This window comes from Ruegeria sp. AL11, from assembly GCF_056540865.1.
This window is the reverse complement of record NZ_JBQFXO010000008.1, coordinates 57,004-114,674: the sequence shown is the minus strand read 5'-3', so window position 1 is coordinate 114,674 and position 57,671 is coordinate 57,004. Positions and strand designations below refer to the sequence as shown.

The 57,671-nt window shown below is 58.0% G+C and carries 52 protein-coding genes (2 of these 52 only partly in view); 32 read left to right on the top strand and 20 right to left on the bottom strand.

Going from position 1 to position 57,671, the window contains the following annotated elements; genetic code table 11:
- The 15 genes from ACR0IP_RS14205 to ACR0IP_RS14135 all read right to left on the bottom strand — a co-directional run.
- Positions 1-607: the 5' portion of an alpha/beta fold hydrolase gene (locus ACR0IP_RS14205; protein ID WP_480526249.1), read on the bottom strand. Its footprint begins 89 nt before the window's first position; 607 of the gene's 696 nt are visible here — the first part of the coding sequence; the start codon lies at positions 605-607; the stop codon falls past the left edge of the window.
- Positions 604-1,728: a cobalamin-independent methionine synthase II family protein gene (locus ACR0IP_RS14200; RefSeq protein WP_170641182.1), complete on the bottom strand. Its 1,125-nt coding sequence runs from the start codon at positions 1,726-1,728 to the stop codon at positions 604-606. Before ACR0IP_RS14200 ends, ACR0IP_RS14205 begins: the two co-directional genes overlap by 4 nt.
- A 10-nt stretch (positions 1,729-1,738) precedes the next feature.
- The gene (locus ACR0IP_RS14195) at positions 1,739-2,341 is read right to left on the bottom strand and encodes a class I SAM-dependent methyltransferase (RefSeq protein ID WP_480526247.1); all 603 of its coding nucleotides are present in this window, start codon (positions 2,339-2,341) and stop codon (positions 1,739-1,741) included.
- Entirely contained in the window at positions 2,338-3,297 is a 960-nt protein-coding gene (locus tag ACR0IP_RS14190; RefSeq protein ID WP_170641186.1) for a cupin domain-containing protein, read from the bottom strand. Before ACR0IP_RS14190 ends, ACR0IP_RS14195 begins: the two co-directional genes overlap by 4 nt.
- 148 nt (positions 3,298-3,445) lie before the next feature.
- The gene (locus ACR0IP_RS14185) at positions 3,446-4,435 is read right to left on the bottom strand and encodes a nuclear transport factor 2 family protein (protein ID WP_170380316.1); all 990 of its coding nucleotides are present in this window, start codon (positions 4,433-4,435) and stop codon (positions 3,446-3,448) included.
- Positions 4,432-5,475, bottom strand: coding sequence for a LacI family DNA-binding transcriptional regulator (locus ACR0IP_RS14180; RefSeq protein WP_425084655.1), 1,044 nt, complete (start codon positions 5,473-5,475; stop codon positions 4,432-4,434). The genes ACR0IP_RS14185 and ACR0IP_RS14180 overlap by 4 nt, the downstream gene beginning before the upstream one ends.
- Positions 5,468-6,223 carry a hypothetical protein gene (locus tag ACR0IP_RS14175; protein ID WP_480526244.1) on the bottom strand — a complete coding sequence of 252 codons (756 nt, stop codon included), beginning with the start codon at positions 6,221-6,223 and terminating at the stop codon, positions 5,468-5,470. Before ACR0IP_RS14175 ends, ACR0IP_RS14180 begins: the two co-directional genes overlap by 8 nt.
- Positions 6,223-6,987 (bottom strand): SDR family oxidoreductase, encoded by a 765-nt coding sequence (locus tag ACR0IP_RS14170; RefSeq protein WP_170661410.1) that lies wholly within the window; start codon positions 6,985-6,987, stop codon positions 6,223-6,225. Before ACR0IP_RS14170 ends, ACR0IP_RS14175 begins: the two co-directional genes overlap by 1 nt.
- Entirely contained in the window at positions 6,987-8,039 is a 1,053-nt protein-coding gene (locus tag ACR0IP_RS14165; protein ID WP_170692616.1) for an ester cyclase, read from the bottom strand. Before ACR0IP_RS14165 ends, ACR0IP_RS14170 begins: the two co-directional genes overlap by 1 nt.
- Positions 8,036-9,367, bottom strand: coding sequence for a histidinol dehydrogenase (gene hisD, locus ACR0IP_RS14160; protein WP_170380319.1), 1,332 nt, complete (start codon positions 9,365-9,367; stop codon positions 8,036-8,038). Before hisD ends, ACR0IP_RS14165 begins: the two co-directional genes overlap by 4 nt.
- Before the next feature lie 11 nt (positions 9,368-9,378).
- Positions 9,379-9,909 (bottom strand): ester cyclase, encoded by a 531-nt coding sequence (locus tag ACR0IP_RS14155; protein ID WP_170692619.1) that lies wholly within the window; start codon positions 9,907-9,909, stop codon positions 9,379-9,381.
- Between the two features lie 4 nt (positions 9,910-9,913).
- Positions 9,914-11,068, bottom strand: a complete 1,155-nt coding sequence (locus ACR0IP_RS14150; RefSeq protein ID WP_170380321.1) for a carbohydrate ABC transporter permease — start codon at positions 11,066-11,068, stop codon at positions 9,914-9,916.
- Between the two features lies 1 nt (position 11,069).
- On the bottom strand, positions 11,070-12,092 hold the full coding sequence (locus tag ACR0IP_RS14145) for a carbohydrate ABC transporter permease (protein WP_170380322.1): 1,023 nt from the start codon (positions 12,090-12,092) through the stop codon (positions 11,070-11,072).
- A 67-nt stretch (positions 12,093-12,159) separates the two neighbouring features.
- The gene (locus tag ACR0IP_RS14140; protein ID WP_170380323.1) at positions 12,160-13,371 is read right to left on the bottom strand and encodes an extracellular solute-binding protein; all 1,212 of its coding nucleotides are present in this window, start codon (positions 13,369-13,371) and stop codon (positions 12,160-12,162) included.
- A 75-nt stretch (positions 13,372-13,446) separates the two neighbouring features.
- Positions 13,447-14,493, bottom strand: a complete 1,047-nt coding sequence (locus tag ACR0IP_RS14135; protein ID WP_480526241.1) for an ABC transporter ATP-binding protein — start codon at positions 14,491-14,493, stop codon at positions 13,447-13,449.
- Between the two features lie 152 nt (positions 14,494-14,645).
- Between ACR0IP_RS14135 and ACR0IP_RS14130 the strand changes: the two genes are divergently transcribed.
- Complete coding sequence (locus ACR0IP_RS14130; protein ID WP_480526239.1) at positions 14,646-15,659, top strand: nuclear transport factor 2 family protein; 1,014 nt, start codon at positions 14,646-14,648, stop codon at positions 15,657-15,659.
- Positions 15,656-16,528, top strand: a complete 873-nt coding sequence (locus tag ACR0IP_RS14125) for an amidohydrolase family protein (protein ID WP_480526237.1) — start codon at positions 15,656-15,658, stop codon at positions 16,526-16,528. The genes ACR0IP_RS14130 and ACR0IP_RS14125 overlap by 4 nt, the downstream gene beginning before the upstream one ends.
- A gap of 209 nt (positions 16,529-16,737) precedes the next feature.
- Here the strand turns inward: ACR0IP_RS14125 and ACR0IP_RS14120 are convergent, their stop codons facing one another.
- The gene (locus tag ACR0IP_RS14120) at positions 16,738-17,985 is read right to left on the bottom strand and encodes a flavin-containing monooxygenase (protein WP_480526235.1); all 1,248 of its coding nucleotides are present in this window, start codon (positions 17,983-17,985) and stop codon (positions 16,738-16,740) included.
- Between the two features lie 200 nt (positions 17,986-18,185).
- Here ACR0IP_RS14120 and ACR0IP_RS14115 point away from each other — a divergent pair, with 200 nt between their 5' ends.
- The 15 genes from ACR0IP_RS14115 (at position 18,186) to ACR0IP_RS14045 (ending at position 36,384) form a co-directional block, all read left to right on the top strand.
- On the top strand, positions 18,186-19,328 hold the full coding sequence (locus ACR0IP_RS14115) for an aromatic ring-hydroxylating oxygenase subunit alpha (protein ID WP_480526233.1): 1,143 nt from the start codon (positions 18,186-18,188) through the stop codon (positions 19,326-19,328).
- 2 nt (positions 19,329-19,330) lie between these two features.
- Positions 19,331-19,747, top strand: a complete 417-nt coding sequence (locus ACR0IP_RS14110; RefSeq protein ID WP_170473868.1) for a RidA family protein — start codon at positions 19,331-19,333, stop codon at positions 19,745-19,747.
- 4 nt (positions 19,748-19,751) lie between these two features.
- Complete coding sequence (locus tag ACR0IP_RS14105; RefSeq protein WP_480526231.1) at positions 19,752-20,426, top strand: DUF1028 domain-containing protein; 675 nt, start codon at positions 19,752-19,754, stop codon at positions 20,424-20,426.
- Between the two features lie 24 nt (positions 20,427-20,450).
- On the top strand, positions 20,451-21,560 hold the full coding sequence (locus ACR0IP_RS14100) for an aromatic ring-hydroxylating oxygenase subunit alpha (protein ID WP_170641211.1): 1,110 nt from the start codon (positions 20,451-20,453) through the stop codon (positions 21,558-21,560).
- 54 nt (positions 21,561-21,614) lie between these two features.
- Positions 21,615-22,550 carry a LysR family transcriptional regulator gene (locus ACR0IP_RS14095; protein ID WP_170680104.1) on the top strand — a complete coding sequence of 312 codons (936 nt, stop codon included), beginning with the start codon at positions 21,615-21,617 and terminating at the stop codon, positions 22,548-22,550.
- Complete coding sequence (argE, locus tag ACR0IP_RS14090; RefSeq protein WP_170692644.1) at positions 22,547-23,692, top strand: acetylornithine deacetylase; 1,146 nt, start codon at positions 22,547-22,549, stop codon at positions 23,690-23,692. The genes ACR0IP_RS14095 and argE overlap by 4 nt, the downstream gene beginning before the upstream one ends.
- 606 nt (positions 23,693-24,298) lie before the next feature.
- Complete coding sequence (locus ACR0IP_RS14085) at positions 24,299-26,716, top strand: DUF3141 domain-containing protein (RefSeq protein ID WP_480526228.1); 2,418 nt, start codon at positions 24,299-24,301, stop codon at positions 26,714-26,716.
- 158 nt (positions 26,717-26,874) lie between these two features.
- Positions 26,875-28,236: a V-type ATP synthase subunit B gene (locus ACR0IP_RS14080; RefSeq protein ID WP_480526226.1), complete on the top strand. Its 1,362-nt coding sequence runs from the start codon at positions 26,875-26,877 to the stop codon at positions 28,234-28,236.
- A complete protein-coding gene (locus ACR0IP_RS14075; protein WP_170380336.1) occupies positions 28,214-28,819 on the top strand; it encodes a V-type ATP synthase subunit D in 606 nt (201 codons plus the stop codon). Before ACR0IP_RS14080 ends, ACR0IP_RS14075 begins: the two co-directional genes overlap by 23 nt.
- Positions 28,816-30,612, top strand: coding sequence for a V-type ATP synthase subunit I (locus ACR0IP_RS14070; protein ID WP_480526224.1), 1,797 nt, complete (start codon positions 28,816-28,818; stop codon positions 30,610-30,612). The genes ACR0IP_RS14075 and ACR0IP_RS14070 overlap by 4 nt, the downstream gene beginning before the upstream one ends.
- The gene (locus ACR0IP_RS14065; RefSeq protein ID WP_170324458.1) at positions 30,609-31,052 is read left to right on the top strand and encodes an ATP synthase subunit C; all 444 of its coding nucleotides are present in this window, start codon (positions 30,609-30,611) and stop codon (positions 31,050-31,052) included. Before ACR0IP_RS14070 ends, ACR0IP_RS14065 begins: the two co-directional genes overlap by 4 nt.
- Positions 31,052-31,729 (top strand): hypothetical protein, encoded by a 678-nt coding sequence (locus ACR0IP_RS14060; RefSeq protein WP_170380338.1) that lies wholly within the window; start codon positions 31,052-31,054, stop codon positions 31,727-31,729. The genes ACR0IP_RS14065 and ACR0IP_RS14060 overlap by 1 nt, the downstream gene beginning before the upstream one ends.
- A gap of 1 nt (position 31,730) precedes the next feature.
- Complete coding sequence (locus ACR0IP_RS14055) at positions 31,731-32,423, top strand: hypothetical protein (RefSeq protein WP_170702246.1); 693 nt, start codon at positions 31,731-31,733, stop codon at positions 32,421-32,423.
- A complete protein-coding gene (locus tag ACR0IP_RS14050; protein WP_170556009.1) occupies positions 32,420-34,261 on the top strand; it encodes a V-type ATP synthase subunit A in 1,842 nt (613 codons plus the stop codon). The genes ACR0IP_RS14055 and ACR0IP_RS14050 overlap by 4 nt, the downstream gene beginning before the upstream one ends.
- Before the next feature lie 380 nt (positions 34,262-34,641).
- The gene (locus tag ACR0IP_RS14045) at positions 34,642-36,384 is read left to right on the top strand and encodes a sugar phosphorylase (RefSeq protein WP_170380341.1); all 1,743 of its coding nucleotides are present in this window, start codon (positions 34,642-34,644) and stop codon (positions 36,382-36,384) included.
- On the opposite strand, the gene ACR0IP_RS14040 is transcribed toward ACR0IP_RS14045, so the two are convergent.
- On the bottom strand, positions 36,362-37,597 hold the full coding sequence (locus tag ACR0IP_RS14040; protein WP_170380342.1) for a glycosyltransferase family protein: 1,236 nt from the start codon (positions 37,595-37,597) through the stop codon (positions 36,362-36,364). The two genes, ACR0IP_RS14045 and ACR0IP_RS14040, sit on opposite strands and share 23 nt — an antisense overlap.
- A gap of 18 nt (positions 37,598-37,615) precedes the next feature.
- The gene (locus tag ACR0IP_RS14035; RefSeq protein WP_170380343.1) at positions 37,616-38,392 is read right to left on the bottom strand and encodes an HAD-IIB family hydrolase; all 777 of its coding nucleotides are present in this window, start codon (positions 38,390-38,392) and stop codon (positions 37,616-37,618) included.
- A gap of 263 nt (positions 38,393-38,655) precedes the next feature.
- On the opposite strand from ACR0IP_RS14035, the gene ACR0IP_RS14030 reads away from it, so the two are divergent.
- From ACR0IP_RS14030 to ACR0IP_RS13995, 8 genes are all read left to right on the top strand, one after another.
- Positions 38,656-39,579, top strand: coding sequence for a LysR substrate-binding domain-containing protein (locus tag ACR0IP_RS14030; RefSeq protein ID WP_480526221.1), 924 nt, complete (start codon positions 38,656-38,658; stop codon positions 39,577-39,579).
- 69 nt (positions 39,580-39,648) lie between these two features.
- Positions 39,649-41,700 (top strand): ABC transporter substrate-binding protein, encoded by a 2,052-nt coding sequence (locus tag ACR0IP_RS14025; protein WP_480526219.1) that lies wholly within the window; start codon positions 39,649-39,651, stop codon positions 41,698-41,700.
- Between the two features lie 89 nt (positions 41,701-41,789).
- Positions 41,790-42,782 carry an ABC transporter permease gene (locus tag ACR0IP_RS14020; protein ID WP_480526218.1) on the top strand — a complete coding sequence of 331 codons (993 nt, stop codon included), beginning with the start codon at positions 41,790-41,792 and terminating at the stop codon, positions 42,780-42,782.
- Position 42,783: 1 nt separating this feature from the next.
- The gene (locus ACR0IP_RS14015; protein ID WP_480526216.1) at positions 42,784-43,947 is read left to right on the top strand and encodes an ABC transporter permease; all 1,164 of its coding nucleotides are present in this window, start codon (positions 42,784-42,786) and stop codon (positions 43,945-43,947) included.
- Positions 43,947-45,881: an ABC transporter ATP-binding protein gene (locus ACR0IP_RS14010; RefSeq protein ID WP_480526215.1), complete on the top strand. Its 1,935-nt coding sequence runs from the start codon at positions 43,947-43,949 to the stop codon at positions 45,879-45,881. Before ACR0IP_RS14015 ends, ACR0IP_RS14010 begins: the two co-directional genes overlap by 1 nt.
- Before the next feature lie 96 nt (positions 45,882-45,977).
- A complete protein-coding gene (locus ACR0IP_RS14005; protein WP_480526213.1) occupies positions 45,978-47,165 on the top strand; it encodes a 2-aminoethylphosphonate--pyruvate transaminase in 1,188 nt (395 codons plus the stop codon).
- Positions 47,166-47,179: 14 nt separating this feature from the next.
- Entirely contained in the window at positions 47,180-47,968 is a 789-nt protein-coding gene (phnX, locus tag ACR0IP_RS14000; RefSeq protein WP_480526211.1) for a phosphonoacetaldehyde hydrolase, read from the top strand.
- Between the two features lie 4 nt (positions 47,969-47,972).
- Positions 47,973-49,409, top strand: coding sequence for a sulfatase-like hydrolase/transferase (locus ACR0IP_RS13995; RefSeq protein WP_480526209.1), 1,437 nt, complete (start codon positions 47,973-47,975; stop codon positions 49,407-49,409).
- A 54-nt stretch (positions 49,410-49,463) separates the two neighbouring features.
- On the opposite strand, the gene ACR0IP_RS13990 is transcribed toward ACR0IP_RS13995, so the two are convergent.
- Positions 49,464-50,297: an IclR family transcriptional regulator gene (locus tag ACR0IP_RS13990; protein WP_480526207.1), complete on the bottom strand. Its 834-nt coding sequence runs from the start codon at positions 50,295-50,297 to the stop codon at positions 49,464-49,466.
- Between the two features lie 246 nt (positions 50,298-50,543).
- Between ACR0IP_RS13990 and ACR0IP_RS13985 the strand changes: the two genes are divergently transcribed.
- The 7 genes from ACR0IP_RS13985 to ACR0IP_RS13955 all read left to right on the top strand — a co-directional run bounded on the left by ACR0IP_RS13985 (position 50,544) and on the right by ACR0IP_RS13955 (position 57,092).
- Positions 50,544-51,638 (top strand): TRAP transporter substrate-binding protein, encoded by a 1,095-nt coding sequence (locus ACR0IP_RS13985; RefSeq protein ID WP_170380352.1) that lies wholly within the window; start codon positions 50,544-50,546, stop codon positions 51,636-51,638.
- Between the two features lie 82 nt (positions 51,639-51,720).
- Positions 51,721-52,329, top strand: coding sequence for a TRAP transporter small permease subunit (locus tag ACR0IP_RS13980; protein ID WP_170380353.1), 609 nt, complete (start codon positions 51,721-51,723; stop codon positions 52,327-52,329).
- Positions 52,322-53,686: a TRAP transporter large permease gene (locus tag ACR0IP_RS13975; protein ID WP_170380354.1), complete on the top strand. Its 1,365-nt coding sequence runs from the start codon at positions 52,322-52,324 to the stop codon at positions 53,684-53,686. The genes ACR0IP_RS13980 and ACR0IP_RS13975 overlap by 8 nt, the downstream gene beginning before the upstream one ends.
- Positions 53,683-55,026 (top strand): amidase, encoded by a 1,344-nt coding sequence (locus ACR0IP_RS13970; protein WP_480526204.1) that lies wholly within the window; start codon positions 53,683-53,685, stop codon positions 55,024-55,026. Before ACR0IP_RS13975 ends, ACR0IP_RS13970 begins: the two co-directional genes overlap by 4 nt.
- A 16-nt stretch (positions 55,027-55,042) precedes the next feature.
- Positions 55,043-55,237: a hypothetical protein gene (locus tag ACR0IP_RS13965; RefSeq protein WP_170380356.1), complete on the top strand. Its 195-nt coding sequence runs from the start codon at positions 55,043-55,045 to the stop codon at positions 55,235-55,237.
- Between the two features lie 4 nt (positions 55,238-55,241).
- Positions 55,242-56,204, top strand: a complete 963-nt coding sequence (locus ACR0IP_RS13960) for a 2-hydroxyacid dehydrogenase (protein WP_480526202.1) — start codon at positions 55,242-55,244, stop codon at positions 56,202-56,204.
- Positions 56,205-56,219: 15 nt separating this feature from the next.
- Entirely contained in the window at positions 56,220-57,092 is an 873-nt protein-coding gene (locus tag ACR0IP_RS13955) for an NAD(P)-dependent oxidoreductase (RefSeq protein WP_480526200.1), read from the top strand.
- A 104-nt stretch (positions 57,093-57,196) separates the two neighbouring features.
- Here the strand turns inward: ACR0IP_RS13955 and ACR0IP_RS13950 are convergent, their stop codons facing one another.
- Positions 57,197-57,671, bottom strand: partial view of an ABC transporter permease gene (locus ACR0IP_RS13950; protein ID WP_480526198.1) — the 3' end only. 671 nt of this gene lie beyond the right edge of the window; 475 of the gene's 1,146 nt are visible here — the last part of the coding sequence; the start codon falls outside the window, past its right edge — the gene reads right to left on this strand; the stop codon is at positions 57,197-57,199.

The window sequence follows — 57,671 nt, the reverse complement described above, 5'->3', positions numbered from 1 at the left end:
TCAGCACGCTGTCCGGCAGAAGATCGTGCATGAGTTGGTGGCGTTCGACAGGGCAAAGACCGTCGGCACGCCCGCACAGAACCAGCGTTTTGCAGGTATAGGCCGAAAGGGTCGCGCGTTGGTCGTGGCGATCCATCAGCGCTTGCGACTGACGTAGAAAAACGTCCGGCCCCAGATCCGTGGCCATAGCCATGCACAGGTCCAGAATAGCGCCCTGTCGCGGACCATTTGCCAGATAGTTGGGCTTCATCTCATCGCGCATCACTTGCCGCAAGCGCCCCTCGCGCACGGCGGCCATCTGCGGCGCACGGCGCGCTTTGACCTCGGACGCTTCTGCCAGCGGGTTGGTGTCTAGCAAAGCGAGCCGTTCCACCCTATCCGGGGCCTGACGCAGCACTTCCATCGCAACGATCCCACCCATCGAAAGCCCCGCCAAAGCGAAGCGCGGAGGGGCATTGTTCAGAATTTCGGCGGCCATGGCCTCGACGCTGTCTTGCTGGCTTAGCGGGAAGCTCATAAACGGCACTCTGTTTGACAGCGCGTCGATCTGCGGACCAAAAAGGCGCGCGTCGCACATCATGCCGGGCAACAAGATCAAAGGCGTCATGACGCAGCCAGCTTTGCCCCTGCCGATAGCGCCGCCAATTTGGCATAGGCGATCTGCGGATCAACCGCTCCGAAGCCCGCAAAGGTACCAAAACCGCAATCGCTGCCTGCAATCACCCGATCCGCCCCAACGATGCCCGAGAAACGGTCGATGCGCTGCGCCACAAGCTCAGGGTGTTCGATGAAGTTGGTGGTGGTGTCAACAACGCCGGGCACCAGTACCTTGTCATCGGGTATCTCAACTTTCCGGTCGCGGAACACAGTCCATTCATGAGCGTGTCGCGGGTTCGAAGTTTCAAACAGCACATAGCGCGATTTGGTCGCCATCAGCGTGGAGAACACCTTGTCCATTGCGATGTCACAGCAATGCGGGCCCTCGTAATTTCCCCAACAGATATGCACGCGCACACGGTCCTGCGGGACGTTCTGCAGAGCATGATTCAGGGCCTCGACATGCATATTGGCGATCTTTACGAACGCGTCATCCGACAGATCGGTGAACAACATATGCCGTGAAAGGGCCAGATCAGGGCAATCCAGTTGCAGGTCCAGACCGGCGGCCACGATGGTTTCGTATTCTTCTTTCATCGCATCGGCCAGCGCGGCCAGATACGCCTCGCGCGTTGGGTAGTGGTCATTCTGCAGAAACAGCGAAATCACCCCTGGCGACGCGGCATTCATGAAGCCTCGGTCGATCCCATGTTGGGACATCGCCGACTTAAGGTTTTCGATGTCCTTCTGCAACTCGCCTTGCCCTTTTGAACGTACCTCGCCCGTACACATGGGGCGCGCATATTTCGGGGTGCCTCCATCATCGGCCAGACGCTGCAAAAAGCTGGGAAACATCTTCAGATCCGCAGGTGCATTGCGCGGGCTGTCACCGGAAAACCCGGTATAGCGGTCCTTGACATAGGTGGCGTAGGAAATCTTCGAGGTCTCGCCATCGCTGACGATATCCACCCCGGCTTCGACCTGTTTGCGCACCGTCTCGGAGACCGCTTTGGTCATGCATGCATCAAAACCTGCGGCATCATAGGGCTTGCCGTTTTCACGGGCGAAGATGTAGTCCACCACGTCCTGCGAGCGGGGCAGGGATCCAACATGCGTGGTCTTTACGGTCATCGGGGCCTCCTCAGATTTTGTGAGCCATCAGGATTGTGTGGCTTTGGGTTTCAGGGTCTTCGGCCAGAAACCCGGTCAATTGCAGCCCGTTCTCTTCAAGGCAAACAGCATAGCCTGCCGGAGACAGCGAGGCGTGATAGACGCGTTCCGATCCAACGGTACCACTGTCCTCTCCTGCGCGGGGACCGACGGTCAGCATCAGCATTCCACAGGGCCGCAAATGACGGGACATACGGGCGATACAATCCGTTTGCTCGTCCGCTGTCAGATGGAAAAAGCTGTTCCAGGCGATGATGCCATCGAAGGTCTGATCCAGTTCGAAATCGCGCATATCGCCATGACGCCAATCGCCATCGGGCCATCGGGTTCGGGCAATAGTCAGCATCGCTTCGGAAAAATCGACACCCGTGACGTCAAACCCTTCGGCCTTGAACCACCGCGCAATGGGATCGCCTGTCCCGCAACCTAAATCCAGAACGCGATCGCCTGGCTTCAGGCTGGCAGTGAAGCGCGCCAGCCAGCGCGCTTCGAACAAGGCCTTTGAGCGGCGCTTGTCATAGTCGGTCGCCTGCCGTTCATAGACTGCATGGGTGTCGTTTGGATCTGCGTTCATCCTGTCCAAGTGGCTCCTGCCGGGTCATCGGTCGCCGTAATCCGGTACAGACCTGCCTGTCCGGTCATCGACGGTTCAACGCTATAGCGTTCCCCTGGCAGAACCAAGGCAGTGTCTCCATTTGACAGAGTGGTCTCATATCCATCAATCGAGATGCGCCAGTGACCGCTGGCGGGCATTAGAACAACTGGCTTTTCAGCGACAATCGGATCATTGACACTCGACCCGCGCCCGAGGAAGTCGACCTCGAACCCCGGTTTATCTTTGATCAGAGCGTTTTCGCCAATCACCGGTGCCGGTTTATTGGCCGACAGCGCCATCAGATCCCAGTAGCGGGCGACGTATTTGCCCACCACATCCTCGACCGGCACCTCGGGGTAGTCTTTCAACTGTTCCTCGGTCAGCAGCGGCATCGGGCGCACGTTGTGGGGCAGCTCTTGGCCTTTCTTGCTGTCATACAGAACGCCATTGTCACCCAGCATCAGCCCGTGGGCCTGCGCGTCCTGAATGACTTGCGGTGCCCATGTCACGCCACCCCCGGCATCGTCACCGCCGAGGATCGACATGATCATCCCATAATCCTGACCGACATTTTCGAACCCGCGAAAAATGCCGGTTGGAATGTTGAAGATGTCGCCTTCTTCGGCAATGAACTCACCCGCAGTGCCATAGCGACCCCAGAAGAACCGCCAGCGGCCCTTGGCGACAAAGAACACTTCGGCCGTGGTGTGGCTGTGCAGAGAGTTCCGGCATTTTGGAGGCTGGCCCGCAGCGCCGATGTTAAAGCCGATCTTGTCGGTGATGTGGACGTGCTGGTCGGGCGATTCCGAGACGCCGCCGCCGATAATGGTGAAGTTCTCTTTCTGGTCACTGCCCGGCGTATGGGCGTCGATAAAGGCGGTTTTGCAGGGCTGCAGCTCGCCGTAGCGGACGATGCGTTGTTGGATTGTGCTCATGATGGTCTCCTTGAAAATGGGGGTGATGGGATCAATCCCGTCCCCCGGGAGGTCGATTATTCAAACGCCGAGCGCGCAGCGAGGCGCGATGCGTGTGAAAGCGCCGCGCCGCCTGACTGGCGTTCAGGGAGAGGCCCATCGCAGCCACTCAGCCCTCCTGGTCTTGTAGCAGGATCTGTTTCCAGACCGAGGTCTCGTCGAACAGGGTATATTCCCGGCGCAGCTGCGGCTGGCCGCTGATCAACTCGCCGAACTCGCCGTGGCTGATGCCCAGAACATAGACCTGCGCACCGGTTGGCGCGCCAAAGACACCCCAGCCATCATGCTTGCCCCATAGGCTCCAGCGGATCGCGGCGCGAGGGGGCATGTTCGGGTCGTCGCGGCCAATCTGGTGTTCGATCTTGAACTCGGCGTTCGGAAAGCTGGCGCGCAAGCCCATCCAGAACCGATCCACCGAGTCCCAGCCGTGACCGGTGATCCCGCCTACATATTCGGACTGAACAGCGCGATCATATTCGGTTTCGATTGCGCCCATATCGGCATTCATGATCCGGGTCAGGATATCGGCGTAACGCTGCCCCCATTCATTGTCGTTGCCGGTGCCCTTGTAGGGGCCGGGCTGGTCGATCTTGGGTGTCAGCGGTTTGACGCAGTTCTCAGGTCCACCTTCGCGCGCAATTAAATCGGCGGCGTATTCCTTGGGGTCCCAACCCATCTGACGCACGATCGCCCCCTGATCGCGGATCAGCCATTCGTCGTTGATCTGATTGTCGATGGCGTGGCAGTCGGCGAGAATCCGATAGCGCAATTTGGTTCCGGTCGCTTTTCCATAAACTCCCTCGGCCAAATGTGTTGCGGTCGAGATGATCCGGTGCGAACTCAGCATCCCCTCTTCCGGCGTACCGGACCAGATAACATCCTCGCCAAGCAATTGACGGTCGGGAAACTCGGCCAGCGTCGCCATGGTCGCGCCGATGACGTTCTGGTTGCCCAGCACCACCGACCCGGGCGAGCGCACGACGATATCCTTGCTGTAATAGTCATGCAGCGTGGCGATGCCACGATCTTCCCAGATCTCTTTGGTGATCCCGATGATGTAATCCGGGAAGTCCCGGAATTTCGGATCAAAGCCCTTCATGTCTCAGTCCTTTGTGGTTTCCACCCCTTCGGCAAACGCGCCGAGGTCCGCACGATCAGCGGCCCGTCAATGGCCACTTTACGCGGTTCGGCCGTGGCCGGGGTGTCGATATGGTCAAGCAATGCGGTGACGGTTTCAGCCACCATCAGATTTGCGCGCTGGCGGATTGTCGTCAGGTTGTAGGCAGGCCACCCGGCGGGCGGCACGTCGTCATAGCCGATGACCGAAACATCCTCGGGCACACGCAGACCCAATTCGAAGCGGATCACGTCCATCACGGCCAAAGCCATGTGATCATTGGCCACAAATACCGCGTCGGGCCGTTTGCCGGGTGCCACATCAAACATCCGGCGGGCGGCGGCCCGGGCGTTTTCGGTGTGGAAATCTCCGACATCATGGGCGAACACATCCTGCCCGCCTTCTGCCAATGCCGCACGGAACCCGGCCTCGCGGTCGCGCTGGGTCGAGGCGCCCTGCCAACCCGCGATATAGGCGATACGCTTATGCCCTCCGGCCAGCAGAAACTCGGCCACTTTGCGCCCGCCCGCATAGTTGTCCGAGGCCACCGTTGTGATCCCGTCCAGATCTTGCGTACGGTTGAACAATACAACCGGAACACCGGCCTGCTGGCAGCGCGTGGCAATATCCGAGGACATCGGAACCGAGGCCAGTATAACCCCGTCAACCTGATAATCCAGAATCTCGTCCATCACGTCGTCAATATTCCCGGCTGAGCGTGAGGCCATGAAAATCAGCACGTGATAGCCCTGTTCCTGCAGCGCGTTGGAGAGCTTTTCCAACGCCTCGGGGTAGAAGTAATTCTCGAGATACCCCACCACCAGACCGATGATCCGGCTTTTGCCCGACACCATCGCGCGGGCCAGAACATTGGGCCTGTACCCCAGTTCGGCGGCCGCCTTGCGCACTTTGTCTTCGGTCTTTTTGCTGACCGAGGCACCGGGCGTGAACACTCGGCTAACCGCCGACTGGCTGACACCGGCCAGTTGCGCAACCTGCAGGGATGTGACCTTTTCAGCCATCAGGTTTCTCTCTGAACAGTGCAGCCAGCAGTTTCATCCCAGCATCTAGACCCATCGTCGGCATACCGCGCGGTACGGTCGGGTCGTGAATGCTCAGCCATGCATTGCCATCGTGGTATTGATTCAGGGATTGCAATGCCGCCATTGAACCTTCGGTTTTTGCTATGTCCCGAAGACCGTCTATGGCATGCATCGGAGCTGTTTTTACAAACGCACGACCGCGCTGTTCACGTTGCTCACGAAATTCGGAAACCATAGCCTGGCTTTCGTCCTGCTTGGACACACCTTCATGGTCCCAACGTTTTGCGTCACGCATGACGGGGGCAACCCGCTCGGTCCAACGAAAACCGCGCGAGATCGTCGGAACCGCAAAGGTCAAATCGCAACAGGCATCCATTACCCCGCGCAGACTATCCGGTATTTGGAAGTCACCCCGGGTGTCCGGCAGTTGGCTTCCGGGGCGCTCGCCCAGAAACTGAACAAATAGCTGATGCACCGTATCGGCATCGGGTTCGTTCAGTTTACCGATCAGTTGCTGCGCATCTTCCCGAACAGAGTCTTTGTCGATCTGTTTCAATCCGTATTCGTCCAAGATCGGGCCAAAACGCCCCCATAAGTGATGCGGTTCCTCATTCTCCATCCCGGCTGAGGGTCGATAGATCATCGTTTTGCCTTCTTCCACGATAGCATCAAGGATCGCATCCCGTAGTCTGCGTTGAATGCTGATATCCTTGTCGTCATAGCGCATCAGTCCGCCGTCCACCCGCCGTCAATCAGCATCGAAGTGCCCGTCACCAGCGCTGAGGCGTCTGAGGCCAGATAGGTGACCGCGCCCATGATGTCTTCGACTTCGCCCACGCGGTCCAGCTTGATCTTGTCCATGATCCACGCGGCGCGTTCTGGGTTGTCGAAGGTGGATTGTGTCAGCGGTGTGCGGATGAAAGTCGGGCAGACCGTGTTGATGCGGATGCGCTGTTTGCCCCATTCGATCGCCATGGCTTTGACCATGCCCTCAAGCCCGTGTTTGGTGGCACAATACAGCGCCCGGTCCACACCGCCCACGTGGCCCATTTGGCTTGAGATATGGATGATCGATCCTGGCCGCCCGGCCTCAAGCAGCGCCTTGGCCGCGTAGGATGACAGAAAATAGGCCGAGCGCAGGTTGATATCTGTCACCGCGTCGAAATCCTCGGGCGTGGTGTCGATTGCCGGGCTATGGCGGGCGGTTCCGGCGGAATTGACCACCACATCAAAAGGGCGGACTTCGAACAGTTGTTTCAGCGCCTGCAAGTCACCCTGATCCACCACCACAGCCTCGGCCGACCAGCCCTGCGCCTGCAGCGCGGCGACAGTCTCAGCCAGTCGATCTGCCCCGCGCGCCGCACAAACCACATGCGCCCCGGCTTCGGCAAGCGCGACGGCACAGCCCTGACCGATACCCGAGGAGGCACCGGTAACCAGCGCGGTTTTACCGCTCAGCGAAAAAGAGGGGGTGCGGGGCAGATCAGTCATCAGCTCATTCCATCCGGTATTTCAATTCGGCCCATATTCCGGGCCTTGTTGAATTCCCGCAGACGGGCGAACACGTCAACGCCAAGTTGGCGATAAGCGTCCAGAAGATCGACCAGAACCCAGTTTTCGCGGATCAGGCCATTCTCGAGCCGCCAGAAATCAAGGCTGCGCATGGTGATCCGCTGGCCCGAGGGCGCAATCCCCATCCAGCCGTCATGGGTTACCGTCTGGATCATGTTCGGCCAGCCGGTGACGGCGGCATATTCGCCATCGCCGAAGAAGTGATAGGTGATGTCATCCACATACTGCCCGCGATCCGGCATCCCGTTCAGGAACGGAATCTGGTGCCAGTTACGAAACCCAGCATAGCCGCGCCCGGTGCCGATCCCCGCCGGACCGTACCAGTTCATGCGGGGGTGCCAGAACTTCTCCATCTCCATCACCTCTGGCCCGCCTTCCGAAGGGTGTTTCTTGAGGTGATCCAGCATGTCGATGATGTGCTGGCATGTCTGCTGGCCTTTGGCGGCATCATATGGCCCCGGCACCAGACCATCCTGCGTGGCGGGACCCGGCACATGCCATTCGAGCCCCAGACTTGGGGCCATGGGCCAGGCGTTGGCCTGCATCATCACTTCGGGGATGTCCCACAGCGCCTGCATCTCGACGATCTTGCCGTCGCTGAAGCGATAGAATTCATGGAACCGCATCGTCACCTGATGGCCGGTCGGCGGGATATCCAGCCACGGTCCGGTGAAGGTACCGGTATAGTAGCCGCCGCAACCGACCCAATCCGCGCCGTGTTCATCCGGCCCGGCTGTGACGATGTAGTCGCGCCGTTCCAGATCAGGCCACGCGTTCAGCAAACCTTTGTAAGCGGTGTCATAAAACGCATCACTACCGTTGCTGTCGCCGAACGGGTGGCACAACCGAAACAGGGCATCCGGAGCGCTGACATTTGCCAGCGCCTGCCGCACACCCGTTTCTGTGAAGTCATACATAGCCGCCCTGATTTGCGCGATCAGCGCTTTGTGCTGCGTATGGATGTCACTCATTCCGCGGCGTCCCGATAGGGGGCTGCCTCGCCATAGGGGACGTTGATCCCGCCATAGCGGCGGACGCGGACGTTGCATTGCTCGGCATGGCCCACGAAGCCTTCCAGCATACACAGGCGCGAGCCATATTCGCCGATCAGCGTCGCCGCTTCATCGGTCAGAACCTTCTGATAGCTGTGGGTTTTCAGGTATTTCCCTACCCATAGCCCGCCGGTGTAGCGCCCAGCCTTTTTGGTCGGCAGCGTGTGGTTGGTGCCAATCACCTTGTCGCCATTCGACACATTGGTGCGCGGGCCAAGGAACAGCGCACCGTAGCAGGTCATGTTCTCAAGGAACCAGTCATCGCGATCGGTCATCACCTGCACATGCTCGGAAGCGATGTCGTCGGCGACTTTCAGCATTTCGTCATAGGTGTCGCAGACAATCACCTCGCCATACTCGGCCCAGGACACTTTCGCAGTGTCGGCGGTGGGCAGGATGCCCAGCAGGCGGTCGACCTCGGCCAGAGTATCCTCGGCCAGTTTGCGCGAATTGGTCAGCAACACGCAGGGGCTGTTATAGCCATGCTCGGCCTGACCCAACAGGTCGGTTGCGCAGAGTTCCGCGTCTGCTGCGGTCTCGTCGGCGATCACCATGGTCTCGGTCGGACCGGCGAACAGGTCGATGCCCACGCGGCCAAACAGCTGGCGCTTGGCTTCGGCCACAAAGGCGTTGCCGGGGCCAACCAGCATGTGGACGGGATCAATGGTTTCGGTTCCCAGCGCCATCGCGCCGATGGCCTGAATGCCGCCCATCACATAGATCTCATGCGCGCCGCCCAGATGCATGGCTGCGATCACCGCCGGGTTCGGCTTGCCCTGAAACGGAGGTGTGCAGGCGATAATGCGCGGCACGCCCGCCACGCTGGCCGTCGCCACCGACATATGGGCCGAGGCCACCATCGGGAACTTGCCGCCGGGCACGTAACAGCCCACCGATTGCACGGGGATATTTTTGTGGCCTAAAATGACGCCGGGCAGGGTTTCAACCTCTATATCCAGCATCGAGTCCCGCTGCGCCTGTGCAAAGTTGCGCACCTGTTCCTGGGCGAATTTGATATCGTCCAGCTCGCGCTCGGTGAGTTGGCCGATCAGATCGTCGATCTGCTCCTGCGACAAGCGGAACGAGGCGGGGGAATAGTTGTCGAACTTCTCGCTCAGCTCGCGCACGGCGGCATCACCGCGGGTTTCGATGTCTTTCAGCGTGGCCTCGACCACGGCTCGGGTCTTTGCGTCATCTTCGGCCCGGTCAGCGTCGGATTTGCCGCGTTTCAGATACTCGATTGCCATAATCCTGTTCCTTACTTGTCGGGGCGGGGCGCGGTTTTGTCACCCCGGTCATAGGCTTCCCAGCCCTCACCGTTAAACAGATCGACCCCCAGCTGCGCGGCCACATGGGCGAAATCCACATTCACCCAGTTATCGACGATCTTGCCGTCGACAACTTTCCAGAAATCCATGTAACGGATTTCAACCCGCTTTCCGGTGGGGGCGATGCCCAGAAACTCGCCGGAATGGGTGGCTTCTTGTCGGCCAAAGGCGGCGGCCCATTCGCCCATATAGAGGCGTGCCTCATCGATGCAGGTTTTGTCCGAAAACGCGGCCTGGAAGGGGCGCTGCCAGTTGTCTTGAAACTCCTTCAGGCCGGTCTTGGTGCCACAGCCCTGATTGCCCATCCAGCGGAACCCCTTTGAGAAGAACTCGCCGATATCGTCAATACGGTGGTCGTTCAGACCGTCCACCATGGTTTCGATCACGCGGCGCGTGTCTTCGGTTTTGCTCAGATCCGTATCACGGGTCAGAACGGCTTGTTCCGGGCGGGAACCCTTCATTTCTTTATCCTTTTACTGCGCCAGCGGTCAGTCCGCTTACGATTTGGCGTTGGAAGATCATCACAAGGAAGAACAGCGGGGCGATGATCGACACCGCAGCGGCTACCGCGACCACCTGATCGGTTGTCGTCGTCTCGCGGTTGAACATGCCCGCAATGGCGGGGACCATCGTCTGGTTCTGCGCATCGAGTAGCAGCGAGGTCACCAGAAAGTCGTTATAGGCCAGCAAGAAGCTGAACAGCCCGGTCGTGATCACCCCCGGCCACATCACTGGCATGATCACGCGACGGAACGCCTGAAAGTGGTTGCAGCCATCAACCCGCGCGGCCTCGTCCAGTTCGGCCGGGATGTTCTGGAAGAACGAGCGCAGCATCCAGATCGTGAACGGCTGGTTGATCGCCACCAACACCGCGATCACAGCGAAAGGCTTGCCATATAGCGTCGGTGCATTCTCACCCAGAATGGGCGCCAGCCATTCGGCTGAGTTGATGAAGACCGGCAGATAGCCTGCCACCAGAACCGAATGCGGCAGCGCGCGGAAGATTAGCGCGATCAGCAAAATCCAGAAGGCCAGTGTCGAGCCCGACCGCGCCAGCCCATAACCCGCCAGCGTGCCTACGGTAAGCGATACAGTCACAACCCCGGCGGTCACGATCAGCGAGTTTTTGAAGTTGTTGGAAAAGCCCCGGTCGACCCAGACGGTTTTGTAATGCTCGGTCGTCACGCCCAGCACATCGCGACCCAGAGGGCCGAACAGCGGGTTCAACACGTTCAGAACCGCAGGCAAGACCACAAAGAACACCAGCAGGAAGGCGATCAGGGCAACAAGCACTCCGACCACCCAACCGAACCACGCCTGACCCGGCGCGGTGTATTCCCTGATCTTCGTGGGCAGCACCTTTGTCACGACCATGGCCGCACCCCAGATCACTGCGATCCCTAGAATGATATCTAGAACCGAAAGTCCGTTCCCTGTGGCCAGCGTCGCCGGGCCAAAGATCACGTTCAGCGCGTTGCTATCATAGGCGTCAACGGGGGATTTGACGCTCATGATCGCGATCCAGACGATCGGGAAGGCGGCGACAAGGCACCAGAACGCCAGGAAGATGTTCGAGGTCAGCCGCAGGCTGAGAGGTTGGCGAAGCGCGCGCGAGGACATATCAGTGGCCTCCTTTATGGTCGCGCCAGGTGCGGCGCAGCGGCAGGATCAGCAGAATGACGATCCCGATCATGGTCAGCATCGCGCTGGCCGAGGCCCGACTGATCGACCGGTTGCCCGCCTGATCCGGCACGAGGAAGTCGAAGGTCAGCCATTGCAGCGAGATGACATAAGCCTGGCTGGAGAAACCGACGATCTCTTCGAACACCCTGTAGGCGTCCATCAGGTGAATCATCGACACGAAGATGATCAGCGGCATCAGATGCGGAATGACGATGTATTTCATCCGCTGCCAACGCGTCGCACCATCGATCACGGCGCTTTCGAGACTGTCCTGATTGACGGTCTGCAGCCCGGCATAGAACACAACGGCCGCAAACGGGGCCACGTGCCAGACGCGATAGAACATCATCAATATTTCAATTGTCCAGGCCTGCGCGAACAGGGCGATGTCTCGGTTCAACCACCATTCCAGAAGCGCCGTCAGGATGCCGTCACCACGAAACAGCCAGTTGATCGACAGCGCGCCGATCACCGGCGTGATGATGAAAGGCAGCAGCGAGATGAAGATGACCGGCCCGCGGATCGACCCCGCGGCGTTGTTGATCAGAACCGCGATGCCCAACCCGAACCCGATAACCAGAGGCAGCGTGATTAGCGTGAAAGTCAGCGTGAATCGCAGCGCCTTCCAGAAATTTATGGTGGACAAGACCGACCAGTTGCCCTCGGTGATCGCGCGCCAGGCCCGCTCGGGTTCCAGCACATTGCGATAGCTTTGCAGGCCGACATATTCGGTCTGTGTGATCACCTCGCCATGTTCGTCCAGCTTGGGCTGCGATTTCTGCTCGGTCACACAGGTCTGGGTCAGGAAGCCAGGGGTGCAGGTTTCGACTTCGACCATCTCATAGACGGGTTGGGTGATGTAAAAGCTCTGCTTGAACACGCTGACCAACGGGAAAGCGATAAAGAGAAGCATCATAAAGACAGAGGGGCCAACAAAGGCGGCAAATGTCCTGAAATTCATGGCTCTGCCTTTCTCATGGTTCTCGGGTGGGGAAATAGGGAGGGCACGGGGCCCTCCCCGGGGAGGATCAGTTGCTGATCAAACCAGCTTCTTTCGCGGCGGTGATGTAGTCCGCCTCGATATCGGCCAGCGCAGTCTGTGCGTCCTTGGCGCCGGTCAGGTAGTCGGCCAGACCGTTACCCAGGGCGCTGTGCAGAACACCCATGGCGGCGCTGGCCGGGTAGGCCCCCGCACCGTTTTCCGCCGAGGCGGCAGCGCCTGCAGCCAGTTCACCTGGCTGGTAGGCCGCGTTCAGCCAGACGGCGGTGTCATTGTTGGCACTGACCATGTCACCGTCGATCCCTTCCATGACCAGACGGAAGGCGGCGTCGGCCTCCTCATCGCTCATGTTCGAGGCCAGAACGATGCCGTCCCACCAGATCGTGGTCGAGGGACGCTCGGATCCCATCGGAGCTGAGGCCATGGTGACCTTGCCGACTACCTGGCTTTCTGCCTCGTCATTCATGGCAGCGGCGCGGCTGGCCCACAGGTTCGCCATGGCGATCTTGCCCTGTTGGAACTGCTGCTGCACATAGGTGGAATCGGACACGAGGTATTCGGGATCCATGAACTCGGTCATGGCCTTCATCGTCTCGAGCGCCTTGACGCCTTTTTCGTTGTTGATCGCGGGCATGTTGCCCTCGCCGATGAACGTGCCGCCTTCGCCCATATACATGTTGACGAATTCCTGAGCCAGGTTCCAACCGGTTTTGAAGGTGCCGCCGATTGGGTATTCCATCACGCCGGCCTCTTTGATCTTGGCGGCGGCGGCCAGAACGTCGTCATAGGTCTTGGGCTCTTCAATGCCCAGTTCGGCCAGAACATCATTGCGATACATCAGGTGCTGCGCGTTCACCATCATGGCGATCGCCATCACCTTGCCATCTACCTTGATCAGCTGGTTGGGCAGCAGGTCTTGCCCGTATTTTGCAACCAGATCATCCAGCGGACGGATTGTGCCCGCGTTCAGAAGCGGGATCATGGTTTCATTCGCTACGCCGCCAATCTGATAAAGCGAGGGGTCGGCCGCAAAAGCTTCGGGCTGCTTCTCGCGGAATTCCTGATCCAGCGAGGCGCTGAAATTGCCGCATTCGGCCATTGCGTCCGTCACTGCTTTCCAGGCTTCGAACCCCGCCGACAGCGATTTCAGCGGCACTTCGTTTTCATAGGAACAGGCTGCCGATGCACCGCTTGCCGCGATGGCCATGGCGCCTGCCATTAGGATCGTCTTGAGTTTCATGCGTTTCTCCCTGTCAGGATGGGTCCGTCGTCGACGCCCGGACCGCTGTTATGCCCCGAAGGGCCGTTGGCGGGGTTACTCCCCGATCCGCGCACCGCTTCCAGCTTCGAAGAGGTGACAGATTTCTGTTGGCACCGAGAATGAGACATCATCCCCGATCTCGGCGCGGAAAGATTTGTCGGCCTTGACCGACACCAAAGCCCCACCGACCCGGACCGAGATCATGGTCGCGTCGCCCAGAAGCTCCAGCGTGTAGATCGGTGCGGTGATCTGGCCCGCGCCTTCGGCAAGGCTGGCATCCTCGGCCCGGAAACCCAGTGTCATGGCGCCATCGGGTGCGTTGACCGGGATTTCGACATGTTCCGCACGGAACACGCCGCCCGCGACCTCACCCTCCATCAGGTTCATGGCGGGTGAGCCGATAAAGCTGGCCACAAAGGTATTCGCTGGTCGGTCATAGATTTCGGTCGGGCTACCGACCTGCTGCACCACGCCCTGTTTCATCACCACAACGCGGTCAGCCAGTGTCATCGCCTCGATCTGGTCGTGGGTCACATAGATCGTGGTCACCGCCAGCTCATGGCTGAGGTTCTTGATTTGCGCCCGAGTCGAAACCCGCAGCTTGGCATCCAGGTTCGACAGAGGCTCGTCCATCAGGAACACGTTCGGTTCACGTACGATGGCGCGGGCCAGGGCCACGCGCTGCCGCTGACCGCCCGACAGTTCGGCGGGTTTGCGATGTAGGAATTCGTCCAGCTCGACCATCGCGCTGGCGCGACGAACCTTGTCGTCATGGGTCGCCGGGTCGATACCGCGCACCTTTAGCGGGAAGCGGATGTTCTCATAGACGTTCATGTTGGGGTAGAGCGCATAGCTTTGGAACACCATCGCTACATCGCGGTCCTTGGGCTCCAGATCGTTGACGACCTTGCCGTCGATCAGGATATCGCCCTCAGTCACGTCCTCAAGCCCGGCGATCATCCGCATCGTGGTGGTTTTGCCGCAACCCGATGGTCCCAGCAGCACCAGAAACTCGCGATCTGCAATGGTTAGGTCAAAATTGTGGACCCCAACAAACGAACCCCATCGTTTGCCGACGTTACGCAGTTGAATTTCCGCCATGGTGCCCCCAACTAGGATTCGTTTTGCATACGTTTGCAAAACTGTAATTCGCATATATCAAATCAGGCAAGACTTTTTTGCATACGTATGCAAGAATGTGGAGAATACCCGATTCATTCTAGCGACACAAAACGCGCAACACCCTGACACAAATGGAAAATACCGTGACCTTCCAGAAAGAGAAAAAAGTTATCTCTGACTTTCATTCCGCATTGGATTCAGCGACGCCCCAAGACGTTCCTAGCGTCATGAGTCGTTTCTGTACGCCTGATTCACTGTGGCGCGGTTTTCACCCGTTCAACTTGATCAATGATGCAGAACAGGTGGGCCAGCAATTCTGGATGCCCCTGAAATCCAGTCTGACACGATTGCAAAATCGGGTGGATATCATGTTCGCCGGGCAGAATTCGCTGCGTGATGAATCAGATGTGTGGGTCGTCACTATGGGGCATTTGATGGGCCTGTTCGACCATCCCTGGTTGGGCATTCGCCCGACCGGAAAGCTTGCGTTTCTGCGCTATTGCGCCTTCTACAAGGTCGCCGACGGCAAGATCACGGAAACGGCGATGTATTTCGACATACCACACCTGATGGTGCAGGCCGGGCAGAACCCGTTTCCTCCGCAAACAGCGGCGCATCTGGTGCAACCCGGCCCAATGCCACATGACGGCCTGCTGCTCACGGAACAGCCGGTTGCAGAGGGTGAGAAAACACTGGCATTGATCAATGCGATGATCTCGGACCTTGGCCAGTGGCAAGGCGGGTTACCGCTTGAGGAAGAGTTGGCCAGAACCTGGCATCAAGACATGATCTGGTGGGGGCCCGAGGGGATAGGTGCGACCTACACGATCGAACGCTATGCCAAGCAACATTCGGGACCGTTCCGTGCGGGTTTCAAAGACCGGTCAAAGACCAAGCATATCTGCCGTCTAGCCGAAGCGCATTATGGCGGCTTCTTTGGCTGGCCTAACTTCACCGCAACGCCCTCAGGAGGGTTCATGGGTATGCCGGCCACTGGCAAACCGGGTGAGTTCAGGGTGATCGACATTTATCGCCGTGCCGAGGACAAACTGGCCGAAAACTGGATTTTCATAGACCTGCTGCATTTCTGGAAACAACAGGGCGTCGACGTATTGGGTCGCACTGCTGGGATCGAAACACCATGAAGATAGACGCACATCACCATCTGTGGGATCTGAACGCCGTGGAGTATCCTTGGTTGATGGAAAAGGGCGCCGTTCGGTTTTTTGGCGACCCCACGCCGATCCAGCGTGACTACTTGTTGCCAGAGTATCGCGCGGATGCGTCGGCACAGGGCTTCTCGGCTTCGGTCCATATCCAGGTCGGCGCCGCCGATCCCTGGGCCGAGGCGCAGTGGGTGCAATCCGTGGCCGATCGATATCCTGACTGGCCGCTGGTTCAGGTCGTATTTTGCGATCTGACGGCCAACGATCTAGAGTACCAGCTGGACCGCTTTCAATCGCTACCCTCGGTTCGGGGTGTTCGTCAGATCGTTGGGCGCGCGCCCGGCGAAGATGCCAAGACCGGCACAATCAAATTGCTTGAAAACCCGGATTTCCGGACCGGCTTAATTGCCGTGGGCGAGCGGGGCCTTTCCTTTGACCTACAATTGCTTCCCGAACTGATGGAGCAAACTGCCGAAGTGCTTTCTCAGGCACCACGCACGCCTGTTGCTCTTTGCCACGCAGGCTCACCACATGACCGCAGTGCCGAGGGATTAAGTCATTGGGAAGAGGCGCTTAGTTCCCTGTCTAAACTGCCGCAGGTCCATTGCAAACTATCTGGGCTTGGCATGTTTGATCACAATTGGAGCGCCCAAAACGTCGCGCCAATCGTTTCAACCTGCTTGTCGCAATTCGGCGCAGATCGTTGCATGTTCGGATCGAACTTTCCGGTCGACAGTCTTTCTTCTACTTACCTTGAGCTGGTTTCGCGCCTTCAAGAACTGATCCCTGACGCGCATCAGAACAGCGTGTTCCAAGATACTGCAAAGAGGTTCTACCGTTTTGAATGAGGTTGGAAACTGTACTCGAAGTTGATCGGCCCGTTGCAATTGAGGGTACCGCGTGGGGCGATACGTTTAGATATGCGCACGCCCGGATTCATTCGGTTTCAACATGTCAGGCAATCACAGCCAGACTTTCGACTTCAAATTAAAACCGAGCCAGGCAGATCAGGCCGCTCATGCGAACGGCATAGATCTCTTTGGTGGATCGACACCTCTCAAGGAGAGTTTGGTGCATAGGCCAGATAGTTTTCCTGAATTGAAATCTGGTCCGCGATGAACTTTGCATCGTGCCAAACGCCCCAGATAAACGAGGACCCACGGCGCGATTGCCACGGCAGCCCGACGAAGTAAAGTCCGGGCACCGGAGAGACTCCACGCTGATGGATCGGTCTGCCCCGGTCGTCCAGCGTGTCTGCCTCCAGCCAGTCATAGTCAAACTGGAACCCTGTTGCCCAAATCACGGTGCGGATATTGTTGCGCTCAAGGTCCAGCTCGCGAATTGGGTCTGACACACAGGCGGGATCGTCCCCTACGACCCAGGCCTCGGGCTCTTCTGGTAGGTCCATGCCGGTGCGCGCAACATAGGCATCGGCGGCTTCGAGCAGGGACAACATGTTTGCGTCGCCCGCATCGAGATTGGCTTTGAGATCATCGGCGATATGGAGAACGCCGTTTTCATATCCCGACGATATCCCCAGCAAAGTGATACCGCGCTCGGCAAGCTTCCTGAAATCTACGGTTTTGCCGCCATGCGCGCCACTGACAGCGATCGTGACATGCTCGGTGCCGGGCGCCGGTGTATCCAAATTCCAAATGCCGAGAACGCCCAGCCACCAGACATTGTCTCTCCCACGATAGCGACGCGGAGGTCGGTCATGGGGGCCAATGGAGAAGAAGACTTCGCGCCCAGCATCGTGCAACTCGGCCGCGATCTGCGATCCGGAGGAACCTCCGCCGATGACCAGAACGGCGCCCTCAGGCAAAGCCTCGGGATTGCGATAGGCGGTGGAGTGCATCTGCAGAACGTCAGAGGTTTCGGGGATGATTGGCGGAATCGCCGGTTTCTGAAACGGCCCCGTGGCACAGACGAGGTGGCGCGCTTCTATGGGACCTTGCGAGGTTTCGACTAAAAAGCCGGCGCGGTTTTCATGCGGGCGCGCACGCGTCACCGTAACGCCTGTGCGCACGGGCGCGTCGATCATTTTGGCATAGTCTTCAAAATACTGGGCCACGCATTCCTTGCGCGGAAACGCGTCGCGGTCGCCGGAAAACTCCAAGCCCGGGAAGCGATCATGCCATGCCGGACCATTTGCAACGAGTGAATCCCACCGTTCGGATCGCCAACGTTCGGCAATGCGGCCCCGCTCTAAAAGGACGTGTTCAATGCCTTGGGCACGGAGATGCTCGCTTGTGGCAATGCCCGCCTGACCTGCGCCAATCACCACCGTGTCGAAGTTTTCCATCGCGTCACCTTTTTTGCCGAGCTGGGTATCTGTTGGCCCGGCTGCTTCTTTTGCTTGTGCAACCCTAATTTTGTATCATCTTATGTCGATTAGATTTTACCTAATCACCGGTAAGATAGACTTTTGGTTTGTTTCCGGCAAAAGCCGTCTCAGTATGTGAATGCGGTGGCCGCCCGCGACTCAGGCAAAGAGGTTCGTTCATGCCCAAAGACCACGTTGATCCTATCGCAGCACTGCGCGCGAATACCTCGGTCCCATTTGAACGTGCGCGGGCCATGCCGACCGAGGTCTATACCGAGCAGAGCTTTGTCGATGCAGAGCTTGAGCACATCTTCCGCAAAGACTGGTACTGTGTGGGCCGGGCCGACGCCTTGTCGTCTGTCGGGGACTATGTCGCTTGCGAACTGGCCGGGCAGCCAATCGTTGTGTTGCGTGACAGAGACGGCGAGCTGCGCGCGATGAGCAATGTGTGCCTGCACCGCATGTCGACACTTTTGCATGGGCGCGGGAATGCCAAGACAATCGTCTGCCCCTATCACGCCTGGACCTACAACCTCGACGGCAAGCTACGCGGAGCGCCCGCGATGAAGCAGAACGAGGCGTTTTGTAAAGAAAACTACGCGTTGCCTCAGGTCCGCTGCGAAGAATGGCTAGGCTGGGTCTTTGTCTGCCTTGATCCAAATGCAGCCACCGTGGCCGAGCAACTGTCTGAAGTCGCGACCATGATCGAAGGCTACGACATGGCCAACTATTCCGAGGCGTTCTACGAAGAACACGTCTGGGATACCAACTGGAAGGTGTTGGCCGAGAATTTCATGGAAAGCTACCATTTGCCGGTGTGTCACGCGGGCACGATTGGTGGATTGTCGCGGCTGGAGGACATGATTTGCCCACCCGGCAGCGCGGCCTTCAACTACCACACGATTCTGAAGGATGAATCCCTGCGCATCGCCATGGCTCATCCCAGCAATGATCGGCTAAGAGGCGATGAACGCCGCACGACCTTTCTTCTGGCGCTTTATCCAAGCCTGATGATCACGCTGACGCCAGGGTATTTCTGGTATCTGTCCTTGCATCCCAAAGGGCCGGGTCAGGTGCATATCCGCTTTGGCGGTGGCATGTCGAATGACTTTGCGGACGACCCGGATGCACAAGACAATTTCACTGCGCTCAAGGCGCTCCTGGATGACGTGAATGTCGAAGATCGTGGCTGTACCGAAAAAGTGTTTCGGGGCCTATGTTCAGACGCAGCAACGCCAGGGCATCTCAGCCATCTGGAACGCCCGAACTATGACTTTGCGCAGTATCTGATGGCAAAGATCGACGCAGGAGGCGCGTCCTAAATATGGCTCACACCCGCATCCGCCCTTTCAATACCGGCGATACCTACCCTGAACAGTCGCTCGACAATGACTTGTGCCAAGCCGTTGTCACACGCGGCGGGAGTACTGTCTGGATGCGCGGGCAGTGCCCGCAGAACCTGGATGATGCCAAGAACATCGACAGCCACGACCCGGCAGAGCAGACCCACAAGGTGATGCAGAACATCAAGCAATTGATCGAAGAAGCAGGCGGCGAAATGGAGCATCTCGTCAAGGTGGTCGTCTATATCACCGATGTCCGCCACCGTGAGGCTGTGTATCGGACCATGGGCGAATACATCAAAGGCGTGCATCCTGTTTCGACCGGGCTTGTGGTGCAGGCTCTGGCACGGCCCGAATGGCTGGTGGAGATTGACGCCACCGCCGTGATCCCGGACTAGCCCCGTGACTTTCTCTCTTGTGGCCCGCTGCGCACAGACCGGCATGTTTGGCATGGCGATCTCGTCTTCTTCTCCGGCGGTAGCAGCCCGTTGCGCCTATGCCCGTGCAGGCGTTGGTGCGGTGGCAAGCCAGAATGTCACCGATCCGAGCCTTGGTCCAAAGACGCTCGATCTGATGGAACAGGGCGCCTCGGCTGAGGTGGCGGTGAGCCAAATCACTGGTGAGGCCGCGCATATCGCGTACAGGCAGCTTCTGGCAATTGACGGAAACGGAACCACAGCCATCCACTCAGGCCAAAACGTGCTGGGCAACTGGAACGAGGCGCAGGGCAGGGATGTTGCATCGGGGGGCAATCTTCTGGCCCATGATGGTGTGCCCGCCGCCATTGTGTCCGCTTTTGAGGACGCGACGGGTCACTTGGGTGATAGGCTGGTTGCTGCAATGCGCGCTGGGCTTGCTGCCGGGGGCGAGGCCGGGCCTGTGCATTCCGCGGGTCTGATGCTGGTCGACAAAGTCAGCTGGCCCGTGGCCGACCTGCGGTGCGACTGGACCGAGGATTGCCCCATTGAAGCGGTTGCAACCGCCTGGAACGTCTACAAACCACAACTGGACGATTACGTGCGCCGCGCACTCGATCCCTCCGCCGCGCCCTCCTATGGCGTGCCGGGGGACGCGTAAGACATAACAACAAGGGAGGCCGGGATGACCCATTTGCGAACGAAACTTCAAGACTTGGCCGCCTTGCCCGCGGATCGCCCGATGGGTATGCCCGGTGCATTCTACACCTCACAAGAGCAATTCGACCACGAGGCGCAGACTGTGCTGCGCAGCGGGTGGCATTGCTTGGGTCGGGTCGACGAAATTCCGGAACCCGGTGATTTCTTCACTGTCCAGCTTCTGAATGAACCCTTGCTTGTCGTGCGTGGCGATGAAGGTGAAATCCGCGCGCTGGCAAATGTGTGTCGGCATCGCGGCATGCCGCTGGCCGAAGGAAGCGGTAATACAAAGCGGTTTGTATGCTCATATCACGCATGGGCCTACGGGCGCGACGGTGCATTGCTGCGTGCCCCACGAATGGAGAATGCGGGCTTTGATCCCAAATCCTGCCGGCTGCCGGAACACCAGGTGCAGCTTTGGAACGGGTTCATCTACGTGAACCTGACGCCGGACGCCCCGCCGTTTGAGCACCCCGAGCTTGATGCCATGCTGGCACCCTATGAGACTGAGGATTTCCGCCTTGTGCATGTGGCTGAAGAGAACTGGCAGACCAACTGGAAATGCCTGGTCGAGAACTTCATGGAAGGCTACCACCTGAGTGTGGTCCATCCGCAAACCCTTCACGGCTACACCCCGTCGGGGCTGTCTCGCAAGCTGGTCAGCGGGGATGGCTACACCTCCTACGCTGCCAATTACCCTGATAATATCACGCCGCGCGGAGACGGCGCAGCGGGCCTGAGCGAGGCAGAACGAAAACGGTCGTCCCTCTTTGCGAAGTTTCCCACGCAGGTGGCCAGCCAAGCCGCCAGCCTGCTCGTATCGTTGTCTATTTTCCCGATCAACGCGAACCTGATCCGCGTCAAATGGACGATGTCCGTCTATCGCGATAACCTCGATCACGACACGATCCAGGGGCGAATCGCGCTCTGGGAAGAGGTCAACCGCGAGGATCGCGAAAAGCTTGAGCGCATGCAGGTCGCGCTGCATTCTGCCCACGCGATCGAAGGGCCGCTGGCAGGGGATGACTATGAAGGCACGATCCGCGATTTCCAAACATGGCTGGCCCAACAGGATAGTGCCCCTGATCTGGCCTGAGACTATGCGAGCCGCTAAGACCTCTGACAACATCTCTAAAATAGGAGCGTCTGCGTGCCGCGTCTGACCCTCCGGCAGTTGGAGTACCTTGTTACGGTTGGCGAAACAGGCAGTATAGCGCGGGCTGCAGACCGGTTGAACGTCTCGTCGCCGTCGATCTCATCTGCCATCACCCAGCTTGAAGAAGAGTTGGCGATTTCGCTGTTTGTGCGGCAACACGCGCAGGGCCTGTCACTGACACAAGGTGGGCAAAGGGTGTTTGAAAAAGCCCGCCAGGTCCTGAACGACGCGAGAGAGATCGCAAACATTGCCGCCGATATTTCAGGTACGGCGCGCGGCCCTCTCGCAGTGGGCTGCCTCCTGACCTTTGCGCAACTTGTCTTACCGCGGTTGCGGCGCGGGTTTGAAACCGGATTTCCCGATGTCAGGATCGCCCAGAAAGAACTGAACCAGGCAGAGATATTCAACGCGTTGCAACGGTCCGAGATCGACATTGCGCTGACCTATGACATGGATATTCCAACCGACTTGAATTTCATCGGGCTGGTGCGCCTGAACCCATTTGCATTGCTACATGCCGGGCACGAATTGGCGACACGGACATCCGTATCCATTGATGATCTGGCGGACCTGCCAATGATCCTTCTCGATTTGCCGATCAGCACCGACTACTTCCTGTCGCTGTTTACGGCATCCTCGCGCCAGCCTCGCATCGTGGAGTTGACAAGAGACATGGCCGTGATGCGTTCGATGGTCGGTAACGCCTTTGGCTATTCCATCGCCAATGTGCGCCCGCAAAGCAATACATCACCGGACGGCAATCCGCTTGTTTGCGTGCCGATTACCGGGCCGGTTCGGTCCTTGAGAATGGGCCTTTTGACCACCCACGGTGCGGAAAAGTCGCGCACGGTGTCTGCGTTCATAGACTATGCGCAGGCTCAGGCCCGCGCGGGCGCCTTCCGCGCCATCGGAGGAGAAGCGCTTTCATGAGTGTCTCGCTAGAGGTTCTGGAGCGTCTGGTTGCCTTTGAAACCGTCAGTGCCCGATCCAACCTCGATATGATCGCCTATATCGAAGACTTTCTGCGCAATCGCGGCTTTCGGGTCCAGCGCATCGTGGATCCTGACGAACCTAAGGCAGGGCTTTTTGCAGAAATCGGGCCATCTGTTGAAGGTGGGCTGTTACTCTCTGCGCATTCCGACGTGGTGCCAGTTGAGGGGCAGGATTGGAGCGTAAGCCCCTTCAAACTTACCCGACAAGAAGGCCGATTGTACGGGCGTGGAACGACCGATATGAAAGGCTTTCTGGCTGAGATGTTGGCCCTCGCCGATGCCGTGCACGGTCGGGAGCTGAAAACGCCCCTAAAGCTCTTGGTGTCTTACGACGAAGAGATCGGCTGCGTCGGGATTTCACGCATGAAAAAGCAGCTGCCGTCGCTGTTGGAGCGTCCCAGACTGGCCATTGTAGGCGAACCGACCGAGATGAAGGTCGCTATCGGCCATAAAGGCAAGCGTGCCTACCGCGCCGACATTAAAGGAGAGGCCGGACATTCCGCGCTCGCCCCGCAATTTGTCAACGCACTCCATGTTGCCGTCGATTTCGTCGCAAAGTTGCGCCAGATGCAGCAGAAGGCCCAACAAACCGGGATCCGCAACGACGCCTACGATGTTCCCTATACGACCTTCCATGTTGGCCAGCTGTCCGGCGGCACAGCTCTCAACCTTGTACCCGACAAGGCGACGCTTGTGTTTGAGTTCCGGCATCTGGCGGAAGATGACCCCGACGAGATCGAAGCCGAGCTTCAGCAGGCAGCAGACGCGGTTTTGGCCAAGTTTCCAACGGCTGCCCAAATCTCGCTTCGGGCGTTGGCGGGATACCCCGGGTTGTCAGTCTCCAGCTCTGAGCCAGAGGTCTCACTTGTCAAATCCTCTGGCGGCGGCGAAACAACCCACGTTGCATTCGGAACTGAGGCTGGCGTTCTGTCAGACCTTGGCATCGCGACAGTGGTGTGCGGCCCAGGGTCTATGGCGGAACAAGGCCACAAGCCTGATGAGTACGTTTCCGAGGAACAATTGGTTGCTTGTTCCCTCATGCTTGGAAAAGTCGCGAATGAGGTGTTGTTTGGCCTCTAGGGCAGATGTGTTTTTTGTGAGGTCAGTTGCGAAGCTTCCGACAATTGACGTCCACACTTGATGCGTATGAATGCCGTCTGCTCCGGTAAGGGGCGGTCCTGGATTGGCGTATTGTGGTAAGCGTTGTCCATTCTAATGGATCGGTCGCGTATCGTCAGAGATTGTTGCGGAGTCTAATGTGCCACAAACTTGCTACTGAACGACTTTGACGCAGCGTTGGCGAGATAGTTTGACCATTCAAATGTTTCGAATCGATTGAGAAGTGGTATGCTGCACTGCAGAAATCGAGGCGCCACGATGTTCCACTTGAACAGGTCAAAAGCTGTCGTCATCGGAGTGGCAAGCGATCGGTCGATCGCGTGGGGTTATGCACGCGCGCTGCAGTCGCAAAGCGAAGATGTCGCCAGGCCTTCTGAAAACCCGCGTCGTCACCGGGATAGCCAATTTTGGTGCGCTGCAGCAAAGCATGCACCCACACATCACTTCGCGACCATCGAAGATGTCGACCTGTGCATCGTTTCTTGCAAGCAGCGAGGCGTTCAATTTGACCGGGGGCATACTCCCCATCGACGGTGAAACCAACATCGTCCGAGGAAGGATAGATCAATGGCTCGGAATTCATTCGCGAATGAAAAGGCATCGAACCTTGCAAATGGCGAAAACGTAACGGCCGTGAACAGCAAATTGTTCGACGCGATTTCCAACGTGCTTGATCAATCTGGTGTTCAGTATGAAATTCTGTCTCGTGCCGCTACCATTCAGGCTCAGCAAATAACTGAGCACCATTCGGATCGGGTTCTGAACCTGACAAGCGATCTGCGAGATCTTGCGGTGCAATTCACGCAGACGAAATCCGTTGGCTCTGCCTGGGCGGACTACGTAAAGGATGCTGGTCAGCGCGTGGCCTTGACGATGGACGCCTTGCGTGAGCGTGGTGATGTTTTCCTTGAACATGAAGCGGCCGGATGCCCGCCGGTGCTTGCTTATGACTACGAAGTGATCGTTGATGGGGCGGAGCTCGACCGGCCCTGCAACTATCACCTATTGCGCATCGTCCCCCCGCAAGGGATCGAGGTAGACGATCACAAACGCCCCTACATCATCATCGACCCGCGTGCTGGGCACGGTGGAGGTATTGGTGGTTTCAAGTCCGACAGCCAGGTCGGCGTGGCGCTGGCCAAGGGCCATCCGGTCTATTTTGTGAGCTTCGGCCGTGATCCGGTTGAAGGTCAGACATTGGCGGACGTTATGCATGCCGAGGCTGGATTTGTTCGCACAGTCGGCGCGCGTCATCCCAAAAGCCCGCAACCTGTTGTGACGGGAAACTGCCAGGGCGGTTGGGCGACATTGCTGATGGCGGCCTGCAACCCAGATCTGAACGGACCTTTGGTGCTCAACGGAGCGCCGGTTGCACCTTGGTCGGGTGAGGTTGGTGAAAACCCCATGCGCTACAACGGTGGTATGCTTGGTGGCACCTGGCAGCCGATGTTCTGGTCAGATTTGGGGAATGGCAAGTTCGACGGCGCCAATCTGGTGATGAATTTCGAGCAGCTAAACCCCAGCCGAAACTACTTTGGCAAATATTTCGATCTGTATCGCGATCCCGAAGCCGGCAGGCAACGCTTCATTGATTTTGAGCGCTGGTGGGGTGGGTTTTTCATTCTGAACGAGGCCGAAATTCGATGGATTGTCGAACAGCTGTTCGTTGGAAACCGGCTGGTCAAGAATACCGCGCAACTGGAACCCGGAGTTCCCGTTGATCTCAAGGCGATCAAAGCGCCGATATTTGTCTTTGCAAGCCATGGCGACAATATCACGCCGCCGCAACAGGCGTTGAACTGGATTGCCGAAACCTATGCGGACGAAGAAGAGATACGGGTACGCGGCCAGCGCATCATCTACATGCTTCATGATGAGGTGGGACATCTGGGCATCTTTGTTTCCTCCAAGGTCGCGCGCAAAGAGCACGCAGGCTTGGCCTCTACACTTGAGACGGTCGAGGCAATGGCGCCTGGTCTCTATGAGATGGTCATTGACAACATCGAAGGGGACGGGGTCGATAAATCCTTCGAAGTTCGTTTCGTCGAACGAACGCTGTCGGACGTCGCGGCATTGGATGACGGTCGACAGGATGAGAACAGTTTTGCCGCAGTGGCGCAAATGTCTGAAGTGCAAGCAGGGGCCTATGAAACCTTCGGTCGCCCAGCAGTGCAAGCCCTGTCGTCACCGGTGATGGCCCAGGCTTTGCTAAATGCACATCCATTGCGAGCACAACGCGCTGCGATGTCTTCGAGCACAGTTTTGGGGAAAGGAATCGAAACTCTGGCGAAGAATGCCAGAGCGGAGCGCGCTCCCGCCGATGCTGAAAATCCGTTTCTGAAATGGGAAAAACTCACCGGTGAATGGATTGAGCAGTCGATGGATCTTGGCCGAGATTTGCGCGACGCCTGGTATGAGACGTCCTTTTTCGCCATTTGGGGTGGGCCGTTTGCGTCTTGGTTCGGGCAAAGGAATGCAACGCGCCGAACGCTGCCGGATCCGGCGACTTTGCGCGATCTGCCCGAGGTCAGTGCGGTGCTTGCTCATATGCGGCAAGGAGGTCTACCCGAGGCGGTCATTCGTATACTGGTTCTATTGGCCGACAGTCACAAAGGCTTTCGTGCCGAGATTTTACACCGGTGGGCGCATATCTTTCACCACGAAGCGCCGTTCAAGCCCCTTTCGGTTACCGACCGTCAGCGGATTCTGTATGAGCAATCCCTGGTCGCCACTTTTGATCCGAAGGGCGCGGTCGACACGTTGCCTTATCTATTGCCCGACAAAGCGCGGCGCACTGAAGCCGTCGAGCTTGTCAAGCACATCATAGGTGAAGTCCGAACGCCGTCTAAAGAACTAGAAGAAATGGCCAATCTGCTTGTACGGGTTTTGGACCACAGTGGGGATGCTGGAACTGAGGCAAAGCCAGCGTCAGAGTCATCACCAGCAAGACCCAGAAGGCGAAAAGTAACCCGAAACCCAGTCTGAATTGAAACGATTTCATTGCTTTAGGCCGGAAACGTCTATTAACTTGGCGGCAACCAGATTTATCAGATCAATATAAATCCCTCCGGCGCTGATGCTTTGGTGGGCAGCACGAAGGTGGAAAGAATTTAAACTCTTAAACATGCGACTTAGGGTAGGCGATGTCTCAGAGTCTTTTGAAGTATACACGTGTTTTGGAAATTGTCGGCGACACGATCAAGGTTCGTGTGCCGGTTGAAGATGGTGGCGCACCGGCTGTTCGGTTCAATGATCTGGCGGTGATCGAAACGGTCGATGAGCATAAAACGCTGGCCCAGGCGATCTTTATCGACCGGGATGTGGTGACGCTGCAGGTGTTCTCGGGCACCAAGGGCATCTCGACCGAGGCGACGGCGACCTTCCTGGGTCACCCGATGCAGACGCCGTATTCAGCCAATATTCTGGGCCGCGTTTTTGACGGAGCGGGAGAGCCGATTGACGGCGGCCCTGACCTGTCGGCCGAGCCGCGGATAGATATTGGCGGACCGACAGTGAACCCGGCCGAACGGGCCGTGCCCAACAAGATGATCCGCACCGACGTGCCAATGATCGACGTGTTCAATACGCTGGTCGAAAGCCAGAAGATCCCTATCTTTTCGGTCTCGGGCGAGCCGTTCAACGCCTTCCTCAGCCGCATCGGGATACAGGCGGACGCGGATATCGTGGTCTTCGGCGGGTTGGGTCTAATCTTCGATGACTATCACACGTTTCGGACTTCGTTTGAGGATGCAGGGGTGTTCTCGCGCACCGTGATGTTCGTCAATCAGGCCATGGACCCTCTGGTGGAACGCCTTCTGGTGCCAGACATGGTGCTGGCCGTGGCCGAGAAATTCGCGGTGGAAGAGGGTAAGCGCGTTCTTGTGCTTCTGACCGACATGACCGCCTATGCAGATGCGATGAAAGAGGTGGGCATAAGTCAGGAGCGCGTCCCCTCGCAGCGTGGATATATGGGTGATCTCTATTCGCAGCTCGCGCGGCGCTATGAGAAAGCTTGTGATTATGCCAAAGGGGGCTCGGTGACTGTTCTGACCGTCACGACAATGCCCGGCAACGATGTGACCCACCCTGTGCCGGACAACACGGGCTACATAACCGAGGGGCAGTTCTACCTGCATTCGGGTGTGATTGACCCATTCGGCAGCCTCTCGCGTCTGAAGCAGAACGTCATAGGCAAGACCACGCGTGAGGATCACGGGCAGATCATGAACACGATGATCCGATTCTATTCGGAAAGCCGGGATGCCGCGCAGAAACAGGCGATGGCCTTTGATCTGTCGGACTACGATCACCAACTTCTGAAATTCGGCGCGCTGTTCCGCAAGCGGTTCATGGACATTAACGTCTCAATCCCGTTGGAGGACGCGCTGGATCTGGGCTGGAAAACACTGGCCGAGTGTTTTGAGCCTGAGCAATTGCTGATGAAGCAAGCTCTGATCGACAAGTATTTCCCAAAGGATGGTGATGGCGCGGTTGCAGCTGAATAAGTCGTCGCTCGCCCGCGAGCAGACACAGCTGAAAAGCTATGAGCGGTTCCTGCCGTCGCTGGACCTGAAACGCCAGCAGTTGATGGCCGAACGCGCCAAGGCACGAGAAGATGTAAAGCGTCTGGAAGACGAAGTGAGCGATCTGGCGCAACAGGTCGGCGCGAAGCTCCCCATGCTGGCGCAGAAGGGTATTGATCTGGACGGGTTGGTCGAGCTGAAAGACTACAAGGTCAAGGAGGTGAATGTCGTGGGCGTCAAGATGCCCGCCCTTGACCGGATTGAGGTTTCGGTGCGGCCGTACTCAAGGCTGGCCAAGCCCCATTGGGTCGACGCCGCCGCGCAGTTGCTGCACGATATGATTGAGGCGCGTCTGCGGGTCAAAGTGGCGGAAGAGCGGGTGAAGATTTTCGACAAGGCCGTCGCCACGATCACGCAGCGGGTCAATCTGTTCGAAAAGGTTCTGATCCCGCGCGCCAAGGCCAATATCAAGAAGATCCGCATCTATCTGAGTGATGAGCAGATGCAGGCCGTCGTGCGCTCGAAGATCTCCAAGCGCAAACATGCGCAGGAGGCCGTGTCATGAGTGTTGCACGGCTCAAAAAACTCTCATTGGTGGGACGGTCGGCGCAGAAGGTCGAAACGCTTGAGGCGCTGCAGGTGCTGGGTTGTATGCATGTTCTGCCTTTGGCCGCTCCGCCGGCTGAGCCGGAAAAGGTCAATGAACGGGGCGCGCATGAAGCATACAAGGCGCTGCGTTTCCTGACCGATGTCCCCGAGCCTCGCAGGCAAATACAACGCGATCCTGAGTTCCAGATGGATCAGTTCGTCAAAGACGTGCTGGAACTGATGCAGCGTACGCGTGACATGTCAGACCGAAGGGATTTTCTAGCCCATCGGATTGCTCAGGTGCAGCCTTGGGGGGATTTGGATTTCCCGCCCGACGATGTTCTTGCGGGCAACCGGTTGTGGTTTTACCAACTGCCCCTAAAGCACCGGGGTGCGTTGGAAGGTCTGGCGCTGCCTTGGGCCATTCTCGAACAGGATCACCGCTTCATCTATGCCGTCCTGATTGCGCCAGACGAACCGGCCGACGATATCCTGCCGGTCCCGCGCACGCATACCGGGTCTTTGCCGATCCACGAGTTGGAAGCACAGCTGGAAGAGGCAGAGATCGCGATCGAAGCGCTTGAGGCGGAAAGGGTTGCGCAGACCCGATATCTAACGCTGATGCGGCGCAACCTGTCCGTAGCTGAAAGTGCGGCAGAGCTAGCCCACGCCACCCAGAAGGTCCGCGACGAAGAGGCGATGTTCGCCCTGCAGGGCTGGGTGCCAGAAGATCGGATCGATGCGGTTCTGGAGATGGCGGGGGCGAAAGATGCCGCCGTTCTGATCGAAGACCCGGGCGCCGATGACACCCCGCCCACATTGCTGGAGCAGCCGGAACAGCGCAGCGCTGCTGTGGACTTGGCGCTGTTTTACCAAGTGCCGGGCTACAAGGATTGGGACCCGAGCGTGATCGTCGCAGCTTCGTTCGCGTTCTTCTTTGCGATGATCGTGGCAGATGCAGGATATGGGGCCGTCATTCTGCTGGGCCTGTTGCTGTTCTGGAGGCGTTTGGGCGGGACGGTTAGCCAACAATCCTGGAGGCGCTACGGCGTCATCGTTTCGGGGGCGACAGTCATTTATGGCGTGTTGGTCGGCAGCTATTTTGGGGTCGCACCGCCCGATGGGTCCCTTCTGGCAAAGGCCAAACTGCTGGACCTGAATAACTTCGCTGCGATGATGATGATCTCGATTGTTGTCGGTGTCTTACATCTTGTGCTGGCCAACGCTTTAGCCGCGCGTGCGGCATGGGGGCAGCGAAAAGCGGTTGCCAATCTAGGTTGGATCGCGGCGCTGATCGGCGGGTTTGTTTTGTGGCTCAGTTACATGAAAGGCCAATCAGCGGCGCCGGGCGCGATGATTTTGTGCGCGGGTCTTTTGGCGATCCTGTTGTTTACCAGCGAGAGGCAGATCAAAAAACCAATCGACTGGCTCTGGCGTCTTATTGACGGTGTGCAGGGTCTTGCCGGGGCCATGGGCGCATTCGGAGATGTCCTCAGCTATATGCGTCTCTTTGCGCTCGGATTGGCATCGGCTTCACTTGCGATCACTTTCAACGATCTGGCCGTCTCGGTTATCCACGCGCTGAAAGGGCCGGGCATTTTGTTCGGTCTGCTGATCCTGATCATCGGCCATATCCTGAACTTCGCCCTCGCCATGATGAGCGGCGTCGTCCACGGTTTACGTCTCAATTACATCGAGTTCTTTAAATGGGGCCTGCCGGACGAAGGCATCGTCTTTCGTCCGTTCGCCCGCAAGGAGGTTCAGGAATGAATGAGCTTGTTCTGACATTGGGTTGGCTGGGCATCTACGCCCCAATGGCGCTGGGCGCGGCGGCCAGTGCGATTGGCTGTTCGATTGCGGGCATGGCCAGTATTGGTGCCATGACCGAGACAGAGGGCGGCTATGGTCGGTTCGTCGGCGTCTCGGCCTTTCCGTCAACGATGGTGATCTATGGGATCGTCATAATGTTCACGCTCAACCGCGATGTAACGCCGGAAAACGCGGGCGGATTGTTCGGGATCGGCATCCTGTCCGGCATCGCGCTGATGTATTGCGGCATCTGGCAGGGTCGGGCCTGCGCCGCCGCGATTAATGCGACCAAAGAGAAGCCCGAGATTTTCGGCCTGTCCTTGGCTCCGGCGGCAATTATCGAAGGCTTTGGCGTCTTCGCCTTCGTCTTCGCCCTCGTGATCAGTGCGGGGATCAGTTGATGGCACAGGATGGCATGATCTCGCACGGCGTTGACGCACTGATCGACAAACTGCGCAATGATGGGGTGGCCGCCGGGCAGGCGGATGCCGAGAAGCTGAGGGCGGATGCCAAGGCCGAGGCGGCCAAGATTCTGGCGGACGCCAAGCGTGAGGCGGATGCCTACCAGAAAAAGGCCCGCAGCGACTCCGACAGCTATCGCGCGGCAGGCGAAGAGGCGCTAAACACCGCCATGCGGGACGCGGTTCTGACCATGAAGGCGGGCCTGACGGATCGGTTTCGAGAGGACGTGGCGCGCCTCGTCACCAAGGAAATGGCAGACCCGGACCTGCTGAAACAGATGATCCTGGAGGTTGTCGGGCGCGCGGCTGAGGGCGCCAATCTCGAGGGCAAGGTTCAGGTCATCCTGCCCGCAAAGGTCGCCACGCAAGAAGACATCAAGCAAAACGCTGATGACATCCAGTCCGGTAAGCTGACGAAATACGTACTTGGCCTGACCGCCGAAATGCTGCGCGAACAGGTTGAATTGCATGCTGCAGACGACGCGCAGGGCGGTATCCGAGTTCGGGCCGAAGATCAGGGCGTGGTTCTGGACCTGACCGACAAAGCCGTGGCTTCGCTGCTGATGCAGCATCTGCAACCTCGTTTCCGCGCCGTGCTGGAAGGGGTGATCCGGTAACATGTCGGACCCCGACGCCTATATCGCTTTGATCAGCAGCCTGCCGGGCTCGGAACGGTTGTTTGTCGCCAAGCAGCCACCCTTGTCGCGCCTCCGCCTTGAGCGGCGCTTGACGGCGCTGACATCCGAGGACGCGCGCGTTTTGAAGGCGTTGGAGCATGCTCTGAATTGGAGCGGCTATGACATGGACGTGACGGATGCTCAGGCCATTAAGCGATGCAAAGAAGCACTGGAGGATACGCCGCAACCAACTTTGCGGAAGATCCTTGTGGAACGCATGGATCTGCGCACCGTCGTTGCCGCACTTCGCCTGCGTAAGCAAGGCGGTGGCGCCCCGTCAGGGGTATTCGGAATGGGCCGTTGGAGCCGGCACATCCCCGAGAATTGGGGGGATCCTCATTTCCGTCTTGAAGGTGCGATGCCGTGGATCAAGGACGCGAAACAGCTGTTGGATGCCGAAGACCCTTTGGGACTGGAGCGCTTGCTCTTGTCGGTCAGTCACAAGCAACTGAAACGGCACGCATCTCGTCACTATTTCGATTTCGAAGCCGTGGCGATCTACGTGCTGAAATGGAACATTTTCGACCGCTGGGCGCAAAGCAACGCGCAGGACGCGGCCAAGAGATTTGAGCATCTGGCGCAACAGGCCATGGCCGATGTCGCCGATATTGATTTTGAGGGAGCATACGCATGACCGCCCCAACCCCCGCCACGCAGACCGCCACCGCCCGCGTCGTTTCGGTGCAGGAGGGGCTTGTGCAGATCCAAGCCAACGCCGACGCCTCGGGCCAGCCCGGACAGCTGGTCAAAAACGAGGTGGTCTTCATCCTGCCCACGCGCCCCGGCCCAGGCGGCAGGCAAGAGCGTCTGAAGGCCGAAGTGCTGCGCGTACGCGGTGATACAGCGGATGTTCAGGTCTATGAGAGCACCGACGGTGTAGCCGTCGGCGATCCGGTAGAACAATCGGGCCAGTTGCTGTCGGTCGAACTCGGGCCGGGCTTGCTGGGGCAGGTGTTTGATGGCCTGCAATCGCCGCTGCCCAAGGTGGCCAGCGAGTTTGGAACATTCCTGCCGCGCGGGGCAGATGTTGCCCCTCTGGATGATCAGGCAAAATGGTCGTTCACGCCGTCGGTCAAGGTCGGGGATACGGTCACTGCAGGCGACAGCATCGGTACTGTTCCCGAGGGTCATTTCAGCCACAAGATCATGCTACCTTTCAATTGGACAGGCGACTACAAGGTCGTTTGGGTCCAGAAGGGCGCGGCCACGATCCACGACATCGTTGCCCGGCTGGAGGATGAGCAGGGCGGTGAACACACACTCACCCTGTCGCAGAAATGGCCAGTACGGCGCCCCTTGCCAGAGAGCATCCTTAAACGCGCCCTGTCCGAACGCCTCTATCCGACCGAGCCGGTTCTGACCTCGCAGCGCCTGATTGATACCTTCTTTCCCATCGCTCGCGGCGGAACGGCCTGCATTCCCGGCCCGTTCGGAGCTGGCAAGACGGTGCTGCAAAACCTAATCGCGCGGAACGCCAAGGTAGATATCGTCATTGTCGTGGCCTGTGGCGAACGCGCCGGTGAGGTGGTCGAGACGATCCACGAATTCCCCAAGATGACCGACCCGACCACTGGCGGCAGCTTGATGGATCGTACGATCATCATCTGTAACACCTCCTCAATGCCAGTCGCCGCGCGCGAGGCCTCAATCTTTACCGGCATTACGCTGGGTGAGTACTATCGACAAATGGGCTATGACGTTCTGCTGATCGCCGACAGCACCAGTCGTTGGGCGCAGGCGATGCGCGAAACCTCTGGCAAGCTTGAGGAAATTCCAGGCGAAGAGGGCTTTCCGGCCTATTTGGAAAGTTCGATCAAGGGTTTGTACGAACGCGCGGGCGCGTTGAAAACCAATGATGACGATCTGGGCAGCCTGACCCTGATCGGGACGGTGTCACCGGCTGGGGGAAACTTTGATGAGCCGGTCACCCAGTCCACTTTGTCTACGGTGAAATGCTTCCTCGGCCTGTCCTCGGAGCGGGCCTATAAGCGATTCTATCCGGCCGTTGATCCGATGCTCAGCTGGTCGCGCTACACGGATCAGCTTTCGGACTGGTACGACAAAAACGCGGAACCCGGATGGACAGGTAAGGTCCGGGACCTGCTGGCGCTAATCGAAAAAGGTGAGCAGGTCGACCAGATGATGCAGGTCACCGGCGAAGAGGGTGTCACCATCGAGGACTTTGTCACCCAACAAAAGGCGCTGTTTGTGGACATGGTCTACCTGCAGCAGGATGCTTTTGACCAGGTGGACGCAACCGTGCCGCTGGAGCGGCAAAAGATTACCTTCAAACTGGTCTACGATGTCACTCAGTCGAGTGCCGATTTCGCCGACAAAGCCGAGGTGCGGCAGGTGTTCACGCAACTCACCGGATTGATGAAAAACTTTCACTACGCAGCCGAGAACACGCCGGAATTCAAATCAATCTGGCAACAGATCACCGATCTCTGTCATGAAAAATTCGGGGTCTGAGGAGTTGCTTGCCATTGAGCACATAACTCGGACTTGTGAGGACAATGCATGTGAGGTTTCTGGTCGGGCGAGTCATCGTTTCTAGAGCTGTTGCAAACTTTTGACAACCCAAAGTGTCTAGGTTAACCGGAGCATGACTTTCGATGTCATCGCGCTGAGAACCAATCCAAGATTCCGTCAAAAGTAATCGATATCCGAAGGATGCTATGCGCGATGGCCACATCGCAAGCGCGTTATTTTTTCTTTGAAATCGACCAATTTACAGGCAGATGAATCGATAAACCTCGGGATGGTGCGCAGCTGGAATTGGACTCGTTTGACAGATCTACCGCTCTGGCGAACAATTGGCATTTGACGAAGCCGAGCCAAGCACAACGACCATGAGCCAGAATTTCTCCCGGCGACTGACGGATCTTCTGATCCGTATCTACCCGGACCATGACCATGCAGAATTATCCGAGCAGATTGTGCAAGCGTTCTGGCCGTCCGGCCACCACCAAAGAAAGCAGGGGCGAAAACCCGGCAATGGTCTCTGGTCGGAGCGGGACAGTGTTCTGATCACTTACGGCAATTCCATCGAAGATCAGGTCCACAAACCTCTGGACTTGTTGCACGATTTTCTTGTGCGTCATCTGCAAGGGGTCGTGAACGGCGTGCATATCCTGCCATTCTTTCCCTTCACATCCGATGATGGGTTTGCGGTTTCGGATTATTACAGCGTCAGCGCGCAATTGGGGGATTGGCCAGACATCACGCGCATCGCGGATGATTTCCACCTGATGTCGGATCTTGTGCTCAACCACGTGTCCAGTCAGGGGCTATGGTTCAACAACTACCTGCAGGGAAAGCCGCCGCATGACAGGTTCTTCTTCGAGGCTAGGCCTGAAGAGGATCTGCAGCCGGTGGTACGGCCCAGAACCACCCCGCTTTTGCGTCAGGTTGAAACGAGCCGTGGCGACCGTCACGTCTGGTGTACTTTTAGCCACGATCAAATCGACCTAGACTTCCGCAATCCTGAGGTTCTGATCGAAATGCTTCGGATCATCCGACTGCATATCGACAAGGGCGTGCGCATCCTGCGGCTGGATGCCGTGGCCTTCATCTGGAAAGAAGTGGGCACGACCTCGATCCACCTTCCTCAGACGCATGCCATCGTGCAACTGCTTCGGCTTCTTTGCGATTTCACGACAGAGACTGTCGTCCTGCTGACCGAAACCAATGTTCCGCGTACAGAAAATTTAAGCTATTTCGGCAATCGGAACGAGGCACATGCGGTTTACAACTTTCCCCTTCCTCCCTTGATCCTGCACGCCATGCAGTCTGGCACTGCCCGGTACTTGCGTGACTGGCAGGCGGCCATGCCCCCGGCGCAATTGGGGTGTGCCTATCTGAACTTCACCGCCAGCCATGATGGTATCGGGATGCGGCCCGCAGAAGGGCTGCTGCCACCCGAAGAAAAGACGCGGATGATCGACACCGTGCGAAACCTGGGCGGGCTGGTTTCCATGCGCGCCTTACCGGATGGTCGCGAAGAACCTTATGAATTGAACTGCGCCTTCTTCGAGGCCATGTACGCGACCTTTGACGGCGAAGACCAATTTCACTTGGCGCGTTTCATCTGTTCGCAGACTATCGTGATGTCGCTTGAGGGTATTCCCGCGTTTTACATCCATTCACTGTTGGCTACCCCCAACGACCATGAGGCGGTTGAACGTCGCGGGATGAACAGGGCGATCAACCGGCATCGCTGGCACTATCCGGACCTGCTGTCAAAGCTCGCTGATCCTGGATCGGATCAATCCCGAGTGTTGTCGGAAATGTCTCGCCGGTTGCGCATTCGTGCGCAGCAGTCGGCGTTCCACCCGAATGCGACGCAGTTTACCCTACGGCTTGACGAAAGGGTTTTTGGAATTTGGAGGCAGAGTCTGGATCGAAGCCAATCCATTTTCGCCCTTCACAACGTGTCTGCGGATCACGTTCAGATTAATCCGACAGAAGTGAACCTGATTGCCGAAGAAACATGGATGGACGCCCTGACCGGCGAGGTCTTTGGTGCTAATATGTCCGAATTCTCACTGGCGCCTTACCAGTGTCGCTGGATCACGAACGCCCCTGCGGTGTGAACTCATCCAGATCCAGCGCGACCGCTTCGCTCAGGTGGTGCAGGAACTCGGCATCTGCGGCATGGACCCGGTTCCATGTCGGGATAAACGGCGTCTCATGGGGGTTCTCCAAAAAGACCCGCCCGGCGCGGATGATGTTTTCGGCAAAGAGCTCGATCGACTTTTCCTCAGTGTGGCGATCAAGCGCCAAGCCGTTCATCTTTGCGTCGGTATAGTACCCCTCAAGCAAATCCAGCGCCGAGCGATAATAGGTCGCCTTGAGGGTCCGGAATGTGTTTGTGGTGAATACGGTACCATCTGCGGCCAGTTTACGGAAAATGGCCTTACAGATGTCGGTCGACATTCGGCTTAGCCCGGTGTTGGCATCCTCGGGCGACAGCTTCTGATGCTTATGATCGTAATTGTCGGCAATCTCGACCTGACAGACGGATTTGGGAGCGAGGTTCCTCCAGGCCTCAGATAGAACGCCGATTTCCAGCCCCCAGTCGGACGGGATACGTAGATCGGGCAGGGTCGGGGTGCGAATGGCAAACTCGCCTGACAGCGGATACCGGAAGCTGCGCAGGTAATCGATGTAGTCTCGATCTCCGATTACCTTCTTCAGCGCGATTAGCAGAGGGCTGACAAGCAGCCGCGTAACACGGCCGTTCAGGTTGCCATCGCCGATGCGCGGATAATAGCCTTTGGCCATCTGGAACGGGAAGGTTGGGTTGACCACGGGGTAAACCAGCCGATCGAGCATATCCCGTTTGTAGGTCACGATATCACAGTCATGGATCGCCATGACCGAGCTGTCGGCGCAGGCCAGCAGGTAGCCGATACAGGACCAGACGTTTTTGCCCTTGCCGGGTTCCTGTGGTGCAAGGCCAAGGTCGCGCAGCCGGTCTTCCAGTTGCAACATCCGGGGGCTGCTGTTCCAGATCACAACATGCTTCTGGGGCAAACGGTCGAAAAACGCTCTGGCGCGTTGGTATTGTTCTGCGTCGGCCTGATCTAGCCCGATGATAATGCGATGCAGGTAGCTGACCTTTGACAGTTCGTCGATAATCCCAGTAAGGGCCGGACCTTCCAGTTCAGAGTAGAGACAAGGCAGGATCAGTGTCACCTTGCGCGTTTCGGCAAAGACCGAGATTTCGTGCACCAGATGCTCGGCCGGGCGGCTTCGCAGGTTGTGAAGCGTGGTGATGTTTCCGTTCTGATGGAAGTCTGCCATTTGGGCTGCCTGTCTTGGTTAACTGTCTTCGTGATCGGGTGCAGTGAGGGTCAGAATGGCCTCGGCCCAGCCTTCGGGGCCTTCACGTGTGGTTCTGAATATCCGCCGCTCGGCTTCGGGTGCCTGGACCGGAATGGATGCACCATGCCGGTTTGCGACAACGACACCGGTGTCGGCGGCAAGGATCATTTCCAGATCGTTTGGTGCATCCCCAAGAGCGATGGTTCTTTCCGGTTTCAGCTGGCGGATCACGTCGGACATGGCATCCGCTTTGGTCTTTCCGAACGACAAAGTGAGAAATCGACCGCCTTGCCTGGCCTTAAGACCGTACCGCCCGGCTTCGGAGATAAACCTGTCAAGATCCTCTGGCGCTCCATCCCACATTCCCGGTTCGCTGAAATGCCGATCCTGGGCTTTCTCTGCCTCGACGAGATCAAGGCCGGTCCTGTCGCTCACCTCCTGCACGCTCATATCTGCGAAGCCGCGAAAGCCGGGTGGGAGGTGTTGCAGGATATTCAGAATGTTCAGATATTCAGATGGCCCGCCGGTTTCTGGGTGGCCCGGTGCCAGAATGCCAGCACCATTTTCAACGATCGAAGGCATGTTCGAAAAGCCGATGGCTTGGCGAAAGCCAATAATCTCAGCAGCGGTTTTACTGCTGGCTAGCACGAGCCCCGCGCCAAAGTCCCGAAGCCGTTTTAGTGCGGGTTGCGCCGCGTCCCAGCTATAGTCGTGATGGTTCAGCAGAGTACCATCGAGATCGGAGAAAACCAGAAGTGGCAGGCGTCGGGACATGGCTTCTGACTAGCATCCGAGATCGCGCGGCTACATCTCAAATCAGAAGAACATGCGGATTTAATGTTTAAAAAATCAGCAGACAAGTATGGTAGCTGAAAAAATAGGCAAACTAGGCCGGCAATACCTAACTTAGCCCACTCCCGTGTGCACTGGACGCGCGGGAAATGAAAACGGATAAAGCTAGGAAAGGGTATCCGGGCATTGAACTTTTTGTCTGTTCCGGGTCACCTGCACGACAGCGGGAGCGAAGGAAACCGACCATGCCCAGCAACGTAGAACCGAGCATCCGCCAGCTCAAAGCGCTTGAGGCGGTTGCCCGCACCGGCAGTTTCACAGCTGCAGCAGAAGAGTTGGGCGTCTCTCAACCCACGGTTTCAAACCTGATCGTCGCCTTGGAGCGGCAAACCGAGTGTCGCTTTTTGCGGCGGGGCAACAAGGGTATTGAAACCACCGAAATGTTCGAAACACTGCGCCCGCAAATCAAGGCTTTGCTGGCGTTGAAGTCCGAGGTCGATCTAGCGATTGGCGCGCGGAAAGACCTGAAGTCGGGCAGCTTTTGGGTGGGCTATTCGACCTATCAGATCGCCATGCCTCCAATTGCCCGATTTATCCAGACCCATCCGCGTGTCACCCTGAATGCGCGTGCCATGGCAAGCCTCGACCTGTTGCCCTTGCTGCGCACCGGTGATCTGGATGTCGCCTTTGTCACCGCGCTCGAACCGCTGGAGACGATGCATTGCCAAAGGGTGGCATCGTTCCGGATCGGCATTGTCGCCCAAAGCGAAGGTGCATTGCGAGACGTCGAGACCCTCAGTTGGGCGGATGTCGGGAAACTGAGACTGATACAGCGGGAGCCAAATGCCGGTACGCGTCAGATCTTCGAACGCGCAGCCTCAGAAGCTGGTATCGTGCCGGATACCATTCTGGGCCTCGGCTCCTGGGGGTCGATCACCTCTCTGGTCAGGGCTGGCGTGGGCGAGGGGGTAGGCTTCGAATCGGAATTGGTGGCTTCCGACAAGGATCTGAAATTCATCCCGATTAACGATCAAAAACTAAGCGCTCATCAGTTTTTGGTTTCGATGCCTGCGATGGCTGCGTCGGCCACTGTCCGACAATTCTATGAAATTACACAAGAAACTTTGGCGAGCGTTAACGAACAGGCGCGCCATAGTTTAAAGCTATAAACGCTCACTCATTATTAAACTGTTACAATAGCCCCTTAACCGGGTCGTCGAACAAACCTGGAGGTTGTCATGACGATCCGTCATATTCTGATGTCCACTGCCGCGACGATGATTGCGGTTCCCGCGCTGGCAAATTGCCCTGGCGCCACCGTCGCTGATCCAATGGGGCTGGAGCCCGCTTTCCCGCAGCAGTTGGAACTGGCCGAGCTGCAATCGGCTGCATCCTGCACCCTGGAATTCTCGGAAAACCCAGCGATTGCCGACCTGAACGGCAAAATCCTTGGCAACGCCGACCTAGCCGCTGTTGCAGACCGTTTGCCGACCGAGCCTCTGGTCGTGATGCCCTATGACAGCATCGGCCAGTATGGCGGCGCGATCACCGGCATCTCGAAAGCGACCGAGTCGGGCACGTCGGACCTTCTATCTGTGCGCCATGTGAACTTTGTGCGCTATGCGGATGACCTGCAGACGGTTGTTCCCAACGTTGCCAAGGCGTGGGACTGGAACGAAGACAAAACCGTTCTGACGATCACGCTGCGTGAAGGCCACAAATGGTCTGACGGCGAACCCTTCACCGCCGAAGACGTTGCCTTTTGGTACAATGATCTGCTGCTGAACACCGACATTCTGGAAAAAACCCCGGATCGCTGGCTGTTTGCAGGCGAGCCGATCAAGGTTGAGGCGGTTGATGATGTGACCGTCCGCATGACCTTTCCGGTGCCGACGCCGGGCATTCTGAACCGCTTTGCCGTCGACTATGGCCAGCCGTTCCAGCCCAAGCATTTCCTGGGCCAGTTCATGCCCAAATACAACGAAAACGCCGATGCGCTGGCGCAGGAATACGGTTTCGCCAACGGCGCCGAAGCGGTTGATTTCTACTACGGCGGCTCGGATTGGAAAGACGTTCCCTCGCCGCTGCTGAAAGACGCCGACAAAGCCGCTGCGATTGGCCGTGCGGTTGTGCCGACGCTGGAAAGCCACATCGTTGTCGAAGAGACCTCGGAAGGCCGCAAACTGGTGGCGAACCCCTATTTCCACCAGGTCGACACTGCGGGCAACCAGTTGCCCTATATCAACGAAATCGTTGAGAGCTATGTCAGCGACAAGGAAGTTCAGAACCTTAAGGTCATGAACGGAGAGGTTGTCTGGAAACAGCAGGCGATCTTCCTGGAAGACTTTCCGCTGCTGAAAGAGAACGAAGCCAAAGGCGGCTACACGATCCAGTTCGCGCCGACACTGGGTGAAAACGTGTTCTTCTCGTTCAACCGCACCCATAACGACGAGGTGCTGCGTGAAATCTTCAACGATGTACGCTTCAACCGTGCCATGTCGTTGGCGATGAACCGTGATGAAATCAACGAGATCGTCTATCTGGGTCAGGGCACACCAATGCAGGGTGTTCCGGCCGAGCCCAAGACCGTGTCGTTCATCTCGGATGACGTGCTGACCAAGGACATCGCCTATGACGTTGAAGGTGCCAAGGCCCTTCTGGCCGAAATGGGCCTGAGCGACAGCGACGGCGACGGCACGTTGGAGCGCCCGGACGGCAAGCCTCTGGTCATTCGCTTGGTCTATTCCTCGCAGGGTGTGCCGGTGAAAATGATGGAGCTGGTGCGGGACTACTGGACCGCCGTGGGCGTGCGCGTCGACCTGAAAGAGGTTACCTCGGACGAATACCGCGCCTCGGGCAACAACAACGATCTGGACCTGACGACCTGGAAGTATGACGGCAATGCCGGCCCGACCATCTCGCAGGATACCACCGTTTTCGTGCCGCCCTTTGGTGATTTCTTCAACCCGGGCACCGGTGCCAAATGGGCCACATGGAAACAGACCGATGGGGCCGAAGGCGTCGAACCCCCAGCCGATATCCAAAAGCTGTGGGAGCTGAGCGAGCGGTTCATCCAGGCTGAGTTCGGCTCGGATACCAGCAATGAAATCGGTGCGGAAATCGTCAAGATCCACACTGACAACATGCTGAAGATCGGCACCGTCGGTGACATCGTTGCCCCCTTCCTGTGGCGCAACGACCTGCAGAACGTCAAACCCATCAAGTCGAAAACCTACGACTTCTACTGGACCTATCCCTACCGCCCCTCGCAGTGGTGGCTGGAACAGTAACCCCCATGCGGGTTTGACATTTTCCTCCGGGGCGTTTGCAGCAGACGCCCCGGAGTTTGCAGTCCAAGCTGCAATTTCGGGACAGACGCATGCTCAGATTCACCGCCGAACGACTAATAGGGATGGCCATCACGATGCTTCTGGTGTCGATGATGGTATTCCTAATCATGGAAATCCCGCCCGGAGATTACGCCGACCGCTACGCGTTTCGGAAATACTCGGGCACCGGGGTCAACGTAACCGACGCCGACGTGCAAGCCATCCGTCAGGAGCTGGGTTTGGACAAGCCCATGTTGCTTCGGTATTTCGACTGGATCGGCGGTATCGTTCTGCGCTGGGATTTCGGGCAGGCCTTCGCCTTTGAAACCTCGGTCACCAAGGTGATCGGTGACAAGGTCTGGCTGACCGCAGGCATCCTGTTCGCGACGCTGATCCTGACCTATCTGATCTCGATCCCCGTTGGGATTTACGCGGCCGTGCGGCGCGGCTCGGCCATTGACTATGGTCTGACCATTTTCTCGTATCTGGGCCTCGCGCTGCCAAACTTTCTGCTGGCGCTGGTCATGCTGTATTTCGCGAACCGCTGGTTTGGGGCGGATATCGGCGGGTTGTTCTCGGCCCAGTATCAGGACGCCCCGTGGGGCGTGGCCAAGGTCTGGGACATGCTCAAACATCTGTGGCTGCCCGCTGTGGTTCTGGCCTGGTCAGCGGTGGCCTACCAAATCCAGACCATGCGCGCGACCATGTCGGATGAGCTGAACAAACTGTCCGTCACCGCAGCCCGCGCGCGTGGAGTGCCCGAGCGAAAGCTGCTGATCAAATACCCGGCCCGGCTGGCAATCAACCCGGTTGTTTCGACCATCGGGTTTGACGTGAACCGCATCTTTTCCGAGCTGCCCATCGTGGCCGTGGTTCTGGGCCTGACCGAACTGGGTGAGCTGCTGCTGAAAGCGTATCTCGACCTCGACATGAACGTGGCGGGCGCGATCCTGCTCATGCTGACCTTTGCCATCGTGTTCATGAATTTCCTTTCCGATCTGCTGTTGGCGTGGCTGGATCCGCGCATCAAGCTGGGGGCGTGACATGACCGATAGGACAGATCCCGAGATGACCCCGGCCCAGCGACGGGCTGCGGAAAAAGAACGTCAGCAGCTGCTGAAATACTACTCGGCCTCGCAATGGACTCTGATCTGGTGGCGTTTCAAAAAGCACCGCGCCGCGATGTATGCCTCGATCGTGCTGGGGCTGATGGCGCTGGCCGGTTTGTTTGCCGAGATCGTCGCGCCCTATGGCCCGGTCACGCGTGATACCTCCTACATCGAAGGTCCGCCGCAAATCCCGCGCTTTTGCGATGACAACGGATGCTCTGTCGTGCCCTTTATCAACGGCACCAAGACCGAGCGTGATCCGGTGACCCTGCGGGCCGTCTCGGTGCCCGATCCCGACGTGCGCAACTATTTGGGTTTGTTCGTCAAAGGCGAACCTGTCAAGGTTCTGGGCTTTATCCCAACTGACCGCCACATGATCGGCTTGCAGAACCCGGACGCCAAGATCCATTTCTGGGGTACGGATGATCTGGGGCGCGATGTGTTCTCACGCACCATCTATGCCACGCGGACGTCTCTTTCGATTGGTGTGATCGGGGTGCTGATCTCATTCGTGCTGGCGCTGATCATCGGCGGGTTTGCCGGGTATTTCAGCGGCCTCATCGACAACATCATCCAGCGCGTGACCGAGGTGATCCGGGTTGTGCCCATCATCCCGCTTTACATGGGACTGGCGGCCGCCATGCCCAAGGAGTGGTCGACCACACAGGTCTATTTTGCGATGACACTGATCCTTGGCCTTTTTGGCTGGCCGACACTGGCACGGCGCATCCGGTCTCAGCTTCTGTCGATCCGGAACGAAGACTATGTGGTTGCGGCCCGACTGGCCGGCGCGCGCCCCAAGCGCATCATCGGTCAGCACATGCTGCCAAGCTTCACCAGCTTCATCATCGTCGATCTGGTGATCTCGTTCCCCTACATGATCCTGTCGGAGACCGCGCTGTCATTCGTTGGCCTGGGCCTGCGCCCGCCGTCGGTCTCGTGGGGTGTTCTGCTGCAACAGGCGCAATCGGTGCGCGCGATTGAGCAAACCCCATGGCTGTTCATTCCCGCCGTATTCGTCGTGGTGGCCGTTCTCGCCTTCACAGTGATCGGCGACGGGCTACGCGACGCGGCTGACCCTTATGCGGAGGCGAAGTGATGGCAAACATCCTCGACGTCAAAAACCTGAACCTGTCTTTCCGCACCGATGAAGGGCTGATCCAGCCGGTTCGCGATGTCTCATTCTCGCTTGAGAAGGGCAAGACGCTGGGCATCGTGGGCGAAAGTGGCTCGGGCAAATCCGTGTCGACCAAGGCGGTGATGCAGCTGCTGCCCGGCATTGCCAGCATCGATCAGCGGTCCGAGATCAACTACGTCATGAAGGATGGCAAATCCGTCGATCTGGCCAAGGTGCGCCCCCATGACCCGCGGATGGGCGTGATCCGCGGCGGTGAGATCGGGATGATCTTTCAGGAGCCGATGGCCAGCTTTTCGCCGATCTACACCATCGGCAACCAGATCATGGAAGCGATCCAGCTGCATCGCGGGCTGAACAAACGGCAGACGCGCGAGCTGGCGATTGAGATGTTGGACAAGGTGGGTATCACCAACCCCTCTGCCCGCGTGGATCAATTCCCGCATGAGATGTCGGGTGGCATGCGCCAACGGGCCATGATCGCGCTGGCCCTCTCGGCGGGTCCGCAGTTGCTGATCGCGGATGAGCCGACGACCGCGCTGGACGTGACCATTCAGGCGCAGGTTCTGCAACTGATGCGTGATCTGCAGACCGAGCTGGGCATGAGCATGATTTTCATCACCCACGATCTGGGTGTGGTGGCCCAAGTCGCGGACGACATTGCAGTGATGTATAAGGGCGAGATTGTCGAGCGCGGCACCGTGCGCGAGGTAATCAACAACCCGCAACAGGCCTATACTCAGCGCTTGCTGGACGCGGTTCCGCGGTTGGACATGGTCGTCCCGCCTGCACCTTTGAAGAAGGCGCGAAAGCTGATTGACGTCCACAATCTGGGCGTCACGTTCGAGGTGAGAAAGAAGAAATTGTTCCGAACTGAGGTTGAAACGGTCCGAGCGGTCAGTGACATCACTTTCGACATCCTCAAGGGCGAAACCGTGGGCCTTGTCGGCGAAAGCGGATCGGGCAAAACCACCGTTGGGCGCGCGATGCTGCGCGCCATTGATCCCAGTGAAGGCGAAGTGGTTTTTCACCGCAAGAAGAAGGGCGATATCGACCTAGCCCACGCGTCCGAGGCCGAACTGCGCGCGGTGCGCAGCAAGATCAACATGGCGTTCCATGAAGGCCCGGTTCAGTTGCACAATCTTGGTGGCAACTTGCTGCGCAGCTTCCGCCCGGAAATGAGCCTTGTCTTTCAGGACCCGTATTCCTCGCTAAACCCGCGCATGACGGTGCGGGATATCATCGCGGAACCGCTGGTGGCCTCGGGTCTAATGACAGACCGAGACCAGATTGACGAACGGGTGCGCGAAATCGCGGCGCGTTGCAAGATCGACCTGGAGCATCTGCGGCGCTTCCCGCATGCGTTCTCCGGTGGTCAGCGGCAACGTATCTGTATTGCGCGCGCCCTGGTGTCCAAGCCCAAATTTGTTGTCTGCGACGAATGCGTCTCGGCGCTGGACGTGTCGATTCAGGCCGAGATCGTCGCGCTTTTGAAGGACGTGCAGGCCGAACTTGGTGTCAGCTTCCTGTTCATCGCACATGACCTGGCGGTGGTTGCGCAGATCTCGCATCGGGTAGCTGTAATGTATCGGGGGCGGTTCATGGAATATGGCCCGACCGACAAGATCTTTTTCAACCCGCAGCACACTTACACCAAGGCGTTGCTGTCCGCCGTACCGCATCCCGACCCTGACGCCGAATTCAAGCCGATCCGCTTTGAGGGCGACATGATCCATCCCGTTGCCTCGAATGGTCCGAACGGTGTGTCGCTGCGCATCCCGGACCAACCTTTGGACGAGCCAATCCAACTGGTGGAGGTGGACGAGGGGCATTTCGTGGCCTGTCATCTGGATCAGCAAGTGACCACGGAAAGGACTAAGGCGCTGGAACCGGCTTAACCGGTCGAAACACCCTTGCGGGGGTCACCGGAAAACTGTAGCCAAACCATAGCTCAAACCTATGTTATGGCAGCCTTCATATGGAAGATGAATGACATGATTGATCACACCCAAAGACTGCCATCGCCGCATTTCGGCGAACCGTATCTGTTGACTCCGGGCCCGTTGACCACGTCGCTGCCGGTGAAAGAGGCGATGCTGCGCGACTGGGGCAGCTGGGACGCCGATTTCCGCGCCATTACGGCTGAGTTGCGTAGCCGCCTGCTGGATATTCTGGGGCAGGACAAAGCCCGCTATGACTGTGTGCCTTTGCAGGGCAGCGGCTCTTACGTGGTCGAAGCGATGCTGGGCAGCTTTGTGCCCAAGGACGGCAAGGTGCTGGTGTTGTGCAACGGCGCCTATGGCAAACGAGCGGTGCAGACGCTGAGTTATCTTGGTCGCGACTGTGTCGTGATCGACATGGGGGACTATCTGCCTCCGCGCGGGGATCGGGTGGCCGCGGCTTTGCAGGCCGACCCCGCGATCACGCATGTGCTGGCCATCCATTGCGAGACCAGCTCGGGCATCCTCAACCCGCTGCAAGAGATCTCTGACGCCACGCAAGCGGCTGGCCGCAAGCTTTTGGTTGATTCCATGTCGGCCTTCGGTGCTGTTTCGCTCGAGCCGCATGTGATCCCGTTTCAGGCCATGGTCAGCTCGGCCAATAAATGCATCGAAGGCGTGCCAGGCTTTGGTTTTGTGATCGCCGAAACAGATGCGATCAAGGCGGCGGAAGGCAATAGCCATTCGCTCAGCCTGGATGTTCACGCCCAATGGGCCGCGATGGAGAAGACGGGCCAGTGGCGCTTTACCCCGCCCACGCATGTGGTCGCGTCCTTCATCGAAGCGCTGCGCGCGCATGAGGCCGAGGGCGGCGTCGCCGCACGGGGCGCGCGGTATCTCGAGAACCGCAAGACGCTGGTCAAAGGGATGCGCGGGCTGGGCTTTGTCACGTTGCTGGACGATGAGTGGCTGTCGCCGATCATCACCACCTTCTTCTGCCCCGATCATCCGAGTTTTGCGTTTCCAGATTTCTATAACCGCATGAAAACGCGCGGATTTATCCTGTATCCCGGCAAACTGACCGCGGCCGAAAGCTTCCGGATTGGCCACATCGGACAAGTCGATGCGCATGTGATGCAAGCGGTCGTTGACACCGCAGCCGAGGTGCTGCGTGACATGGGGGTCGACAGTGCCAGACCCTCGGACGAAACACTCAAACAGAAACAGGTTGAACCTGCCTGACGAAAGGAAAGACAATGAGCAAATTCAAAGCCGCCGTGTTTGATTGGGCGGGGACAATGGTCGATTTTGGATCATTCGCGCCAATGGGCGTGTTTGTGAAGGCCTTCGCCAAGTTCGACATCGAAGCCACGATCGAACAGGCCCGCGCACCAATGGGCGCGCCCAAATGGGATCACATCCGCTCCATGATGGATATGCCCGAAATCGCCTCCCAGTGGGAGGCAAAATACGGCAACGCGCCCACCGATCAGGATGTCGACAAGGTCTATGAGATCTTTGTGCCGATGAACGAAAGAGTCGCCGCCGACTACGCGGATCTGGTTCCGGGAGGCAAAGCTGCGATTGACGATCTGCGGTCCATGGGCCTCAAGATCGGATCGACCACGGGCTATACCCGCTCAATCATGGAGAACGTCCTGCCGGTTGCCGCCGCTCAAGGCTATGAGCCGGACAATTTGGTCTGTTCCGACGACCTGCCCGAAGGCCGCCCCGGCCCGCTGGGCATGTATAAATGCATGGTCGATCTGGTGGTCTATCCGCCAGCGGCGATCATCAAGGTCGATGACACCGAACCGGGCATCAAAGAGGGCGTCGCGGCTGGCTGTCTGACCGTAGGTGTGTCTTTGTCCGGCAACGCAGTGGGCAAGACACCGGAGGAACTGGCTGCTCTGTCCGCAGAAGAGGTTGACGAACTGCGCCAGCATGCGACCAAGATCCTGAAGGACGCCGGTGCGGACTATGTGATCGACACGGTTGCCGATCTGCCCGCGCTGATCCGTGAACTGGACAGCGCAGAGGCCTGACCCCATGCTGAAGAAGGCTCCGCGCAATTTTCTGTTCATCGTCATCGATCAGTTCCGCGCGGACCTTCTAACGGGTGCTTTAGGCCAGCATGTGCCGCTGCTCAACATTCGCGCTCTGGCCGCGCGGTCGGTGCATTTCCGCAACCATCATACAGTTGTGGTGCCCTGCGGTCCGGCCCGTGCAAGCTTGCTGACGGGTCAATACGCCATGAACCACGGATCGGTTCAGAACGGCGTTCCGCTGCGGCGCGATATCCCCAACCTTGCAACGGCGCTGCGCACCATTGGGCGAGAGCTGTTGTTGTTCGGCTATACAGATACGCAGCCTGATCCCAGAGGCTTGCACCCGAATGACCCGGCGCATCTCTCCTACACAGGGCCGATCCCAGGGATCACCGAGGTCACCGAGATGCGCGAGGAAGCGTGGGAGTGGCTCGCCCATCTCAGATCGCGTGGCTATGACGTGCCGGATGCAGGCGACCTGAATGCGCTCTACAAACCTAAGAACGACACCCTCGGAGGGCCTGCGCTCTATGACGCGCAGGACAGTGATACCGCGTACCTGACCGACCGGGTTTTGGCGCATCTTGACGTTCGCAAATCTCAGCCGTGGTCTGCCATGGTCACCTACATCCGGCCGCATCCCCCGTTTGTTGCCCCCGCGCCGTATAACGATTTGATCAACCCGCAGGACATCCCGCCACCGGTTGAGGCCACTTTTGAGCATCCTTTTTTCGAAGCCTATCATTCCCGCCCAAGCGGTACGGATATGTTCTGGGGTTTTGACGGACAGCAAGATGCCATGACGCCCGAGCAGATCGCTCTCTGCCGGTCCACCTATCTTGGGCTTGCCGCCGAAGTCGATCACCATATCGGTCGGATTTTTGAATGGTTGGAAAACGTGGGTCAGTTGAACGACACACTGATCGTGTTGACTGCCGATCACGGAGAGATGCTGGGCGATCTTGGTCTTTGGGGAAAGCAGACCCCGTTCCGCGCCGCCTCCCACGTGCCCCTGATGATCGGGCATCCAGATCTTGCGCCCGAAGATATCGACGTATTGACCCAGTCGATTGACGTGGCCCCGACGGTTCTGTCGGCGCTTGAGGCGACAACGCCGCCCGAGATGCAGGGCTGTAATCTTTTGGCGGCCAACCGACCCGACGGGCACGAGGCCATGGTAGAGCTTGAGCTTGGATCCGCGACCGGCCAAGGGCGCTTTGAAACCGCATGGCAGTGCCCGCCCGAGCATTGCCGCACAATCGCGTTTGAGAAAGACGGATACCGGCTTGCGCATTTCGCGACGGATATTGAGCCGATGCTTTTTGATGTCGAAAATGATCCCGATTGCACCCGGAATCTCGCGCGGGAAGATCTGCCCCGACTGCATCACCTGCGGGCTGAGGCGCTGTCACACAGGATGAGAAAAGGCTCGGTCTGAGGTGACCTCGGGGCCTGACTCCCAAAGCTTAAAACGGTTGAAAAAGCAAAGAAATTAACTCTGAGGTGAGGAATTCCGGAGCTTTTCAGAAATGCTTGCCGCAGTCTCAACAACCGACGCGGCCAAGGTTTCAAGCTTGTTGTCGGGGAATCTGGTGATGGGCCCAGACACTGAAACGCCAGCGACGACATTCTCCAACGAGTCGAATACAGGCGCCGCGATACAGCGTAGGCCTGGAAAACGCTCTTCATCGTCGATTGCCCATCCTCTTTGCCGGGATGTCTGCAGCTCGTTTTTGAGCTGTTGTTTGTCCGTAATCGAGTTGGGAGTCTGCTGGACCAGTGTCAGAGGGGACAACAGCTTTTCAAGCGCTGCTTCGTCCATATACGCCATGATGGCTTTGCCGACACCGGATGTGTGAAAGTATGCTGCGGTGCCATTTTTGATCGAGGCGCGGATCGGATTTTCGGATTCGACCTGGATCAGGTAAAGCAGCTGCCCACCTTCCTCGATGGCAAGGTTCACGGTCTCTCCGGTTTCCTTGGACAGCTTGCGCATCGCGGCTGGTGCGACCTCCAGCAAATTCGAGGCTTCCTCAAACGTGTTGCCGATCCGATAGGCCTGCGGTCCGACGCGCCACTTACCATGTTCGGCATCGTTAACCACCATTCCTCGCTGTTGAAGCGTGGTCAGAAGCCGGTGCGCCGTCGCCGTTGGAATGCCTGTCGTTCTTGCGATGTCGACAAGCGTCGCGCCCCGGGCATCTGCAATGGCAATCAGGACACGAATCCCACGATCCAGCGCCCCGACCAGAGACCCTGCGGGCTTTTCTTCATTCGCTTTCAGGCGTGGGCGCCCGCGTCTTGCAACTGTTTTTGGTTCGTTCATTTTTGGCGCGTTTGTCATCTGGCTTGTTGTGAAAAGAGTCTAGCTTGTTCGCAAGTGCAAAAAAATGAAAATAATAAATGGATTAAAAACAATAAATTGCGCCTATTTTGACGCTCAAAATGAAAGAGTTTCCAAAATATTTTGAAAAATCGCGAATCTGGCTTATCGTAGATTCTATCCGCTGGAGGGCGGGTTTGGTGCCAATGCCGAAGGGATATCGGCGACGGCCCAGTCTAGGGAGGAAACATGACAAAATCTTTGAACCGCAGAAACTTTCTGCGCGGCTCCGCTGTTGTAGGTGCTGGTGCGCTTGCTGCTCCGGCTGTCCATGCGCAGGAAGGAACGACAATGAAGATGCAGGCAGCCTGGGGCGGCGGCATCTTTCTTGAGAACGCGCAATCCTACGTCAACCGAGTCAACGAAATGTCCGGTGGCAAACTGACGATCGAACTTCTGCCTGTGAATTCGGTTGTGAAAACCAGCCAGATGCAGGACGCGGTCCACCGCGGCGTTCTGGACGCGGCGCATTACGTTCCGGCCTACTGGTACTCGAAATCCAAAACAGCATCGCTATTTGGTACGGGTCCGTGCTTTGGGTGGTCTAGCCAAGAGGTTCTGGGCTGGGTGAACTATGGCGGCGGTCAGGAACTGTTTGACGAGCTGATGGGCATCCTTGGCCTGAACGTTGTTTCATTCTTCAACTCGCCCATGCCCGCACAGCCATTGGGTTGGTTCAAAGAGGAAATCACAAGCTCGGATCAGATGAACGGTCTGAAGTACCGTACAGTTGGTCTTGCGGCAGATGTTCTGCTTGAGATGGGCATGTCCGTTGTGCAGCTGCCCGGGGGCGAGATCCAGCCCGCGATGAAGTCCGGCCTGATTGATGCGGCCGAGTTCAACAACCCCACATCCGACCGCGACTTTGGTATGCAGGACGTGTCCAAACACTATCATCTGGCCTCGTTCCACCAGAGCCAGGAGTTCTTCGAGGTCACGTTCAACAAAGACAAGTTCAACGCGCTTGCGCCCGAGCTTCAGGCGATCCTGAAATACGCGTCCGAGGCCGAGAACTCGAACTTCTACTGGAACAACACCAAGCGCTACGCCGACGATCTGGTTACGCTGGCCGAAGAGCAGGGCGTCAACGTGTATCGCACGCCCGACAGCGTGATGCAGGCCCAGCTTGAGGCTTGGGATGTTGTGGTCGAAAGGATCTCGAACGAAGATCCGTTCTTTGCCAAGGTCGTCGACAGCCAGAAGGCCTATGCGAAGACTGTCATGAACTACCTCAACCTCAACCAGCCGGACTACAAGCTGGCGTATAAGCACTACTTCGGCTGAGGCCTGACAACTCTTTGAAAACGGAAGGTCGCGCTGGTGCGCGGCTTTCTGAACTGCGGGCGGAACAGGCGAGGAACTGACCTTGATCAAGACAATCCACGCCATCGAAGGGCTAAGCCAATGGGTCGGCAAAGCCTTCGGTTGGTGCATCCTAATACTGACACTTTCGGTGTCCTACGAAGTGTTCGTCCGGTATGTGCTGAACAAGCCGACCGTCTGGGCGTTCGATATGATGGTGCAGATGTATGGCGCCCTGTTCCTGATGGCCGGGGCCTATGCGCTGGCGCAAGACGCGCATGTGCGCGGTGACGTGCTGTACCGCCTTTTCTCGGTCCGCTGGCAGGCGCGGGTCGATTTCGTTCTGTATATTATCTTTTTCTTCCCCGGCATGTTTGCCCTGTTCTGGTACGGCTGGGAAATTGCCAAGGACAGCTGGCGCTATGAAGAAGTCAGCTGGAACAGCCCCGCCAGAATTCAGATCTATTTCTTCAAAACTCTGATCCCGGTTGCCGGTGTTCTGCTGATGTTGCAAGGGCTTGCCGAGATGGCAAGATGCTGGCTTGCGATGCGAAATGGCGTCTGGCTCGACCGTCTGGATGACGTGCGCGAGACCGAAGACATGCTGATGGAATCAACCGTCGACCGAATTCATACAACAGGCACCAAGCAAGGAGGTCGCAGCGATGACTGACCCACAAGTCGCCATCCTGATGCTCAGCCTCTTTATTGTGCTGGTGCTGTTGGGCTTTCCGATTGCGTTCACACTGCTCGCCATGGGCGTCGCTTTCGGGTACTATGCCTACTACCAGTCCGCGCCCGAGAGCATTGCGGACATCTTCAACAACAACATCTTCTACCTGCTTAACCAGAACACCTATTCGGTGATGGAGAATGACACGCTTGTTGCCATCCCCTTGTTCCTGTTCATGGGCTACGTGGTCGAAAGGGCGAACATCGTCGACCGGTTGTTCTTTTCGCTCTACATGGCGGCCCGCAACCTGCCCGGATCTCTGGCGATTGCGGCTCTGCTAACGTGTGCGGTTTTCTCGACAGCGTCGGGGATTGTGGGCGCAGTTGTCACCCTGATGGGATTGCTGGCCTATCCGGCAATGGCCAACGCGGGATATCAGCGCAGTTTTGCCTCGGGCGTGATTTGTGCCGGTGGCACCTTGGGCATCCTGATCCCGCCGTCGATCATGCTGATCGTCTACGCTGCCATTGCCGAGCTTTCTCCTCTGCGCCTCTATGCAGCGGCGGTCTTTCCGGGCCTCATGCTGGCGGGTCTCTACATCGTCTACGTCATGGTGCGTGTCTGGCTGAACCCGTCGCTGGCCCCCAAACCGCAGGAGGATGATGTTCCGCCAAAACGGCAAATCTACATGGACCTGCTGATCTCGTTCGTGCCGTTGACCGTTTTGATCCTGCTGGTGCTTGGCTCAATCCTCGGCGGTCTTGCAACACCGGCCGAAGCGGCGGCGATGGGTGCCTTGGGCGGGCTTGTGCTGGCCGTGCTCTACCGGTCGCTCACCTGGGATAAAGTCAAGCAAAGCGTCTTCCTCACTGCCAAGGCCACTGCGATGGTGTGCTGGTTGTTCGTGGGCTCATGGACCTTTGCGTCGATCTTTTCGTATCTCGGCGGGCATGACGTGATCGAGCATTGGGTTGTAGGTATGAACCTTCAGCCCTGGCAGTTCCTGGTGCTTGCGCAGTTGATCATCTTCCTGCTGGGCTGGCCGCTAGAATGGTCCGAGATTCTGATCATCTTCGTGCCGATCTTCCTGCCCATGCTCGAAACGTTTGGCGTCAACCCGTATTTCTTCGCGATGCTGGTGGCTCTGAACTTGCAGACCTCATTCCTGACACCACCGATGGCTATGTCGGCCTACTATTTGAAGGGGGTCCTTAAGAACCAGATCCAGCTGATGGAGATCTTCCGAGGTCTGATGCCCTATCTGGCCATCGTGATCCTGTGCATGGTGCTGATGTATCAGTTCCCGGGTATCGCGCTGTGGCTGCCTGACTACCTCTTCGGGGTCTGGGTGCCATGACCAAACATGATCTGTCATTGTTCTCGGCGGTTGAATCCGCCGAGGGCATTCGGGACGGGCGTATCTTGTCCGAAGCACTGGTTGAGGACTGTCTCAAACGCATCGAAGAGACCGACAGCACCATCCGCGCTTGGGCTTATCTGGATGCAGGCGTAGCGCTGGATCAGGCGCGTGAGCTGGATCGCATTCGCAAGGCCGGACGGGCGACAGGCCCCTTGCACGGCGTGCCCATCGGGCTAAAGGACATTGTCGATACAAAAGACATGCCCACGCAGCGGGGCACACCGATCTTTTCGGGTCGGCAGCCGGAGGCAGATGCTAGGCTCGTAGAGTGCTTGCGCGAGGCCGGCGCCGTTATCATGGGCAAGACCAAGACGACCGAGCTTGCCTTCATGCATCCGACCGACACGACCAACCCTTTCGACACGTCTAGAACACCAGGGGGGTCGTCCAGCGGATCTGCTGCGGCCGTTGCGGCAAGACATGTGCCTCTGGCCATCGGCACTCAGACCGGGGGCTCGGTCATCCGTCCGGCCTCTTATTGCGGCGTCTATGGTTTCAAACCCTCGCGCGGAATGATCTCGCGACATGGGGTTTTCAGGACGTCGGTCTCTTTGGACCACGTTGGGGGGTTCGCCAACGCGCTGGAAGATATCGCTTTGTTGACAGACGTGGTGGCTGGATATGACCAGCGCGACCCCGCCAGCTTTGCCCGGCCGCGAGCAGATATGCTAGCCGGTGCGCAGGCGGAGGTTCCGGTCGAACCGAACATTGCCTGGCTGAATTTTCCGTTCAACGACCGCCTTGATGAAGATGCCCTTGAGGGGCTGAACGCTGTCATTGAAGGGCTTGGTGGAAGGGTCGAGCGTTTTTCGGTATCGCCGCAACTGGCCGATCTGATCACCGTTCACAAAACGATCTATGACTACGAAATTCGCCAGAACATGGCCGAAATCTCGAACGCGCATTGGCCGGAGCTCAGCCCTGAGATGCAATCCGCAATCACCCGCGGCGGAGATATCAACGAGGCCCAATATGAAGACGCCTTGGCAGTCATGGCGTCCGCGCAAGGCTTCTTTGCCGAGTATTTCAATGAATTCGACGCGATCTTGGCCCCGGCAGCCACCGGCGAAGCCGTTCCGCTGAGCGCGGGCCATACCGGAGATTCCGTTTTCTGCCTCACCTGGACGCTGGCAGGTTTGCCCTGCCTTACGCTGCCTTTGTTGGTGGGGCAGAATGACCTGCCCATTGGTGTCCAGCTGATCGGCGCGATTGAAGAAGACGACCGGCTTCTTCGGACAGCTTCATGGGTTCAAAGAACCCTCAGAACGCAAGAATAGAAGGGAGAATAATCCTATGTCACGACTGACAAATATTCTTATGGGCCTCATCGGCACCGGCCTGATGATGGTGTTCGTTCTCGGCCTTGCCCACAGTATCTCGACCGGTTTCGCCGGGTTCTGGGGTGGGTTTCCGTTCTTGTGTATTGCGGTCTTCGTCATAGCCCTTGCGCTGTACAATTTCTGGGAAGACGCGATCAAAAAGGACTGACCCCATGAGCGATAGACCCGTTCTCTGGCTACCGCGTCGGGTGTCCGATGCCACGATTGCGCGCGCGCGGCAAGGCTATGATGTGATCCTGAACGAGGCCGACACGCCAGGCATGGCAGACGAGATCATCGCCATGAGCGCCAAGGTCGACGCGATGATGCCGTGTCACTCGGAGCATTTCTCGGCCGAGGTCGTCTCAAAGCTTGATCCACGGCTGAAGATTGTGGCGAACCATTCAGTGGGCGTGGATCATTGCGACCTTCCGGCGCTGGCGGCGAAGGGGATTGTTGTGACAAACACACCTGACGTCCTGTCAGACGCCACGGCTGAGCTTGCGATGTTGCTGATGCTGGGCGCGGCGCGGCACGCGGTCCGAGGGGACCGCCTAATGCGCACCGGTGCCTGGGACAGCTGGAGCCCGTCTTTCATGGTCGGCAAACAGCTGACCGGCGCTCGGCTTGGGATTGTCGGTATGGGCCGTGTGGGCCGCGCATTCGCAGAAAAGGCGCGCGGATTTGATATGGAGGTTCACTACTTCAACCGCACCCGCCTGTCGCCTGAACAAGAGCAAGGCGCGACATATCACGACAGCATCGATACTTTGTTGACGGTCGCGGATTTCCTGTCGCTGCATTGTCCCGCAACACCGGAAACCATGAACCTGATGGATTCTGAAAACCTGGCAAAGCTGCCTGACGGCGCGGTTCTGGTGAACTCGGCAAGGGGTGCGCTTGTTGACGAAGACGCTTTGCTGAGCGCAATCGAAAGCGGAAAGCTGGCGGCTGCCGGGCTTGATTGTTTCAAGACCGAACCGGGTGGAAACCCAAAATTCGCCGCGCACGAAAACATCTTCATGTTGCCGCATATCGGCAGTGCCACAACCAAAACCCGAGACGCTATGGGCTTTCGAGCGTTGGACAATCTGGATGCTTTTTTTGCGGGTCAAACACCGCGAGACCTTTTGTAGTAGAGGACATAAGTAATGGCTAAACTTGCTTTTCTCGGCCTGGGCGTGATGGGCTATCCGATGGCAGGCCACTTACAGGCTGCAGGCCACGACGTGACTGTTTTCAACCGGACGGCAGCCAAAGCCGAAGCCTGGGTTGCCGAACATGGTGGCTCGATGGCCGCAACCCCGCGCGAGGCGGCCGAGGGGGCAGAATTTGTCATGACCTGTGTGGGGAATGACGATGACCTACGCAGCGTTTGCACCGGGGCAGACGGAGCTTTCTCCGGGATGTCGCAAAGCACAACGCTCGTGGATCACACGACCGTTTCAGCTAAAGTCACACGCGAGTTGAATGCGGCAGCGAAGGATCAGGGTTTGGGCTTTGTAGACGCGCCGATTTCGGGCGGTCAGGCGGGGGCCGAAAACGGTGTCCTTTCGATCATGTGCGGCGGGGATCAGTCTGTTTACGATGCAGCCGAGCCGATCATGCAGGTCTATTCGAAGATCTGTCGTCGGATTGGCGAAAGCGGTGCGGGTCAGATGACGAAGATGAGCAACCAGATTGCGATCGCCGGTCTGGTTCAGGGTTTGAGTGAAGCCCTGCACTTTGCCGAGAAAGCCGGTCTGGACGGGCGCGCGGTCGTCGAGGTTATCAGCCAAGGCGCAGCTGGAAGCTGGCAGATGGCGAACAGGTACGAGACGATGCTGGACGACCACTTTGACCACGGGTTTGCCGTAGATTGGATGCGCAAAGATCTGGGGATTTGTCTTGATACTGCAAATGAAACCGGGGCGAGCCTTCCGGTGACGGCGTTGGTCGATCAGTTTTACAAGGATGTTCAGAAACTCGGCGGCGGCCGCTGGGATACTTCGTCTTTGCTAAAGAGACTTCGGGCTCTGGATTGAACAACACGTCTGCGATTTCGATGCCTCCCAGCCGAGCGCTTGCAAAGCAAACCGAGGTAGGGCGGCGATTTGCCTGACACGCAGTTCAAGCGCCAGATGGTTCGCTAACCCAGACGCTTCTTGAACCTCAGCGTTGCTGCCAGCAATCCGAAAATGGCAAAGCCGATCATCCACAGGATCTCTGACCGCAGATCATAGAGAGAGGCATCGCGCAGAACCACGCCTCGGATCATCTCCATGAAATGCGTCGCCGGCAGCACCTGTGCGATGATTTGCACCGGATGGGGCATGCCGTCGAACGGGAACATGAACCCCGACATCAGGATCGATGGCAGCAGGATAAAGAGGGTCATCTGCATCGACTGAAGCTGGTTCTGGGCCAGAGTTGAAATCACCAGCCCCAACGACAGGCTGGCGATGATGAACAACAGCGTCACCACCAGCAATGTGCCCAGCCCTCCGTTTATGGGGACGTCAAACAGCAGATGACCTAGCCCCAGAATGATCGCGACCTGGATCAGACCCAGAAAGATGTAGGGGATGATCTTGCCCAGCATCAACTCGATCGACTTGATCGGC

Coding starts and splice junctions, on each gene's coding strand:
- ACR0IP_RS14200 (WP_170641182.1), bottom strand. CDS start 1,728: ATGACCGTAAAGACCACGCATGTTGGATCCCTGCCCCGCTCGCAGGAC.
- ACR0IP_RS14195 (WP_480526247.1), bottom strand. CDS start 2,341: ATGAACGCAGATCCAAACGACACCCATGCAGTCTATGAACGGCAGGCG.
- ACR0IP_RS14190 (WP_170641186.1), bottom strand. CDS start 3,297: ATGAGCACAATCCAACAACGCATCGTCCGCTACGGCGAGCTGCAGCCC.
- ACR0IP_RS14185 (WP_170380316.1), bottom strand. CDS start 4,435: ATGAAGGGCTTTGATCCGAAATTCCGGGACTTCCCGGATTACATCATC.
- ACR0IP_RS14180 (WP_425084655.1), bottom strand. CDS start 5,475: ATGGCTGAAAAGGTCACATCCCTGCAGGTTGCGCAACTGGCCGGTGTC.
- ACR0IP_RS14175 (WP_480526244.1), bottom strand. CDS start 6,223: ATGCGCTATGACGACAAGGATATCAGCATTCAACGCAGACTACGGGAT.
- ACR0IP_RS14170 (WP_170661410.1), bottom strand. CDS start 6,987: ATGACTGATCTGCCCCGCACCCCCTCTTTTTCGCTGAGCGGTAAAACC.
- ACR0IP_RS14165 (WP_170692616.1), bottom strand. CDS start 8,039: ATGAGTGACATCCATACGCAGCACAAAGCGCTGATCGCGCAAATCAGG.
- hisD (WP_170380319.1), bottom strand. CDS start 9,367: ATGGCAATCGAGTATCTGAAACGCGGCAAATCCGACGCTGACCGGGCC.
- ACR0IP_RS14155 (WP_170692619.1), bottom strand. CDS start 9,909: ATGAAGGGTTCCCGCCCGGAACAAGCCGTTCTGACCCGTGATACGGAT.
- ACR0IP_RS14150 (WP_170380321.1), bottom strand. CDS start 11,068: ATGTCCTCGCGCGCGCTTCGCCAACCTCTCAGCCTGCGGCTGACCTCG.
- ACR0IP_RS14145 (WP_170380322.1), bottom strand. CDS start 12,092: ATGAATTTCAGGACATTTGCCGCCTTTGTTGGCCCCTCTGTCTTTATG.
- ACR0IP_RS14140 (WP_170380323.1), bottom strand. CDS start 13,371: ATGAAACTCAAGACGATCCTAATGGCAGGCGCCATGGCCATCGCGGCA.
- ACR0IP_RS14135 (WP_480526241.1), bottom strand. CDS start 14,493: ATGGCGGAAATTCAACTGCGTAACGTCGGCAAACGATGGGGTTCGTTT.
- ACR0IP_RS14130 (WP_480526239.1), top strand. CDS start 14,646: ATGGAAAATACCGTGACCTTCCAGAAAGAGAAAAAAGTTATCTCTGAC.
- ACR0IP_RS14125 (WP_480526237.1), top strand. CDS start 15,656: ATGAAGATAGACGCACATCACCATCTGTGGGATCTGAACGCCGTGGAG.
- ACR0IP_RS14120 (WP_480526235.1), bottom strand. CDS start 17,985: ATGGAAAACTTCGACACGGTGGTGATTGGCGCAGGTCAGGCGGGCATT.
- ACR0IP_RS14115 (WP_480526233.1), top strand. CDS start 18,186: ATGCCCAAAGACCACGTTGATCCTATCGCAGCACTGCGCGCGAATACC.
- ACR0IP_RS14110 (WP_170473868.1), top strand. CDS start 19,331: ATGGCTCACACCCGCATCCGCCCTTTCAATACCGGCGATACCTACCCT.
- ACR0IP_RS14100 (WP_170641211.1), top strand. CDS start 20,451: ATGACCCATTTGCGAACGAAACTTCAAGACTTGGCCGCCTTGCCCGCG.
- argE (WP_170692644.1), top strand. CDS start 22,547: ATGAGTGTCTCGCTAGAGGTTCTGGAGCGTCTGGTTGCCTTTGAAACC.
- ACR0IP_RS14085 (WP_480526228.1), top strand. CDS start 24,299: ATGGCTCGGAATTCATTCGCGAATGAAAAGGCATCGAACCTTGCAAAT.
- ACR0IP_RS14080 (WP_480526226.1), top strand. CDS start 26,875: ATGTCTCAGAGTCTTTTGAAGTATACACGTGTTTTGGAAATTGTCGGC.
- ACR0IP_RS14075 (WP_170380336.1), top strand. CDS start 28,214: ATGGCGCGGTTGCAGCTGAATAAGTCGTCGCTCGCCCGCGAGCAGACA.
- ACR0IP_RS14070 (WP_480526224.1), top strand. CDS start 28,816: ATGAGTGTTGCACGGCTCAAAAAACTCTCATTGGTGGGACGGTCGGCG.
- ACR0IP_RS14065 (WP_170324458.1), top strand. CDS start 30,609: ATGAATGAGCTTGTTCTGACATTGGGTTGGCTGGGCATCTACGCCCCA.
- ACR0IP_RS14060 (WP_170380338.1), top strand. CDS start 31,052: ATGGCACAGGATGGCATGATCTCGCACGGCGTTGACGCACTGATCGAC.
- ACR0IP_RS14055 (WP_170702246.1), top strand. CDS start 31,731: ATGTCGGACCCCGACGCCTATATCGCTTTGATCAGCAGCCTGCCGGGC.
- ACR0IP_RS14050 (WP_170556009.1), top strand. CDS start 32,420: ATGACCGCCCCAACCCCCGCCACGCAGACCGCCACCGCCCGCGTCGTT.
- ACR0IP_RS14045 (WP_170380341.1), top strand. CDS start 34,642: ATGAGCCAGAATTTCTCCCGGCGACTGACGGATCTTCTGATCCGTATC.
- ACR0IP_RS14040 (WP_170380342.1), bottom strand. CDS start 37,597: ATGGCAGACTTCCATCAGAACGGAAACATCACCACGCTTCACAACCTG.
- ACR0IP_RS14035 (WP_170380343.1), bottom strand. CDS start 38,392: ATGTCCCGACGCCTGCCACTTCTGGTTTTCTCCGATCTCGATGGTACT.
- ACR0IP_RS14030 (WP_480526221.1), top strand. CDS start 38,656: ATGCCCAGCAACGTAGAACCGAGCATCCGCCAGCTCAAAGCGCTTGAG.
- ACR0IP_RS14025 (WP_480526219.1), top strand. CDS start 39,649: ATGACGATCCGTCATATTCTGATGTCCACTGCCGCGACGATGATTGCG.
- ACR0IP_RS14020 (WP_480526218.1), top strand. CDS start 41,790: ATGCTCAGATTCACCGCCGAACGACTAATAGGGATGGCCATCACGATG.
- ACR0IP_RS14015 (WP_480526216.1), top strand. CDS start 42,784: ATGACCGATAGGACAGATCCCGAGATGACCCCGGCCCAGCGACGGGCT.
- ACR0IP_RS14010 (WP_480526215.1), top strand. CDS start 43,947: ATGGCAAACATCCTCGACGTCAAAAACCTGAACCTGTCTTTCCGCACC.
- ACR0IP_RS14005 (WP_480526213.1), top strand. CDS start 45,978: ATGATTGATCACACCCAAAGACTGCCATCGCCGCATTTCGGCGAACCG.
- phnX (WP_480526211.1), top strand. CDS start 47,180: ATGAGCAAATTCAAAGCCGCCGTGTTTGATTGGGCGGGGACAATGGTC.
- ACR0IP_RS13995 (WP_480526209.1), top strand. CDS start 47,973: ATGCTGAAGAAGGCTCCGCGCAATTTTCTGTTCATCGTCATCGATCAG.
- ACR0IP_RS13990 (WP_480526207.1), bottom strand. CDS start 50,297: ATGAACGAACCAAAAACAGTTGCAAGACGCGGGCGCCCACGCCTGAAA.
- ACR0IP_RS13985 (WP_170380352.1), top strand. CDS start 50,544: ATGACAAAATCTTTGAACCGCAGAAACTTTCTGCGCGGCTCCGCTGTT.
- ACR0IP_RS13975 (WP_170380354.1), top strand. CDS start 52,322: ATGACTGACCCACAAGTCGCCATCCTGATGCTCAGCCTCTTTATTGTG.
- ACR0IP_RS13970 (WP_480526204.1), top strand. CDS start 53,683: ATGACCAAACATGATCTGTCATTGTTCTCGGCGGTTGAATCCGCCGAG.
- ACR0IP_RS13965 (WP_170380356.1), top strand. CDS start 55,043: ATGTCACGACTGACAAATATTCTTATGGGCCTCATCGGCACCGGCCTG.
- ACR0IP_RS13960 (WP_480526202.1), top strand. CDS start 55,242: ATGAGCGATAGACCCGTTCTCTGGCTACCGCGTCGGGTGTCCGATGCC.
- ACR0IP_RS13955 (WP_480526200.1), top strand. CDS start 56,220: ATGGCTAAACTTGCTTTTCTCGGCCTGGGCGTGATGGGCTATCCGATG.